54 protein-coding genes, 6 tRNA genes and 2 pseudogenes (2 of these 62 only partly in view) are annotated in these 55,315 nt (G+C 60.0%); 34 read left to right on the top strand and 28 right to left on the bottom strand.

Going from position 1 to position 55,315, the window contains the following annotated elements; genetic code table 11:
- From HGP12_RS03335 to exoR, 3 genes are all read left to right on the top strand, one after another.
- Positions 1-704 carry the 3' portion of an OmpP1/FadL family transporter gene (locus HGP12_RS03335; protein WP_168839103.1) on the top strand. Its footprint begins 553 nt before the window's first position, so the window shows 704 of its 1,257 coding nt (coding positions 554-1,257); the start codon falls outside the window, past its left edge; the stop codon is at positions 702-704.
- 361 nt (positions 705-1,065) lie between these two features.
- Positions 1,066-1,395, top strand: a complete 330-nt coding sequence (locus tag HGP12_RS03330) for a hypothetical protein (protein ID WP_168839102.1) — start codon at positions 1,066-1,068, stop codon at positions 1,393-1,395.
- Entirely contained in the window at positions 1,388-2,191 is an 804-nt protein-coding gene (gene exoR, locus HGP12_RS03325) for an exopolysaccharide production regulator ExoR (protein WP_168839101.1), read from the top strand. The genes HGP12_RS03330 and exoR overlap by 8 nt, the downstream gene beginning before the upstream one ends.
- 60 nt (positions 2,192-2,251) lie before the next feature.
- Here the strand turns inward: exoR and xth are convergent, their stop codons facing one another.
- Both xth and erpA read right to left on the bottom strand, forming a co-directional pair.
- Positions 2,252-3,043, bottom strand: coding sequence for an exodeoxyribonuclease III (gene xth / locus HGP12_RS03320; protein WP_168839100.1), 792 nt, complete (start codon positions 3,041-3,043; stop codon positions 2,252-2,254).
- Positions 3,044-3,170: 127 nt separating this feature from the next.
- Positions 3,171-3,503 carry an iron-sulfur cluster insertion protein ErpA gene (gene erpA / locus HGP12_RS03315; protein WP_168839099.1) on the bottom strand — a complete coding sequence of 111 codons (333 nt, stop codon included), beginning with the start codon at positions 3,501-3,503 and terminating at the stop codon, positions 3,171-3,173.
- Positions 3,504-3,807: 304 nt separating this feature from the next.
- Between erpA and HGP12_RS03310 the strand changes: the two genes are divergently transcribed.
- The 13 genes from HGP12_RS03310 to HGP12_RS03250 all read left to right on the top strand — a co-directional run bounded on the left by HGP12_RS03310 (position 3,808) and on the right by HGP12_RS03250 (position 19,088).
- A complete protein-coding gene (locus HGP12_RS03310) occupies positions 3,808-5,025 on the top strand; it encodes a deoxyguanosinetriphosphate triphosphohydrolase (protein ID WP_168839098.1) in 1,218 nt (405 codons plus the stop codon).
- A 55-nt stretch (positions 5,026-5,080) separates the two neighbouring features.
- On the top strand, positions 5,081-6,841 hold the full coding sequence (argS, locus tag HGP12_RS03305; RefSeq protein WP_168839097.1) for an arginine--tRNA ligase: 1,761 nt from the start codon (positions 5,081-5,083) through the stop codon (positions 6,839-6,841).
- Between the two features lie 61 nt (positions 6,842-6,902).
- On the top strand, positions 6,903-9,590 hold the full coding sequence (locus HGP12_RS03300; RefSeq protein ID WP_168878675.1) for an SPOR domain-containing protein: 2,688 nt from the start codon (positions 6,903-6,905) through the stop codon (positions 9,588-9,590).
- A 126-nt stretch (positions 9,591-9,716) separates the two neighbouring features.
- Positions 9,717-10,730 carry a beta-N-acetylhexosaminidase gene (gene nagZ, locus HGP12_RS03295; protein ID WP_168839095.1) on the top strand — a complete coding sequence of 338 codons (1,014 nt, stop codon included), beginning with the start codon at positions 9,717-9,719 and terminating at the stop codon, positions 10,728-10,730.
- Between the two features lie 15 nt (positions 10,731-10,745).
- Positions 10,746-11,597, top strand: coding sequence for a ScpA family protein (locus HGP12_RS03290; protein ID WP_168839094.1), 852 nt, complete (start codon positions 10,746-10,748; stop codon positions 11,595-11,597).
- A 37-nt stretch (positions 11,598-11,634) separates the two neighbouring features.
- Entirely contained in the window at positions 11,635-12,327 is a 693-nt protein-coding gene (gene scpB, locus HGP12_RS03285) for an SMC-Scp complex subunit ScpB (protein WP_168839184.1), read from the top strand.
- Positions 12,328-12,612: 285 nt separating this feature from the next.
- On the top strand, positions 12,613-12,819 hold the full coding sequence (locus HGP12_RS03280) for a twin-arginine translocase TatA/TatE family subunit (RefSeq protein WP_015339687.1): 207 nt from the start codon (positions 12,613-12,615) through the stop codon (positions 12,817-12,819).
- Between the two features lie 55 nt (positions 12,820-12,874).
- Positions 12,875-13,576 carry a Sec-independent protein translocase protein TatB gene (tatB, locus tag HGP12_RS03275; RefSeq protein ID WP_168839093.1) on the top strand — a complete coding sequence of 234 codons (702 nt, stop codon included), beginning with the start codon at positions 12,875-12,877 and terminating at the stop codon, positions 13,574-13,576.
- Positions 13,573-14,400 (top strand): twin-arginine translocase subunit TatC, encoded by an 828-nt coding sequence (tatC, locus tag HGP12_RS03270; protein ID WP_168839092.1) that lies wholly within the window; start codon positions 13,573-13,575, stop codon positions 14,398-14,400. Before tatB ends, tatC begins: the two co-directional genes overlap by 4 nt.
- Before the next feature lie 99 nt (positions 14,401-14,499).
- Positions 14,500-15,783 (top strand): serine--tRNA ligase, encoded by a 1,284-nt coding sequence (serS, locus tag HGP12_RS03265; protein ID WP_168839091.1) that lies wholly within the window; start codon positions 14,500-14,502, stop codon positions 15,781-15,783.
- Positions 15,784-15,798: 15 nt separating this feature from the next.
- Positions 15,799-16,563, top strand: coding sequence for a 5'/3'-nucleotidase SurE (surE, locus tag HGP12_RS03260; RefSeq protein WP_168839090.1), 765 nt, complete (start codon positions 15,799-15,801; stop codon positions 16,561-16,563).
- Positions 16,564-16,567: 4 nt separating this feature from the next.
- On the top strand, positions 16,568-17,221 hold the full coding sequence (locus HGP12_RS03255) for a protein-L-isoaspartate(D-aspartate) O-methyltransferase (RefSeq protein WP_168839089.1): 654 nt from the start codon (positions 16,568-16,570) through the stop codon (positions 17,219-17,221).
- 169 nt (positions 17,222-17,390) lie between these two features.
- The gene (locus HGP12_RS03250; RefSeq protein WP_168839088.1) at positions 17,391-19,088 is read left to right on the top strand and encodes a peptidoglycan DD-metalloendopeptidase family protein; all 1,698 of its coding nucleotides are present in this window, start codon (positions 17,391-17,393) and stop codon (positions 19,086-19,088) included.
- A gap of 78 nt (positions 19,089-19,166) precedes the next feature.
- On the opposite strand, the gene HGP12_RS03245 is transcribed toward HGP12_RS03250, so the two are convergent.
- Complete coding sequence (locus tag HGP12_RS03245) at positions 19,167-20,039, bottom strand: ATP-binding protein (RefSeq protein WP_168839087.1); 873 nt, start codon at positions 20,037-20,039, stop codon at positions 19,167-19,169.
- A gap of 204 nt (positions 20,040-20,243) precedes the next feature.
- Between HGP12_RS03245 and yajC the strand changes: the two genes are divergently transcribed.
- From yajC to HGP12_RS03220, 5 genes are all read left to right on the top strand, one after another.
- Positions 20,244-20,591: a preprotein translocase subunit YajC gene (gene yajC, locus HGP12_RS03240; RefSeq protein ID WP_149637551.1), complete on the top strand. Its 348-nt coding sequence runs from the start codon at positions 20,244-20,246 to the stop codon at positions 20,589-20,591.
- A gap of 158 nt (positions 20,592-20,749) precedes the next feature.
- Positions 20,750-23,290: a protein translocase subunit SecDF gene (secDF, locus tag HGP12_RS03235; protein WP_168839086.1), complete on the top strand. Its 2,541-nt coding sequence runs from the start codon at positions 20,750-20,752 to the stop codon at positions 23,288-23,290.
- A gap of 4 nt (positions 23,291-23,294) precedes the next feature.
- On the top strand, positions 23,295-23,681 hold the full coding sequence (locus HGP12_RS03230; RefSeq protein WP_168839085.1) for an Mth938-like domain-containing protein: 387 nt from the start codon (positions 23,295-23,297) through the stop codon (positions 23,679-23,681).
- 15 nt (positions 23,682-23,696) lie between these two features.
- Positions 23,697-24,557: a phytoene/squalene synthase family protein gene (locus HGP12_RS03225; RefSeq protein WP_168839084.1), complete on the top strand. Its 861-nt coding sequence runs from the start codon at positions 23,697-23,699 to the stop codon at positions 24,555-24,557.
- Between the two features lie 76 nt (positions 24,558-24,633).
- A complete protein-coding gene (locus HGP12_RS03220) occupies positions 24,634-25,095 on the top strand; it encodes a hypothetical protein (protein WP_168878674.1) in 462 nt (153 codons plus the stop codon).
- Positions 25,096-25,121: 26 nt separating this feature from the next.
- Here HGP12_RS03220 and trmFO read toward each other — a convergent pair whose 3' ends face one another.
- The 4 genes from trmFO to HGP12_RS03200 form a co-directional block, all read right to left on the bottom strand.
- A complete protein-coding gene (gene trmFO / locus HGP12_RS03215) occupies positions 25,122-26,558 on the bottom strand; it encodes a methylenetetrahydrofolate--tRNA-(uracil(54)-C(5))-methyltransferase (FADH(2)-oxidizing) TrmFO (RefSeq protein WP_168839082.1) in 1,437 nt (478 codons plus the stop codon).
- 185 nt (positions 26,559-26,743) lie between these two features.
- Positions 26,744-27,100 carry a VOC family protein gene (locus tag HGP12_RS03210; protein ID WP_168839081.1) on the bottom strand — a complete coding sequence of 119 codons (357 nt, stop codon included), beginning with the start codon at positions 27,098-27,100 and terminating at the stop codon, positions 26,744-26,746.
- A gap of 259 nt (positions 27,101-27,359) precedes the next feature.
- A complete protein-coding gene (locus HGP12_RS03205; protein WP_007690982.1) occupies positions 27,360-27,503 on the bottom strand; it encodes a DUF1127 domain-containing protein in 144 nt (47 codons plus the stop codon).
- A 303-nt stretch (positions 27,504-27,806) separates the two neighbouring features.
- On the bottom strand, positions 27,807-27,953 hold the full coding sequence (locus HGP12_RS03200; RefSeq protein ID WP_015339702.1) for a DUF1127 domain-containing protein: 147 nt from the start codon (positions 27,951-27,953) through the stop codon (positions 27,807-27,809).
- Between the two features lie 851 nt (positions 27,954-28,804).
- On the opposite strand from HGP12_RS03200, the gene HGP12_RS03195 reads away from it, so the two are divergent.
- The 4 genes from HGP12_RS03195 (at position 28,805) to tig (ending at position 32,559) form a co-directional block, all read left to right on the top strand.
- A complete protein-coding gene (locus HGP12_RS03195) occupies positions 28,805-29,944 on the top strand; it encodes a DUF2157 domain-containing protein (RefSeq protein WP_168839080.1) in 1,140 nt (379 codons plus the stop codon).
- Positions 29,941-30,558: a GDYXXLXY domain-containing protein gene (locus tag HGP12_RS03190; protein WP_168839079.1), complete on the top strand. Its 618-nt coding sequence runs from the start codon at positions 29,941-29,943 to the stop codon at positions 30,556-30,558. Before HGP12_RS03195 ends, HGP12_RS03190 begins: the two co-directional genes overlap by 4 nt.
- Positions 30,559-30,704: 146 nt before the next feature.
- A tRNA-Leu gene (locus HGP12_RS03185) sits at positions 30,705-30,789 on the top strand.
- A gap of 279 nt (positions 30,790-31,068) precedes the next feature.
- Entirely contained in the window at positions 31,069-32,559 is a 1,491-nt protein-coding gene (gene tig, locus HGP12_RS03180) for a trigger factor (protein ID WP_168839078.1), read from the top strand.
- A gap of 137 nt (positions 32,560-32,696) precedes the next feature.
- Here the strand turns inward: tig and HGP12_RS03175 are convergent.
- The 3 genes and pseudogenes from HGP12_RS03175 to HGP12_RS03165 all read right to left on the bottom strand — a co-directional run bounded on the left by HGP12_RS03175 (position 32,697) and on the right by HGP12_RS03165 (position 34,890).
- Positions 32,697-33,506: pseudogene (locus HGP12_RS03175) on the bottom strand (phytanoyl-CoA dioxygenase).
- Between the two features lie 261 nt (positions 33,507-33,767).
- A complete protein-coding gene (locus HGP12_RS03170; protein ID WP_168839077.1) occupies positions 33,768-34,343 on the bottom strand; it encodes a flavodoxin family protein in 576 nt (191 codons plus the stop codon).
- 184 nt (positions 34,344-34,527) lie between these two features.
- Positions 34,528-34,890, bottom strand: coding sequence for a DoxX family protein (locus HGP12_RS03165; protein WP_168839076.1), 363 nt, complete (start codon positions 34,888-34,890; stop codon positions 34,528-34,530).
- 145 nt (positions 34,891-35,035) lie between these two features.
- On the opposite strand from HGP12_RS03165, the gene HGP12_RS03160 reads away from it, so the two are divergent.
- Complete coding sequence (locus tag HGP12_RS03160; protein ID WP_168839075.1) at positions 35,036-35,608, top strand: TetR/AcrR family transcriptional regulator; 573 nt, start codon at positions 35,036-35,038, stop codon at positions 35,606-35,608.
- A 129-nt stretch (positions 35,609-35,737) separates the two neighbouring features.
- Here the strand turns inward: HGP12_RS03160 and sthA are convergent, their stop codons facing one another.
- The 7 genes from sthA to HGP12_RS03125 form a co-directional block, all read right to left on the bottom strand.
- Positions 35,738-37,144 carry a Si-specific NAD(P)(+) transhydrogenase gene (gene sthA, locus HGP12_RS03155; RefSeq protein ID WP_168839074.1) on the bottom strand — a complete coding sequence of 469 codons (1,407 nt, stop codon included), beginning with the start codon at positions 37,142-37,144 and terminating at the stop codon, positions 35,738-35,740.
- A 109-nt stretch (positions 37,145-37,253) separates the two neighbouring features.
- Entirely contained in the window at positions 37,254-37,850 is a 597-nt protein-coding gene (locus tag HGP12_RS03150; protein WP_168839073.1) for a dual specificity protein phosphatase family protein, read from the bottom strand.
- Positions 37,851-38,112: 262 nt separating this feature from the next.
- Positions 38,113-38,859, bottom strand: a complete 747-nt coding sequence (gene radC, locus HGP12_RS03145; RefSeq protein WP_409526816.1) for a RadC family protein — start codon at positions 38,857-38,859, stop codon at positions 38,113-38,115.
- Positions 38,796-39,752, bottom strand: a complete 957-nt coding sequence (locus HGP12_RS03140; protein WP_168839071.1) for an IS481 family transposase — start codon at positions 39,750-39,752, stop codon at positions 38,796-38,798. The genes radC and HGP12_RS03140 overlap by 64 nt, the downstream gene beginning before the upstream one ends.
- A gap of 268 nt (positions 39,753-40,020) precedes the next feature.
- Positions 40,021-40,857 carry a type I methionyl aminopeptidase gene (gene map / locus HGP12_RS03135; RefSeq protein ID WP_168839070.1) on the bottom strand — a complete coding sequence of 279 codons (837 nt, stop codon included), beginning with the start codon at positions 40,855-40,857 and terminating at the stop codon, positions 40,021-40,023.
- Between the two features lie 2 nt (positions 40,858-40,859).
- Complete coding sequence (gene sfsA / locus HGP12_RS03130) at positions 40,860-41,609, bottom strand: DNA/RNA nuclease SfsA (RefSeq protein WP_168839069.1); 750 nt, start codon at positions 41,607-41,609, stop codon at positions 40,860-40,862.
- 14 nt (positions 41,610-41,623) lie between these two features.
- Positions 41,624-43,471, bottom strand: a complete 1,848-nt coding sequence (locus tag HGP12_RS03125) for an alpha/beta hydrolase (protein WP_168839068.1) — start codon at positions 43,469-43,471, stop codon at positions 41,624-41,626.
- 160 nt (positions 43,472-43,631) lie between these two features.
- Here HGP12_RS03125 and HGP12_RS03120 point away from each other — a divergent pair, with 160 nt between their 5' ends.
- From HGP12_RS03120 to recJ, 4 genes are all read left to right on the top strand, one after another.
- Entirely contained in the window at positions 43,632-44,084 is a 453-nt protein-coding gene (locus HGP12_RS03120) for a hypothetical protein (protein WP_168839067.1), read from the top strand.
- A 222-nt stretch (positions 44,085-44,306) separates the two neighbouring features.
- Positions 44,307-45,527: an LL-diaminopimelate aminotransferase gene (locus HGP12_RS03115; RefSeq protein WP_168839066.1), complete on the top strand. Its 1,221-nt coding sequence runs from the start codon at positions 44,307-44,309 to the stop codon at positions 45,525-45,527.
- Positions 45,528-45,584: 57 nt separating this feature from the next.
- Complete coding sequence (locus HGP12_RS03110) at positions 45,585-46,904, top strand: homoserine dehydrogenase (protein ID WP_168839065.1); 1,320 nt, start codon at positions 45,585-45,587, stop codon at positions 46,902-46,904.
- Between the two features lie 53 nt (positions 46,905-46,957).
- Positions 46,958-48,763: a single-stranded-DNA-specific exonuclease RecJ gene (gene recJ / locus HGP12_RS03105; protein WP_205926297.1), complete on the top strand. Its 1,806-nt coding sequence runs from the start codon at positions 46,958-46,960 to the stop codon at positions 48,761-48,763.
- Positions 48,764-48,824: 61 nt separating this feature from the next.
- Here the strand turns inward: recJ and HGP12_RS03100 are convergent.
- The 5 genes from HGP12_RS03100 to HGP12_RS03080 all read right to left on the bottom strand — a co-directional run bounded on the left by HGP12_RS03100 (position 48,825) and on the right by HGP12_RS03080 (position 50,896).
- Positions 48,825-48,899: transfer RNA gene (locus HGP12_RS03100), tRNA-Glu, on the bottom strand.
- 140 nt (positions 48,900-49,039) lie between these two features.
- Positions 49,040-49,114 (bottom strand) — tRNA-Glu (locus tag HGP12_RS03095).
- 98 nt (positions 49,115-49,212) lie between these two features.
- A tRNA-Glu gene (locus HGP12_RS03090) sits at positions 49,213-49,287 on the bottom strand.
- Between the two features lie 171 nt (positions 49,288-49,458).
- Positions 49,459-50,253: a hypothetical protein gene (locus tag HGP12_RS03085; RefSeq protein WP_168839064.1), complete on the bottom strand. Its 795-nt coding sequence runs from the start codon at positions 50,251-50,253 to the stop codon at positions 49,459-49,461.
- Between the two features lie 202 nt (positions 50,254-50,455).
- Entirely contained in the window at positions 50,456-50,896 is a 441-nt protein-coding gene (locus HGP12_RS03080; RefSeq protein ID WP_168839063.1) for a VOC family protein, read from the bottom strand.
- A gap of 197 nt (positions 50,897-51,093) precedes the next feature.
- On the opposite strand from HGP12_RS03080, the gene HGP12_RS03075 reads away from it, so the two are divergent.
- The 3 genes and pseudogenes from HGP12_RS03075 to HGP12_RS03065 all read left to right on the top strand — a co-directional run.
- The gene (locus HGP12_RS03075; protein ID WP_092715668.1) at positions 51,094-51,672 is read left to right on the top strand and encodes a cold-shock protein; all 579 of its coding nucleotides are present in this window, start codon (positions 51,094-51,096) and stop codon (positions 51,670-51,672) included.
- A gap of 13 nt (positions 51,673-51,685) precedes the next feature.
- Positions 51,686-52,186: a DUF192 domain-containing protein gene (locus tag HGP12_RS03070; RefSeq protein WP_409526812.1), complete on the top strand. Its 501-nt coding sequence runs from the start codon at positions 51,686-51,688 to the stop codon at positions 52,184-52,186.
- 151 nt (positions 52,187-52,337) lie between these two features.
- Positions 52,338-52,622 (top strand): annotated as a pseudogene (locus HGP12_RS03065) (transposase); the annotation flags it as partial.
- A gap of 44 nt (positions 52,623-52,666) precedes the next feature.
- On the opposite strand, the gene HGP12_RS03060 reads toward HGP12_RS03065, so the two are convergent.
- The 5 genes from HGP12_RS03060 to HGP12_RS03040 all read right to left on the bottom strand — a co-directional run bounded on the left by HGP12_RS03060 (position 52,667) and on the right by HGP12_RS03040 (position 54,507).
- Positions 52,667-52,743, bottom strand: a tRNA-Arg gene (locus HGP12_RS03060).
- Positions 52,744-52,834: 91 nt separating this feature from the next.
- Positions 52,835-53,140: an ETC complex I subunit gene (locus tag HGP12_RS03055; RefSeq protein WP_168839060.1), complete on the bottom strand. Its 306-nt coding sequence runs from the start codon at positions 53,138-53,140 to the stop codon at positions 52,835-52,837.
- 174 nt (positions 53,141-53,314) lie between these two features.
- Positions 53,315-53,391, bottom strand: a tRNA-Pro gene (locus HGP12_RS03050).
- A gap of 255 nt (positions 53,392-53,646) precedes the next feature.
- Complete coding sequence (locus HGP12_RS03045) at positions 53,647-53,808, bottom strand: hypothetical protein (protein WP_168839059.1); 162 nt, start codon at positions 53,806-53,808, stop codon at positions 53,647-53,649.
- Between the two features lie 90 nt (positions 53,809-53,898).
- The gene (locus HGP12_RS03040) at positions 53,899-54,507 is read right to left on the bottom strand and encodes a LysE family translocator (RefSeq protein ID WP_168839058.1); all 609 of its coding nucleotides are present in this window, start codon (positions 54,505-54,507) and stop codon (positions 53,899-53,901) included.
- A gap of 104 nt (positions 54,508-54,611) precedes the next feature.
- On the opposite strand from HGP12_RS03040, the gene HGP12_RS03035 reads away from it, so the two are divergent.
- Entirely contained in the window at positions 54,612-55,079 is a 468-nt protein-coding gene (locus HGP12_RS03035; RefSeq protein WP_409526811.1) for an Lrp/AsnC family transcriptional regulator, read from the top strand.
- A 118-nt stretch (positions 55,080-55,197) separates the two neighbouring features.
- On the opposite strand, the gene HGP12_RS03030 is transcribed toward HGP12_RS03035, so the two are convergent.
- Positions 55,198-55,315 carry the 3' portion of an amino acid ABC transporter ATP-binding protein gene (locus HGP12_RS03030; RefSeq protein ID WP_168839056.1) on the bottom strand. Its footprint extends 656 nt past the window's final position, so 118 of the gene's 774 nt are visible here — the last part of the coding sequence; the start codon falls outside the window, past its right edge; it ends in the stop codon at positions 55,198-55,200.

Genomic DNA, 55,315 nt, shown 5'->3' with positions numbered 1-55,315 from the left:
GCTCGCTTGATGTCGATGGTCACGGCTGGGGCTGGCGCGCCGGTCTGGCCTATGAAATCCCGGAATATGCCTTCCGCACGAGCCTCGTCTACAACAGCCGGGTCAAATACGACAATCTCAAGGGCAGTGTCGATCTGACCGAGCTGCCGCCGATTCGGCCGTTCTTCGGCGCGGCTACCTCGGTCTTCGGCTCGGCCGACGCTCCGGACTCGCTGGAATGGAAGGTGCAGAGCGGCATCGCGCCGGACTGGCTGGCATTCGGTTCGGTCAAATGGACGAATTGGAGCCTCTTGCAAAGCATCGCCCTTTGCCCGACCTCGACCCGTGGCGTCGCCTCCTGCCGGACCGGCGGGCCGACGCAGCTGACGTCGCTTGACTTGCTGTATCGCGACGGCTGGACCATCACGGGCGGTGTCGGACACAAGTTCAATGACAAGTGGAGCGGCGCCATCAGCCTGAGCTGGGATCGTGGTACGAGCGATGGCTATGGCATGAACTCGGATACGTGGACGCTCGGTGCAGGTGTTGCCTACAAGGCGACGGAGCACGTTCAGTTCAACTTCGGCGGCGCGCTTGGTCTGATGACATCAGGCAAATCCGGACCGGTCACTCGCGGCGGCATCGTCTACGGCGATGACGCGAGCTACAGCTTCGGCAATGACTTGGTCGCCGCTCTTCAGACGTCGGTAAAAGTCAGCTTCTGACAATAAGTCATTGGATTGACGAACTTATCATCTATCACTTCATCTCATTGAGAGCGTCGCGGACTTGTACAAGTCCCGCGGCGTTTTTTTGCCGCGCGCGGACGGATCGGAGCGCCAAACCGGCCTCCTTGCCGGATTTATGGTTAAGGAAGTTACAAGATCGGTAAAATCTTTGTGACGAATTAGCAACACTCTATTTCAAGACATTGCAGCCACGTGATCAGATTACAATTTGTCCATTTCCCGCCACAAATGGGGAGCAGCGATTACGTGGGCACAGGGGTTAGCCTTGTAGAAAGTGCGTAAACGATCGATGGGTGAGCTTCCACTTTGGCATAAGCAACGATCCGGGATCGGAGCCATGACGCTTCCGATGCAGGGGAAAAGTCTTTGCCCACCAAGGGAAGGCGTCAGCCTGACGACGTTCGATGTCACTCCTCGGCAAGCGAACGGGAGCGCGGGTTCTGTGATGGGATACGATAACGGCCGCACAAATGCTGGTTTGGACATAATTGCAAGCTATGCTCGCAATTGTGGCAAACAGCCTCGGTTGAATGCCATGGGAACCGTCTTTGCAAAGGATGATTCAGTCTCATGCGCCATCAGGGAAAACATTCGCGAATCTGACGGCGTTCATGCAAGCGCCGTCATAGGCCCGAATGGAGCGAAAGAAATCGACTGTTATGTTTAAGTCCGAGTTCATATCAGCGAGAGTCATGATGCTCAGCCTGTCCCTTGCCACGGCAGTGGCGCTGGCGGGTCAAGCCAAGGCATTCGATATCACTGCCGGTGTCACCAAGGAATCGGGTCCGTTCGATCTCTTCAAGTTCGGCTTCAAGGCCTACAAGAACGGGCAGAAGGAAGAAGCGGTCGAAGCCTATCGCTATGCCGCCGAAAAGGGCCATACCGGGTCGCGCTGGGCTCTCGCCAACATGTATGCCGACGGCGACGGTGTGACGCAGAACGATTTCGAAGCTTTCAAGATTTATAGCGAGATCGCCCAGCAGGGCGTGGAGCCCGGCTCTGAAGACACCGGCTTCTTTATCAACGCGCTGCTCGCTCTCGCCAGCTACTACAAGACCGGCATTACCAACAGCCCGGTCAAGATCGATCTCAACCAGGCTCGCCAGCTTTATTTCCAGGTTGCATCCACCTTCGGCGTTCCCGAGGCGCAGTTCCAGCTCGCGCAGATGATGCTGACGGGCGAGGGCGGCGCCACCAATGTGCAGCAGGCCAAGAAGTGGCTGAACCAGGCACGCAAGAGCGGCCATCCGGGCGCCATGGCGGTCTTCGGCAATATCCTGTTCCAGGAAGGTCAATCCGTCCGAGGTCTCGCCTTCATGACCGCGGCATTGGACAAGTGCAAGCCGAAGGACTGCAGCTGGATGGAAGATCTGCAGGAGCAGGCATTCTCTGTTGCCAATGAGAACGACCGTCGCGTGGCGGTCTCCATGGCTCATCAGCTTGACGTCGCCGGCTCCGATTGATTGCCGCCTTAACTGCCCGTTGCCGGGCAGTTGCCGAACTGCCTTGTTTCGGGCTGACGTTTAATTGCCGAAATCGAGGTGCGCGATGACCGGGACATGGTCGGAAGGCTTTTCCCAGGCGCGCACATGCTTTTCGATTGCCGTCGCGGTAAGGCGATCGGCCGCCTCCGGCGAGAGCATCAGGTGATCGATCCGGATGCCGTTGTTCTTCGGCCAGGCGCCGGCCTGGTAATCCCAGAATGAGTAAAGCTTCACGGCATCCGTCGTCGCCCGCACCGCATCCGTAAAGCCGAGATGTTCGAGCTGGCGGAAGGATTGACGCGTTTGCGGCAGGAACAGCGCATCGCTCTCCCAAACCTTCGGATCGAAGCAATCATGCGGCTCCGGAATGACATTGTAGTCACCGGCAAGCACGAGAGGCTCCTCGAGCGCGAGGCGATCCGCCGCAAATTTGCGCAGGCGTTCCATCCAGGCGAGCTTGTAGGGATATTTCTCGGTATCGACCGGATTGCCGTTCGGCAGATAGAGGCAGCAGACGCGCAGAGCGCCATGCCCTTGCACGGAAAACACTGCTTCCATAAAGCGGGACTGTTCGTCGCCGTCGCCGCCGGGTAGACCCCGCGTCACTTCATCCGGCTTGATCTTGGAGAGAATGGCGACACCATTGAAGCCTTTCTGCCCGTGGGTCTCAACATGATAGCCGAGCGCCTCCACCTCCAGCCGCGGAAAACCTTCGTCGACCGTCTTGATCTCCTGCAGGCAGACGATGTCCGGGCTCGAATCCTTCAGCCACTGGCAGAGGTTCTCGATACGCGCTTTGACACCGTTGATGTTCCAGGTGGCGATTTTCATGGGTAGCTCGTTCCTTTGCTTCGCCTCGTTGTATCCGCAGCTGACCGGCTTGACTACAGCCCATATGAAAGCCGGCCCGAAGCGATGGCTCCGGACCGGCGATCAAACTGTGGAAAAAGAGGAAGCCTCAGATCGAGAAACTCGTGCCGCAGCCGCAGCTTGCAACCGCATTCGGATTCTTGATCTGGAAGGATTGGCCGAGCAGGTTGTCGACGAAATCGATCTCGGAACCGGCCATATAGACCAGCGACATCTGGTCGATCAGTACGGTGGCGTTGTCCTTTTCGACAACGATATCATCGTCTTCCGGGCCTTCGACGAGATCGAATTTATAGGAAAAGCCGGAACAGCCGCCGCCTTCGACGGCAACGCGAAGTGCGTGCTTGCCCGTCTCCGCGCCGACGATCGCGGCGATTCGCTTCGCCGCGGCATCCGATAGGGTAACGTTAGTCTCAGTCATGCTTTCCTCCTGCCGGGGTCAAGATCCGGAGAGAACCAAATAGGCCGTCGCACTTTCAAACGGCTGATATCCATAGCCTTTATCATGAAAGTCAGGCCGGTGACAGCTCTGGTTTCGTGGTTGAGCCACACGCCATTTTGCTGTTTTCTTGTCTATAGGTATGAAGGCCGCAATGCGGCGTCAATGGGTCACGCTTGGCGACGGGATCGTATATTCCGATCTGCAGGCAACGCCTTCGTCGGTTATGATGAAACGACCTTCGCATCTGTAATGGTGCGGGGGCCAAATGCCGGAATGGATTGATATGACGATCGATACGCATGCACTGGGTTTTGGATATGGTGAGAAGGCGGTCTATGCGACGGACCCCTGGGCATCGCGCGGAAGGCTCTACGACGAGGGATCGAGCCCGACGCGCTCCGAATTCCAGCGCGATCGCGACCGTATCGTCCACGCGACCGCTTTCCGGCGCTTGAAGCACAAGACGCAGGTCTTCATCGCCCAGGACGGCGACCATTACCGCACCCGGCTGACGCATACGATCGAGGTGGCGCAGATCGCGCGCGCCTTAGCGCGTGCCTTGAAGCTGGATGAAGACCTGGCGGAAGGCGTGGCGCTGGTTCACGATTTCGGCCACACGCCTTTCGGTCATACCGGCGAGGATGCGCTGCACGAGATGCTGCTGCCCTATGGCGGCTTCGATCACAACGCGCAGTCGCTACGCATCGTGACGAAACTCGAGCGCCGCTATGCCGATTTCGACGGGCTCAATCTCACCTGGGAAACGCTCGAAGGGCTGGTCAAACACAACGGCCCGCTGATGACAACAGACGGCAAGGGCATTAGCGGGCCGGTGCCGCAGCCGATCCTCGACTATTGCGAGATCCATGATCTCCAAATTGCGTCCTTTGCCAGCCTGGAGGCGCAGGTCGCCGCGATTGCGGACGATATTGCCTATAACACCCATGACATCGACGACGGGCTGCGCTCGGGCTATCTGACTTTCGACATGCTGGAGGAGGTGCCGTTTCTCGCGGGGCTGATGGCCGAGGTGAGGGCGCGCTATCCGCATCTGGAGCCGAGCCGTTTCACGCACGAGATCATGCGCCGGCAGATCACCCGCATGGTCGAGGATGTCATTGCGGTCTCCCAGCGGGCGCTTGCCGAAATCAAGCCGGGCAACGTCGCCGATATCCGTGCCGCTGGACGCATCGTCGCGACCTTCTCGGCGGAGATGGCGGAAACCGACAAGCTGATCAAGCAGATGCTGTTCAAGCGCATCTATCGTCACCCCGATATCATGCGCATCCGGGCCGGCGCGGCGCAGATCGTAACGGACCTCTTCCACGCCTATATGGAAAATCCCAAGGAGATGCAGAGCCATTACTGGGTGGATCATATCGCCGGACTTGCGATTGCTCCCAAGGCAAGGCATGTCGGCGATTATCTGGCCGGCATGACGGACACATACGCCATCAGCGCCCACAAGCGTCTGTTTGACCAGACTCCCGATTTGCGGTAGGCAGCGGCGGCGTCGGGCCGATAGCGGCCTGATCAAGCTATGCGTGGGCGATATCATGAACCTTTTCACCGACTTCGAAGTAAGAATTAAGAACGCTCTCGAGCAAATTGATATTGTGAGGGAAAAGCGATCGGAACTTGACTTCGGACGTATCGGCGTGGAGCCGCCGCGAGACGCCAGCCATGGCGATGTCGCCACCAATGCGGCCATGGTGCTGTCCAAGCCGCTGGGCACGAATCCGCGTGCGCTCGCCGAGATTATCGTCTCCAAGCTGAAGGAAGACGCCGATGTCGCCGAAGTCTCGGTTGCTGGTCCGGGCTTCATCAATATCCGCCTTTCGGTCGGCTATTGGCAGCGGCTGCTGGCGACGATGATCTCCGAGGGCGAGAAATTCGGCCGCTCGAATCTCGGCGGGGGGCAGAAGGTCAATGTCGAATATGTTTCGGCTAACCCGACCGGGCCGATGCATGTCGGTCATTGCCGCGGCGCCGTCGTCGGTGATGCGCTGGCAAACCTGCTGGCCTTCTCCGGCTATGAGGTTACCAAGGAATATTACGTCAACGATGCCGGTTCGCAGATCGACGTGCTGGCGCGCTCCGTCTTCATTCGGTATCGCGAAGCGCTTGGCGAACAGGTGGGCGAGATCCCGGCCGGTCTCTATCCCGGCGATTACCTGGTTCCCGTCGGCGAGGCGCTCGCCAAGGAATTCGGTACCAAGCTGCGTGGCATGCCTGAGGACCAATGGCTTCCCATTATCAAGGATCGCGCCATCGACGCGATGATGGCGATGATCAAGGAAGACCTGGAGGCGCTGAACGTCAAACACAGCGTATTCTTTTCCGAACGCACACTGCATGCCAATGGCGCTGCACTGATCCGCACCGCGATCAACGACCTGACCTTCAAGGGCTATGTCTACAAGGGCGCGCTGCCGCCGCCGAAGGGACAGCTACCGGAGGATTGGGAGGATCGCGAGCAGACGCTCTTCCGTTCGACGGAGGTGGGCGACGATATCGACCGCCCGCTGATCAAGTCGGACGGCTCCTATACGTATTTTGCCGCCGATGTCGCCTATTTCAAGAACAAGTTCGACCGCGGCTTCAACGAGATGATCTATATTCTCGGCGCCGACCATGGCGGCTACGTCAAACGCCTGGAAGCGGTCGCGCGCGGCGTTTCCGATGGCGCGGCGAAGCTGACCGTGCTCTTGTGCCAGCTGGTCAAGCTGTATCGCGACGGCGAGCCGGTGAAGATGTCGAAGCGCTCGGGCGATTTCGTCACGCTGCGCGAGGTCGTCGATGAAGTGGGCCGCGATTCGGTGCGCTTCATGATGCTCTACCGGAAGAATTCCGAACCACTGGACTTCGATTTTGCCAAGGTCACCGAGCAGTCCAAGGACAATCCGGTCTTCTACGTGCAATATGCGCATGCCCGCTGCATGTCGGTCTTCCGTCAGGCCAAGGAGGCCTTCCCGGATCTCGATATCGCCTCGCTCGATCTGTCAAAGGCTGTTGCCGGCGCCATCTCCGATCCGGCCGAACTGCAGCTTGTCGCCAAGATTGCGGAGTTCCCGCGAATCATCGAAGCTGCAGCGCAGTCGCAAGAGCCGCATCGCATCGCATTTTACCTTTACGATCTAGCAAGTTCCTTCCATGGACACTGGAATAAAGGTAAAGATTTACCTGAATTACGTTTTGTTAACGATAAGAACCGAGAATTGAGCATTGCCAGACTTGGGCTGGTGTACGCTGTCGCGTCGGTTTTGAAGTCGGGTCTTGGTATAACCGGGACCGCAGCACCGGACGAAATGCGATAAACGTCACCATTTACCCACATTGCGCTGGCATTAACTGTAGTGTTTGCGAGTGGAACGGGTGATGGCAGAAAAACAGTTGGCGTATCGCGCAAGCGGAAACGACGAGTTCTTTGCGGATGATGATCCGCTCGCAGAACTCGCGCGTATCGTAGGTTTTGAGCCGCGCCCCGCTGCTCAGGCAACTCCTGCGGCTCAACGGCAGGAGCCTGCCTTCAATCTCGAAGACGAGCTTCTTCGCGAATTCGAGCGGTACGATACGCCGCGAATGAGTCCGGCAAATGACATTTCCGTTCCGACGGAGCCGGTATCTCCCCCGATCCAGGCTGAGGCGCCGGTGCCCGTCGAGCCGGTGCGGGTCGAGCCGAAATTTGAAGAGCCTGCTCAGCAGGTCGCCGCTCCCGTCAAGCCGACGATCGGCGCTCGTGACCTGATCGACGAGCTGGAGATGTCGATTGCGCCTGCTCTGCAGCCGGCGCCGAAAGCCGCGCCCGTCGAACCGCCGGCGGCAGCTCCGGTCGCCAAGACACCGCAATCCGCTGCTGCCACGATGCGGCTGCCGATAGCCAATTTCACGCTCGCAACCCCGGTTGCGCCGCGCGAGCAGCCGGCGCCGGCCGCATTGCCTTCCGTTGCGCCGCCCGTCGAGGCAATGTTCGACGAGGTGCCGGATTTTGAGCAGCTTGGCCCTGTCGAACCTTTCAAGGTCCAGGAACCGGCTTCGCAGCCCGTAGCGTCTCAGCCGGCTCCGGCCGTCTTCAGGGCGCCCGAGCCGCCAAAGATCGCCAAGGCCGATCCCGCCGCGCTTGCAGCGGAGATCGATGCCCTGCTGGCCGATGTAAATCGATACCCGGTCCCTTCCAGGACCGCGACGCCAGCAGAACCGGCCTTTGACGATTTCAGCGTTTCGTTTGACGAACATTCGATAGCATCGGCTGCTTCTGCGGCCGCACCGTCGCGTGAAGAGCCGAAGCCGATCGCCTTTGATGCGGAAGATCCGTTTGCCGGTCAGGAATTCGAATTCGATCTTGCCGATATCGAAATGGAACTTGCCGGTCTCGATTTCGCCGAAGCCGACAAATCCTCCAGCGCCCAACCGGCCCCGGCTGTGGAGCCGATCATCTCCCGCGCAACGCCGGTTATGCCGGCGCCGGTCGCTCCTGTGGCTGCCGTTGTAGCGCCGCAGCCGGTACAGGCCACGGCGTCGGTTACACCTGCCGCGCACAAGCCAGCCCCGGTGTTCGAGGCAGAACAGGCATTGCCTTTCGATCCGACTGAGATCGCCGAGACAGAGGATCGTGTCGAGACCTTCGAAGGCTCGCACGTTCCGCACCTACCGCCGATCGAGCCCGAAGAGCCGGTCGCCGTTGCGCCGGAATATGATTTCGATCTCGATTCCGAGATGGCGAGTCTTCTCGGTGCTCCGGCCAAGGAGGCGGCACCCGAGCCGACCAAGTCGGCTGCCACTGCCTTTGGCGGTGCCGCCGTTGCGGCTTCCTGGTCGAAGAACGCAGCCGCCCAGCCTGCCGCTGCCGTCGCCAAGCAGCCGATCGAGGAATTCGACGAGTTCGAGCGCGCGTTGGAGGAAGACTTCCGCCGCAGCTACCGCGAAGCGTCCAGCCCCGTCGAGAACGTCGCCAGAATGACACTGAACCCGGCCGCGGGTGGGCGCCGCCCTGTGCGCTCGGTGCGCGGCATGGCGACCGCCGCTGCCATTATCGCGGTTCTCGGTGTTGGTGCCTATGGCGCCTATAGCTGGGTACGCCACGGTGCGCCGATCTCCAGCCTCTCCGGCGAGCCGCGCGTGATCACCGCCGACAGCGACCCGGTAAAGGTCGCTCCGGAAAATCCGGGCGGCACCGTGGTCCCGAATCAGGACAAGGCCGTGTACGACCGCGTCGCGGGCGACAGCACCGCTGCGCCGAAGCAGAAGGCGCTCGTCTCTTCGAACGAGCAGCCTGTCGATGTCGTGCAGAAGACCCTGATCCCGGAAGCGGTTTCTCCGGATGACGGCAGCGCCGAGCAGGTCACCTCGACGCCGGTCGGCGAAACCGAAGATCCGCGCCTGTTGCCCGACCAGAACGGCGGAAACACCAATGTCGCCGCCAATGGCGACGATCAGGTCCCGGCCGTCTCGCCGCGCAAGGTCCGTACGATGATCGTCAAGCCGGATGGCTCGCTGGTTCCGCGTGACGAGCCGGCCGTCGATACGACGACGATCGCTGTCGCCAAGCCGGCGAACAATCAGGTCGCAGCGGCCAATCCGCGCCCGTCTCAGGCAAATACCCCGACGGCAGCCCAGCCCGATAGCAGCGATACTGCCAGCGCCGAAAGCACGCCGATCCGCGTCGTCAAGACGAACCCGGTTCCGACGGCGCGTCCCGAGCCGGCCGCCAAGGCCAATACAGCCGCTCCGGCCCCGGAAGCTCAGCCCAAGGCGCAGCCGAAGCAGGTCGCATCGGCAAGCCCGGCGGCGGCAGCTCCGGCTGCGACATCGGCGGCGAGCGGCGGCGCATATGGCGTTCAGATCGCATCCCTGCCGACGGAAGCCGACGCGCAGAAGTCGCAGGCGAACCTCAAGGTCAAGTTCGCCAGCGTCATCGGCAATCATCCGCTTGAGATCCGCAAGGCCGACATCGCCGGCAAGGGCACTTACTATCGCGTCCGCGTCGTCGCCGGCTCGAAGGACGAGGCCGCGGCCATCTGCACGCGCTATCGCGCCGCTGGTGGTACCTGCCTGATCTCGAAGTAAGGATCTGATACGAAACTTCTGAAAACGGCGGGCCTCGGCTCGCCGTTTTCGTTTGAAATGTGCTGTTCTTGTGTATCTCCGCTTGACGTCACTCGCATTTCCCGGCGCAAGCCTTATGATTCGGACATGACCGAATCGAAATCCATGATCCTTGGCTGTAGCGGCCACTCCATCACGCCCGAAGAGCGTTCCTTCTATCAGGGGGAGCAGCCATGGGGTTTTATCCTATTCGGACGCAATATTTCCGAGCCGGCGCAGATCACCGATCTCGTTGCGTCCCTGCGTGACAGCGTCGGGCGCGATGCTCCGGTTTTTATCGATCAGGAGGGGGGCAGGGTGCAGCGCATCCGCCCGCCGATCCTGCCGCATTACCCCTCGGGGCAGGCGCTCGGTGATATCTACCGTCAGGATCGCGAGCGTGGCCTGCGTGCCGCCTGGCTGATGTCGAGGCTGCATGCCTTCGATTTGCTGAAGTTCGGGATCAATGTCGATTGCCTGCCGGTGCTGGACGTGCCTGTGGAGGGATCGAGCAATGTCATCGGCAATCGCGCTTATGGCGGCGATCCGGTGACGGTGACCGAGATGGGGCGTGCGGCGGCGGAAGGTCTGAAAGCGGGTGGTGTGCTGCCCGTCATGAAGCACATGCCCGGTCATGGGCGCGGCTTTGCGGATTCGCATCACGAACTGCCCGTCGTCTCGGTACCGCGCGCCGAGCTCGAGGCGCATGACTTCGCGCCCTTCGTAGCGCTCAAGGACGAGCTGATGGCGATGACATGCCATGTCGTCTTCACCGATATCGATCCGGAGAACCCCGCCACGACATCGCGCAAGGTGATCGAGGAGATCATCCGCGGTCATATCGGCTTCCAGGGGCTGCTCCTGTCGGACGATACCTCGATGAACGCCCTCAAGGGTACGATCGGCGAGCGTGCGGCAAATATTATTGCGGGCGGATGCGATATCGTGCTGCATTGCAATGGCGTCATGGACGAGATGCGGCAGGTCGTGCGCAATGTTCCCGCGCCGGCGGGCGCATCGCTGGCAAGGGTCAAGGCGGTCGAAGCGGCATTCGGAAAAAGCGACGGTGCCGACGAAGCTGCGGTCCGCGCAGAATTCGACGCGATGTTCGCGGTGGCGTAAACCGGGCTTCGAGGAATGGACGGTGACAAGGTGAGCGGCACGGAAAAGCTTCAGCAGGCGGCAACGCCGATGGACAAGCTCTGGCAGGAGGGCGAGGCGCAGCGCGGCTTGCATGAGCCGGCTCTGGTCGTCGACCTTGCAGGTTTCGAAGGGCCGCTTGATCTCCTGCTGCACCTGGCGCGCACCCAGAAGGTCGATCTGTCCCGCATTTCCGTTCTGGCGCTTGCCGAGCAATATCTCCAGTTCATCGAACGTGCCCGGCGCATTCGCATCGAACTCGCGGCCGATTACCTCGTCATGGCCGCATGGCTCGCCTATCTGAAATCCAAGCTGCTGATCCCGCAGCAAATCAAGGAAGACGGCCCGACGGGCGAGGAGATGGCGGCGACGCTCGCCTTCCGCCTGAAGCGCCTGGAGGCCATGCGCGACGCGGCAACCGACCTCGTCAATCGCAATCGTCTCGGCCGGGATTTCTTCGCGCGCGGCGCACCGGAACATATTCCCGATCGGCGCCAATCCGCCTTCGATGCCAGCCTCTATGATCTTCTGACGGCCTATGCCGGCCTGCGCCAGCGTCAGGCTGTGACCCAGGTGACGATCGAGAAGCGCAGCGTCTGGTCGCTCGCCGATGCCCGCGTCATTCTCGACCGCATGATTGGTGAGATCACCGATTGGACGGCATTGGAACATTACCTGCTGAGCTATATGACGACGGCCAGCGAGCGCGTAACGGCCATCGCCAGCGCGTTTGCGGCTTCGCTCGAACTGGTGCGCGAGGGTCAGCTGGAAATTCGCCAGGAAGGCGCGTTTCAGCCGCTCTATATGCGGCGCGGGCCGAAGCATTCGTCGCTGGAAGCAGCGGAATAGGACAGGGACGAGCGTGAACGAGCCGGACGACGAGCACATGGAACCCGAGGCGGAAACGCTTGAGATCGACGAGCGCCGGTTGAGCGAGGCAGAGCGGATCGCTGAAGCGCTGGTTTTCGCCTCGGCACAGCCGGTCTCGGAGGCCTTCATCGCCGAGCGCGTGGCGCGCGGCGTCGATATCCCCGCCGTCATGCGGAAGCTCAAGGCCGATTACGCCATGCGTGGCGTCAATCTTGTTCAGGTGGATGGAGCCTGGGCCTTCCGTACGGCTGCGGATCTTTCCTTCGTGATCCGGCGCGACGAGAGCGAGGTGCGCAAGCTGTCGCGCGCCGCGCTGGAGGTGCTGGCCATCATCGCCTATCACCAGCCGGTGACGCGCGCCGAAATCGAAGATATCAGGGGCGTGCAGACATCCAGGGGCACGCTCGACGTGCTGATGGAGGCCGGCTGGGTTCGCTTTCGTGGCCGCCGCCGGACGCCGGGGCGGCCGGTCACGCTCGGCACGACGCGCGATTTCCTCGACCATTTCGGCCTGGAGGAGCTGCGCGATCTGCCCGGTCTCGAAGAGTTGAAGGGGGCAGGGCTGCTGTCAGGTCGGATTCCGGCCAATTTCAACATCCCGTCGCCCTTGATGAACGACGAGCTGACCGAGGACGAGGATCCGATTACCCAGATGGATCTAGAAGAGCTAGGGATCCTGCCGCCCAGCGGCGCAAGCTCCGGCGACTGACTCCATCGGTTGCCTGCCACGGTCTCACCGGGAATGGCCCTCCAGGAACGACCTGTGAAATGGGGTCGTAATTCTATCGGCGGATTTTCGCTAAACTGCCGGCCAAGTCTCGCTTTTGCCATCAGCGGATGCGAATATGAAAATCATCCTCTCGATTTGGAGACGTTTGGTCGCCTGCATGGACGTTCATCATCCTGATATGCGTGGATGCACTGCATTTTGTTGTTTGAAAAACATCCGCAAACGTCTTACATCGGGAAGACACTGTAATTGGGAGTTAAAGCAATGGGTTCTCTAAGCATATGGCACTGGCTCATCGTCCTGGCCATCGCGCTTTTGTTGTTCGGCCGTGGAAAGATCCCGGAGCTGATGGGTGATGTCGCCAAGGGCATCAAGAGCTTCAAGAAGGGCATGAACGACGACGAGGATACGTCGACATCCGCGACGACGACGTCCCGTACGGTCGAGCACAAGGCTGACGAAACGAAGTAATCATGTCGGGCAGGCCGCAAGCTGAAAGGCTTGCCGTTAGCCCAGGAGCCTTTGCATGTTCGATATAGGCTGGTCCGAGCTTGTGGTTATTGGCGTCGTGGCCTTGGTGGTGATTGGCCCCAAGGAGTTGCCGTCGACATTGCGGACCATCGGCAAGATGACGGCTCGCGCGAGGAAAGTCGCTGGCGAATTTCGCGCTCAGTTCGATGAGGCCATGCGCGAGGCGGAGCTGGGCGATGTGCGCCAGACGATTGCCGATGCCCAGAAGCTCAATCCGGTCAACGCGCTGCGGGAGGCGATGAACCCGCTGCGCGAGATGGGCAATGAGATAAAGGCCGATCTGCAGCGCGCGGCAACGCCGGATCAGGCCGCCGCAACCTCGACTCCTTTGCCAGCCGAACCGGTGCCCGGCGTTTCGGCTGGTTTGCCGGAAGCGCTTGCGGCTACGGCCACGCCGAGCAATTCGCCGCTGGTGACCGCTCCCGCTCCGCAGCCATCCGCCGTTGCCAGTGAGGTCGCCGCAGGCAAAGCCGTCGAAAAGCCGAAGGCCGTGCGCAAGCCGCGTGCGAAGACGGTTGCCAAGGTTGACGATGTCGCGGCCGCCGTTGTCCAGACGCCCGTCGTTACGGAAAAACCGAAGCGTGCCCCGCGCAAGGTTGCGACCGCCGCTGTAGCAAAGACGCCTCCCGCTCCCAGGGCGCGTGCTGTAGCCAGCAAGGCGACGCCTAAAACGCCCAAGAAGAAGGACCAGGCATGACGGGTGATATCGATGATAAGCCGCAGCCGCTTATCGAACACCTTATGGAATTGCGAACGCGGCTGATCTGGTCGATCGTGGCCTTCTTCATTGCCTTCATCGGATGCTTTGCAGTGGCAAAGCATCTCTTCAACTATCTGGTCTATCCCTATAAATGGGCGGTCGAATGGGCTCATCTCGATCTCTCCAAGGCCGAGCTGATCTATACGGCCCCGCAGGAATTCTTCTTCACCCAGGTGAAAGTCGCGATGTTCGGCGCCCTGGTGATTTCATTCCCGATCATCGCCGCGCAGATTTATAAGTTCGTGGCGCCGGGTCTCTACAAGAACGAGCGTTCCGCCTTTCTGCCGTTCCTCATCGCATCTCCGATCCTGTTCCTGATGGGCGCGGCGCTCGTCTACTTTTTCTTCACGCCGATGGTGATGTGGTTCTTCCTGAAGATGCAGCAGGCGCCGGCCGATGGTCAGGTGGGCATCGCGCTGCTGCCGAAGGTCTCGGAATATCTGAGCCTCATCATGACGCTGGTCTTTTCCTTCGGCCTCGTCTTCCAGCTGCCCGTCATCACCACGCTGCTGGCGCGCGTCGGCTTGCTGACCTCCTCCTGGCTGGCCGAGAAGCGCAAGTTCGCGATCGTTTTCGCTTTTATCGTCGCTGCAGTGCTGACGCCGCCGGATCCGATGTCCCAGATCGGCCTTGCACTGCCCACGATCCTTCTCTACGAGATTTCCATCTACGCGGCGCGACTCGTGGAACGCCAGCGTAACCGGCAAGCGCTTGACGAGACTGGCGGGACTTCCGAGATCACCAAGACGGATAACGTCTAGGCAAGGAAGGCTTAGCCTCGTTTCCCAGCCATTGCCGTTTCGACCTCCGACCGAGACCTCGGTCGGAGTTGTACTTATGTCAAACGACCTGGAACGAAGATGCTTGATATCAGATGGATTCGTGAGAACGCCGAGGCTCTGGATGCCGCGCTTGCCAAGCGCGGTGCGGAGCCTCTGTCGCAAAGCCTCATCGCGCTCGACGAGAAGCGCCGCTCCGTCATCCAGTCCGTCCAGGATATGCAATCCCGCCGCAACGCCGCTTCGAAGGAAATCGGCGCGGCGATGGCGCAGAAGAACAGCGAGCTTGCAGAGAAGCTGAAGGCCGAAGTCGCCGACATCAAGACCTCGCTTCCGGCTGCGGAAGAGGAAGAGCGCACGCTGACGGCCGGGCTCCACGACGCGTTGTCTCGCATTCCCAACATCCCGCTCGAGGATGTGCCGGTCGGCAAGGACGAGCATGACAACGTCGTCAAGCATGTCTGGGGTGCCAAGCCGACCTGGAACCACGAACCGAAGGAGCACTTCGATATCGGCGAAGCCCTCGGCTACATGGATTTCGAGCGTGCCGCCAAGCTTTCCGGTTCGCGCTTCACCGTGCTGACCTCGCAACTCGCGCGCCTTGAGCGGGCGCTGGGTCAGTTCATGCTCGATCTGCACACCAGCGAGCATGGTTATACCGAAGTCAGCGCACCGCTGCTGGTGCGCGACGAGGCGATGTTCGGAACCGGCCAGCTGCCGAAATTTACCGAGGATTCCTTCAGGACCACGGATGGTCGCTGGCTGATCCCGACGGCGGAGGTTTCGCTTACCAATCTCGTTTCCGGCGACATCCTTGATCAGGAGAAGCTTCCTCTGCGTTTCACGGCGCTGACGCCGTCCTTCCGCTCGGAGGCCGGTTCCGCCGGTCGCGATACGCGCGGCATGCTGCGCCAGCATCAGTTCTGGAAGTGCGAGCTTGTATCGATCACCGATGCTGAAAGCTCCATCGCCGAGCATGAGCGGATGACGGCCTGCGCCGAGGAGGTGCTGAAGCGCCTTGGCCTGCACTATCGTGTCATGACGCTCTCGACCGGCGACATGGGTTTTGGCGCGCGCAAGACCTATGACCTCGAAGTCTGGCTGCCAGGGCAGGATACCTATCGCGAGATCTCGTCCTGCTCGGTCTGCGGTGATTTCCAGGCCCGGCGCATGAATGCACGCTATCGCGGCAAGGACGATAAGGGTACTAGGTTCGTTCATACGCTGAACGGTTCCGGCACGGCGGTCGGCCGCTGCCTGATTGCCGTTCTCGAGAATTATCTCAATGCCGACGGGTCCGTCACTGTTCCGGACGCACTGCTGCCATATATGGGTGGTGTGAAGAGGATCGAGAAAGCGGCATAATCGAACGGTGGGGCGATGCGTATTCTTCTGACCAACGATGACGGCATTCACGCCGAAGGACTGGCGGCGTTGGAGCGTATCGCCCGCACTTTGTCTGATGATGTATGGGTTGTCGCGCCCGAGACGGATCAGAGCGGCCTTGCCCATTCGCTGAGCCTTTCCGAGCCGTTGCGCATGCGCAAGGTCTCCGACAAGCACTTTGCGCTCAGGGGAACGCCGACCGATTGCGTCATCATGGCGATCCGGCAGGTTATGGACGGCAAGCCGGATCTGGTGCTTTCGGGCGTCAATTCCGGCTCGAATGTGGCCGATGACGTGACCTATTCCGGAACCATAGCCGGCGCGATCGAAGGCACGCTGCAGGGCGTGCGCTCCTTCGCGCTGAGCCAGGCCTATGTCTATGAAAACGGCGCGCGTGTCGTGCCCTGGGATGTGGCCGAGACGCATGCGCCGGCCTTGCTCGGCAGGCTCATGGATGTCGATCTGCCGGACGGTACCTTCCTCAATCTCAACTTTCCGAACTGCCGCCCCGATGACGTGGCGGGAGCGGAAGTGACGGCGCAGGGCAATCTCGCCTTCAATGTGCAGGTCGAGGAGCGGGCCGACGGTCGCGGCTTCCCTTATTATTGGCTTCGCTTCGGCGAACGCAATGGTATCTTCCGTCCGGGAACCGATATTCAGGCGTTGAAACAAAATCGTATTTCGGTAACGCCTTTGAAACTCGATCTGACGGATTATTCGGCGCAAGACCGCGTGGCGCGGGCGCTCGGTATGGAGTAGCGGATTGACACCTCGTTTGGTGGAAAAGGAAGGCTTTGCGGCCGTGGTTCTGCGGCTGCGGGCGGAAGGCATATTGGATATCGATCTGATGACGGCGGTCGAGCAGACGCCGCGCCTACCTTTCGTGCCGCCGCAATTTTCCGATGATGCCTATTCCAGCCGCACGATTCCGATCGATTGCGGTTCCTTCATGGAGGGCATCGATCTGGTCGTGCGCATTCTCCACAGCCTGAAGATCAAGCCGGGGCACCGCGTTCTCGAAATCGGAACGGGAAGCGGTTTCACCGCCGCCGTCATGGGGCGAATCGTGGAGCGTGTTCTGACGATCGACCGCTACAGGACGCTGACGACCTCGGCGCAGCAGCGCATGGATACCCTCGGGCTGCGCAATGTCGTCATCCGTCAGGCAGATGGCAGCGCCGGCTTGCCGGGCGAGGGCACCTTCGACCGCATCCTGGTCACCTCCGCATTTCCGACCATGCCGCGCTTCTATGCCGAGCAGCTGGTATCGGGCGGATCGATGATCGCGCCGCTGATGGTATCGGACGATGTTTGCCGCCTGGTGCGGCTGACGAAGACCGGCAGCCGCTTCGAGCGCGAAGAGCTGTTCGATGTTCCCTATCAGCCCATCGTGCCGATGCTTGCCTCTTATCTTTGAGGCTCAATTCGGGATAATGCCTGTGAAACAAGGCGTCTCGGCGCCGTTTCATCCTCTATGGTTAGCAATTCCTCAAAAAAACACATGCCGCACCAGTGCTTTAACCGCATGGTAAGATTAACGCGCTTTAATCGACCCATAATCGGTTGCGTCTCAAGTGGGTCGAGTCATGGGTTTCAGTCTTTCTTCGAATTTCGGTAAATCGGCAGGGAAAGTCCTGGTGGCCATTCTTCTGGCGAGCACCGCGACGGCTTGTAGCTCAGACACGACCCGGTTCAGCGGGCTCTTCAATAAGACCGACAATGTGACGACCGGTTCGATCAACCGGCGCGGTTTGAATGGTCCGAATGGCGATCCGGTGCCGCGCGCCGATGTCGCGCAGGCCGGCGGTTACGGTCAGCAGGATTATTCGCAGCAGAGCGCGCCGGTATCGCAACCCTACCCGAACTCGCCGGCTCGCTATAATCCGTCCTACTCCAGCGCGCGTGCATCCACCGCACCCGTTGCAATTCAGCGCACCGAACTTGCTCCTCCCGGCGCCTCCGCCAGTGCGGCGCGTCCCCGTGGTGGTTCGCGCGCCGAAAGCGAAGCGCTTGCTCAGCCGTTCCCGGCGTCGCATAACAATAACGGCTCTCGCCCGGCACCGGCTCTCGCACCCGACGCAATGTCGACCGGCACGATCAAGACGGCCGCCGCGCCTGAAATGTCTCCGGGCTGGACCACCGTCAACGCGCCAAGCGTGACGCTGCGCCAGGGCGAAAGCGTTGCGCTTCTGTCGCGCCGCTACGGCGTTCCGGAAAAGGAAATTCTGCGCGCCAACGGCCTGCGTAACAGTGCGGGTGCTCAGCCCGGTCAGCAGATCATCATTCCGACTATGAATGGCGCTGGTGCCTCAAGCCCGGCCAAGATGGCGTCCGAAGCGACGGATCTTTCCAAGGGCGGCAAGATGCCGGCTCCGGCCAAGGCGCCGCAGCAGGAAGCCCTCGCACTGCCTTCCGGCAACCAGATGCGCGGCAAATCCCAGGCCGGCCTTGCCGATCCCAACAAGCTTGCCGCCGGAAATGGCAAGGGTCCGACCCCGAAGGGCACCGGCACCTACGTGGTCAAGCCGGGCGATTCGCTCGCTCGCATCGCAAAGGAGAGCGGTGTCACCGTCGCCGAACTGAAGCGTGCGAACAATATGCAGGCCGGCGACAGCATTCGCATCGGTCAGGCGCTTGCCTTGCCGCACGGCGCCGTTGCCGCTGCAGATCCGGTCAAGACCGCTTCCATCGAACCGCAGAAGGTTTCGGCCAAGCCCGGTGCCGTGCCGGTCGCGGAACCGAAGCAGGTGGCCGCCGAACCGATCGCAAAACAGGCCCCCAAGGCTGTCGCTCATGCGGATACCGCAGCCGATGCCAAGCCGCAGGCGGTTGCCTCCGCTTCCCCGAGCCAGTCCATCAACGACGCGGCCAAGTCGGATGCGCAGGCCGATGCGCCGGAAGCAACCGGCATCGGCAAGTATCGCTGGCCGGTTCGCGGTGCCGTGGTTGCCGGCTACGGCTCCAACGTCAACGGCAGCCGCAATGATGGTATCGACATCTCCGTTCCCGAGGGCACGCCGGTCAAGGCCGCCGAAAACGGTGTCGTCATCTATGCCGGCAACGGCCTGAAGGAGCTCGGCAACACGGTTCTGGTTCGTCACGACGACGGTACCGTCACCGTCTACGGCCATGCCGATGCGCTCAGCGTTACCCGCGGCCAGAAGGTTCAGCGCGGCCAGACGCTGGCAACCTCCGGCATGAGCGGCAATGTCAGCCAGCCGCAGCTGCACTTCGAAGTCCGCAAGAATTCGGCCCCGGTCAACCCAATGACGTTCCTTGAATAGATAGTGCGTCTCAAGGACTCTGCAAAAAGCCCGGTCAACGCCGGGCTTTTTGTCGTTCATGGCCTAGTTGATTGAAGATCAATCCCGTTCCAGCACGATACGCTGGCGCCCGGCGAGATCCTGGATATATTGCCACGCGACGCGGCCGGAGCGGGCGCCGCGGGTCGTTGCCCATTCAAGGGCTTCATGATGCATTTGCGCGCGCTCGAGGCCGAGCTTGAAATGATCGGCATAGGCGTCGATCATCTGCAGATAATCTTCCTGGCTGCACTTGTGAAAGCCGAGCCAGAGCCCGAAACGGTCGGAGAGTGAAACCTTCTCTTCCACGGCCTCGGAGGGATTGATCGCCGTCGACTGTTCGTTTTCCATCATATGACGTGGCAGGAGGTGGCGGCGGTTGGATGTTGCGTAAAACACCACATTGTCCGGCCGTCCCTCGACGCCGCCATCCAGCGCCGCCTTCAGCGATTTATAGGCTGTGTCGTCGTGATCGAAGGAGAGGTCGTCGCAGAAGATGATGATGCGATGCGGTGCGGCTTTCAGGATATCGAGCAGCACGGGCAGCGACGAGATGTCCTCGCGATGCACCTCGATCAGCTTCAGCGAAACGCCGGTCGAGCGGCGCACGTCCTCGTGCACGGCCTTGACCAGCGATGATTTGCCCATCCCGCGCGCGCCCCAGAGCAGCACGTTGTTGGCGGCAAAGCCGTCGGCGAAACGCAAGGTATTTTCATGCAGGATGTCGCGTACATGGTCGACGCCGCGAATGAGGGTGAGCGCCACGCGGTTCGGGCGGGGAACCGGCTGCAGGTGGAGCCGGACTGGAACCCAGACGAAACAATCGGCGGCATTCCAGTCGTTGACGGCCGGAGCCGGCCCGGCGAGGCGTTCGACAGCGTCGGCAAGGCGGCGGACCTCGGCAAGGATCAGGGCGTTTTGGTCTTCAGTCACCGTTTCCTCCTGAATATTGAACAAGAAAGTCGTAAAATGCGCGCTGTCTTGCCGGGTATCATGCTCCTTTGGGGGCTGAAAGGCTAACAGACCGGGAAAACGGTACGGTTGGCGGCTGTTTTTGTTGCAATCGCCATGCGCGTAACTATATTCCGGCCACCTGAGGCGGGGCCTGTTCCCGCTCGGAGTTCAAGGGAGTTCTCGATGTTTATCACCAACGCATATGCGCAGAGCGCGACAGATTCGGCCGCAGGCATGTTCGGCGGATCCGGCTTTGAAATGATCATCCTGTTTGTGCCGCTGATGGTCGTTTGGTATTTCCTTCTCATCCGGCCGCAGCGCGCACAGGCGAAGAAGCGTGACGAGATCCTGAAGAACATCCGTCGCGGCGATCAGATCGTCACCAGCGGCATCGTCGGCAAGGTCACCAAGGTCATCGACGAAAAGGAACTGGAAGTCGAGATCGCCGAAGGTGTGCGCATCCGCGTCGTCCGCAGCGCCATTTCAGAAGTTCGCGTCAAGGGTGAGCCGGTCAAGGCGGATGCCGCGTAAGGCGCTTGGCTGAAGCGGCGCTCGCCGCCGCCCGCGCATTCTCGAAAATCGTCATCGACTTTCTTGAAGGATTGTGCACAAATTCAAGATGTTACTGCGCCCGTTGCATTTTCTTTTGAAAGCGGGGCGCGGTAGGGAAGCCCTAACTCGAGAGAGCGATGTTGCACGTCTCCTGGTGGAAGACCGCCCTGATCTGGTTCGTCGTTCTCTTGAGCGTGCTTCTGGCCGTTCCCAATCTGCTCGGCGAGCGCTCGCTTTCATCGTTGCCCGCATGGGCGCATCGAAAGATCGAGCTCGGGCTCGATCTTCGCGGGGGTTCTCATCTTCTGTTGAAGATGGAGCGAGGCGATGTCGAGAAGGATCGCCTGGAAACCATTGTCGGCGATATCGCAACACGGTTGCGCACTGTCAATGTCGCTTATTCCGGCCTCACTGGCACCGGCCGCAAGATCCAGCTTCGCATCAATGATCCCGCACAGGTTCAAGCCGCTCTGACGGCATTGCAGCCGCTGACGACCGGCTCCGACAAGCAGGCGGTCGCTCTGTCGCAGGGCGAAAACGGCGCGATGACGCTCGATATCACCGACGCGGATATCGATCGCCACGTTACCTCGGCAATCGCGCGCTCGATTAAGGTCATCCGCGCCCGCATCGCGCAGCTTGGAGTAGGGGAACCTCAGATCCGCAGGCAGGGCGCCGATCGCATTGTCGTGCAGGTGCCTGATCTCGCCGATGCACAGCGGCTGAAGAATCTCCTCGGGCAGCCCGCCAAGCTCAGCTTCCGCCTCGTCGATCCATCGATGACGGTACAGGATGCGATGGATAATCATCCGCCCGCCGGATCGGACGTGCTGTTTTCCGAAGATGACCCGCCGGTCGGCTATCTCGTGCAGAGGCAACCTCTGCTTTCGAACGTCGATTTTTCCAACGCGGTTTCCGTCACTAACGACCAGAGCGGCGAGGGGACGGTCTCCGTCAAGCTGACGCCGGAAGCTACCCATCGCTTCGCGCAATCGACCGCAAGCAATCTCGGCAAGATCACCGTCGTCGTTCTCGATGATCAGGTCATCTCCGCGGCTTCCCTGAAGACGGTTATCGCCACCGGCGAGATCGATGTTCCCGGAGATTTCACTGTTCAGGGCGCGCAGGATCTGACCGTCATGATCAAAAGCGGGCCGCTGCCGGCAACATTGACGACGGTCGAGGAGCGGACCATCCAACCGGGCCTCGGCGGCGAGGCCGCACGCTATGGCGTGATAGCCTGCATCGCAGCCGGCATATTCGTCGCGGCCCTGATGATCGGCTTCTATCGTCTGCTCGGGATCATCGCGACCATCGCGCTCCTCATCAACATCGTCATGGTGATCGCGGCCATGGGGTTGCTCGGCATCACGCTGACGCTTCCGGGTGTTGCCGCCATCGTCCTGATCATCGGCATCGGCCTCGATGCGCTGGTGCTGGTCTATGAGCGGGTGCGCGAGGAGGAAAAGAAAACCCATCTGCTCGTCGATGCCTTACGGCATGGCTTCAACCGGGCGGCCGCGACAGTGGCCGACGCCAATCTGACGGTGCTCATCGTCGCAGCGATTCTCTTCTATGCGAGCACAGGTGCGGTTCGCGGCTTTGCTGCCACCCTCATGGTCGGCGTCTTCACCACGTTCTTCGCCTCCTGCTTCGTTACGCGGTCGCTGGTGAATATGTGGATATCGCGTCGCAAGCCGCGCACGTTGCTGGTCGGCGTGCGGAGCGGAGTTTTCGACAATGCCAATATCCGCTTTATGGGCATCCGCCGTTACACCTTCACGGTATCGGCGGCTCTGTCTGTCATCACGCTTGTCGCCTTCGCGACGGTCGGCATGCATCTCGGCATCGATTTTGCCGGCGGATCGATCATCGAGGTCCGCGCCAAGCAGGGTGTTGCCGACGTGGCGGATATTCAATCGCGCCTCGAAGCCGTCATTCCCGGCGATGTGCGCGTCGAGCGGCTTGCCGATCGCCTCGGCGCCGTGATTCGCGTCCACGCACAGGAGGGTGGTGAAAATGCCGAACAATCCGCCGTATCCCTCGTGCGGGAGGAATTGGGCAAGGACTATAATTTCTCACGCGTCGAGGTGGTCGGTCCCGCCGTATCGGGTGAAATCACCACCACCGCATCCCTTGCCGTTTTGGCGGCGCTGGCAGCAATTCTCATCTACATATGGGTGCGTTTCGAATGGCAGTTTGCGATCGGCGCGATCATCGCGACGCTCCACGATGTCATTCTGACGCTCGGTCTTTTCGTGCTGACCGGCATGGAATTCAACATGACCGGCATCGCTGCGATCCTGACCATTGTCGGTTATTCGCTGAACGACACGGTCGTCGTCTACGACCGCATGCGCGAAAACCTGAAGCGCTATTCGCAGATGCCGCTGCCGATCCTGATCGACGCCTCCATCAATCAGACACTATCTCGTACCATTCTGACGTCCGCGACGACGCTCCTGGCGCTCTTCGCGCTCTACATCTTCGGCGGCGAGGTGATCCGTGCCTTCACCTTCGTGCTGCTTTTCGGCGTTGCTGTCGGCACTTTCTCGTCGATTTATATTGCGGCGCCGGTGCTGATCCTGTTCAAGCTGCGGCCGGACAAGTTCCAGACCGGCGGCGAAAGCAATGGACCCGCTGCCGGCGATATCCAGTCAGGCAAACCAGCGGTGTGAGACATTGGCTAAAGGAATAGAAATCCGTAACGCGCATTTTCCCGGGCGCGCCCCGATCGACGCTTATGGCAATGGCGGCTTCCGTTTTGCCGACATGTCGCATCGCGGCTCGCTGCTTTGCCTGCCCTCCGGCATTTACGCCTGGGACATGCTGCAAGGCGATGCGCTGACACCGGACCGCTTTCAGAAGGTGCTCGATGAAGCTGCGGAGATCGAAGTGCTGCTCGTAGGCACCGGCACGGAGCTGCGACCGCTCCCCGCCGAGCTGAAGGCCGCCCTGCGAGGCAAGCAGATTTCGTCGGACCCGATGAGCACCGGCGCTGCCGTGCGCACCTTCAACATCATGCTGTCCGAGTCGCGTGCCGTGGCTGCGGCGCTGATCGCCGTCTGACCTTCGGATCCACGTATGACGACAACAGCTGCGCCCCGTAGCAACCGGGACATCTGCCTCGCCACGCTTCGCGACACCGATCGCGATCGCTATCTCGCCTGTCTGCTGGCGCCGGAAGAGAAGCGTCCTGCGCTTGCCGCGCTCTATGCCTTCAATGCCGAGCTGGCGCGCGTGCGGGATCTTGTGCACGAACCGCTGCCCGGTGAAGTGCGCATGCAATACTGGCGCGATCTTCTCGAAGGGCAGGCCCATGGCTCGAGCGAGGCCAATCCGATTGCCGCCGAACTCCTGACGGCTATCGAGCAATACCGCCTGCCGCGCCAGACGCTGGTTGACATGATCGATGCGCGCATTTTCGATCTCTACGACGATCCGATGGAAACGCGCGGCACTTTGGAAGGCTATGCCGGCGAGACGGCTTCGGCGCTGATCCAGCTGGCAAGTCTGGTCTTGTCGGCGGATGACGCCAAGCGTTCCGCGGATGCCGCGGGACATGCCGGTGTCGCACAGGCGATTGCCGGGCAGCTGCTGCTAATGCCGACCCATCGTCATCGCGGCCAACTTTACCTGCCGCTTGAGATTTTGACGGCAACCGGTCTCGATCGCGATTCCTTCCTTGCCGGCGAGGATGGGCCGCGCATTTCAGCGGCGATCGAGGCATTTGCCGGCCTGGGCCGCGAGCATCTTGCCAAGGCGAGGGCGGCGGGGGCCATACCGCAGGCGGTATTCCCGGCCTTTCTGCCCGTCACCTTGGCCGAGCCGGTCCTGAAGCAGGCACAGAAGCATGGCGCCGGTCTTTTCGATCGATCCCTGGCATTGCCGCAATGGCGCCGGCAGATGCGCATGGCGATGGCGTCGATTACAAAGAAAATCTAAAATACGCCAAGTTCGCGCAAGTCTCGGCATGTATGGAGAGGGCCGGGCACTGAATTGCATGTCAGGGGGAGTCGCCGTGGGTATTGTCGTCTGGTGCATATTGTTCGCGATCGTCATCGTCGTTGCCTACTACGCGACGCGCATGGCATCGCAGAACAAGGAAGACGGCCTGCACGATACCGGCCTCGCCATTCTGGAATTCGGCCGCGCCTTTCCGACCGAGGCGATCCGCCAGCTACAGACGACGATCGATGGACAGGCGGTCTTCGTACGACTTCATGACGACAAAGCCGGATTCATGCGCAACGTGCGCAACCATTTCAGCGTTCATTTGATCGAGCCCGGCAGGGCTTATGCCAAGATTTCGGCAACCGGTCGCGGCTTGACCGTCGATTTTCTGGACGCGCCTCACCATAACGGCACGTTCGAATTCAAGACGCCCGCCGAAGCCGCGGAAGTATCGCTCTGGCTGCTCGGCAATTATATCGCCGGTGAAGACGCCAAGCCGCAGGAGCAGGCATCGCCGGCCAAAGCTTGAAATTTCCGAAAGCTCAGCTCGAACCGTCAGGCACTCTCCGCAAGCAAAGGCGCCTGAACGCCTAACCACGCGGCGCAGTCGGCAAGTGCACGCTTGGCGATGAGCTGGCGCTTCATGATGGTCTTGTCCTTGCCGCGGAAGCGCTTGACGCCCTCCGGCTTGACGATCGATCCCGGCTGCAGTTCCGGGAAAAGCCCGAAATTGATGTTCATCGGCTGGAAGGAGCGTTTGCCCGGCTCCTCGTGCGAGACGATATGACCGCCGGTGATATGGTTCAGCAGCGAACCGAGCGCCGTCGTAGTTGGCGGCAACGACGGTGCTTCGCCCTTGCGTTCCGCAGCCGCGAAGCGGCCGGCGAGCAACCCAATGCTGGCGCTTTCGACATAGCCTTCGCAGCCGGTGATCTGGCCGGCAAAACGCAGGCCCGGCCGGGATTTCAGCACCAGCGAACCATCAAGTAGGGTCGGCGAGTTGATATAGGTATTGCGATGCAGGCCGCCGAGGCGCGCGAATTCCGCATTCTCAAGGCCGGGTATCAGCCGGAAGATCTCCGCCTGTGCGCCATATTTCAGCTTCGTCTGGAAGCCGACCATGTTGTAGAGCGTGCCGAGCGAATTGTCCTGGCGCAACTGCACCACGGCATAGGCCTTGACCGTCGGGTTATGCGCATTGGTCAGGCCCATCGGCTTCATCGGTCCATGACGCAGGGTCTCGCGCCCGCGCTCCGCCATGACCTCGATCGGCAGGCAGCCGTCGAAATAGGGCGTGCCTTCCCATTCCTTGAAGCCGACGGCATCGCCGGCGATCAGGGCGTCGACGAAGGCATTATATTGGGCTTCGTCCATCGGGCAGTTGATATAGTCCTTGCCGGTGCCGCCCGGGCCGACCTTGTCGTAGCGCGACTGATACCAGCAGATGTCCATGTTGATGCTGTCGCGGTAGACGATCGGTGCGATGGCGTCGAAGAAGGCAAGCGCATCGGCGCCGGTTTCGGCCTGGATCGCGCTGGCAAGATCGGGCGCCGTCAGCGGACCTGTGGCGATGATCGCCTGGTCCCATTCCCTGGGCGGCAGGCCCTGGATTTCCTCGCGGGCGACGGTAATCAAGGGATGGCTCTCCACCGCCTGGGTTACCGCTGCGGAAAAACCATCGCGATCGACTGCGAGCGCCCCACCAGCCGGCACCTGATGCTTGTCCGCACATGCCATGATGAGAGAGCCTGCCATGCGCATCTCGGCATGGATGACGCCGACGGCGTTGCTGGTCGCGTCGTCGGAACGGAACGAGTTGGAGCATACCAGTTCGGCAAGGCTGTCGGTCTTGTGTGCTTCCGTGCCGCGCACGCCGCGCATCTCATGCAGGATGACGGGCACGCCGGCCCTGGCGATCTGCCATGCGGCTTCCGAGCCGGCAAGCCCGCCGCCGATGACGTGGATGGGGGAATGGGAGTTGGTCTGTGTCATGCGCGCGTCATTATCACGGGCGAGGCAGCGATCCAATGCTTTGCTAAAGCATGTCGCGCAAAAGTGTGCAGTGATTTTATGGCAACGACATGCGCAAGAGCGATGTCTTCTTTCGTTGCATGCAATCAGTTTCCGTTCGTTCGGTCTTCCGCCGAACTTGTCTCTGGTCTCGCGCTTAATGGGGGCTATGTGTTGAAGGGCCTCGAAGGCGGCTCTGCAAGAGTGATGCGATTTCCGTCAGGGTCTGCGAACTGGGCGATCCGTCCGTAGTCACCGTCCAATTCACCTGTGAGCTTCACGCCAAAGTCTTCGAGCGATTTGCGGGCTTCATCCATTTTCGGCACGACAATGGTCAGTCTGCCGGACCCCGCCTTCTCCTGGTCATGGAAGATTTGAATGTTTGCGCCTGCGACGTTGCGCCATTGGATCAACCCATCCATGGGGCGATCGTCGGGCTCCCGGTCGAAAAGTTGGGTATAGAACGTCTCCGCTCTATCCATGCTCGCCGTCGCGAGCGCGGCGTAAATTCCTTGGATTTGCATTCTCACGCCTCCCTGTCAAAAGATCTCCACCTGTAAATGAGAAAAGACGCGGTTCCGTTCCAAAATCGCGCGTGATGGCGGCAGCGGCTATTCCGCTTGGGGCACATGGTTGCCATCCCGGCGCCAGTGGGGGCGAGCGGCTCGCCGCTAATCAACGCAATCTCCGCGAGCCGATGAAATCGAACGATGCACGTTAATCGCCGGAATCAAAAACGGCGCCGAAAGGCGCCGTCTTGAAGCAGTCTGCAATTCCTAACGATTAACGGAAGGAACGAGAAGCGATATTGCGGATCTCGTAGCGGCTGACGCCGATGTCCGAAAGGGTCTGGCTGGAGAGGTTGCCAAGTTCGTTCAGAGTGCGGCGGTAGCTGATCCAGTTCTTTGCAATGCGAATCGGGTTCATGATCTTATCCTCGGTATCTTGGTTGCGAGCGGTACGATTACCGTCTCAGCGCTTGCACTCCATATAGGCGCGAGGAGGTCTTTTGTGCAGTGCAAATAAATGGCGTCTGCTATGCATTTGTGCAATGTGCCGCCCAAAAAGCCATCAATGCTCAAAATTTAACTGCCTTGCATGTGGCGAATAGCTGAATGATGCCTGGGAATGCTGCACTTGCTCAATGACAGGCAAAAAAGAACGCCCGTCGCGGCGGTCCGCAACGGGCGTTGAGAAGGCTTTCGCTATTGGGCGAAGCCTATCCGGCTATTAGCGGCCGGTGGCTTCGCGGGCAACGCGATGGATGTCGGCGCGGTCGATGCCGAGGTCGTGCAGTTCGCGCGAGCTCATGCGGCCGAGTTCGTTGACGGTCTGACGATACTTGCGCCAGTTATTGAAAGAACGGGTCAGGTTCATGTTAAGTCCCTTTCGAGGATCCGGGATCGAGCGGTTCCGCGATTGGTTCCGTCGTCGATCTAATGGATTTAAATATATGCTGCGCCGCGAAAACTAAAAGAGCGAATGCTTCATGCCACCTATGCACAATATGCAAGTCTCGTGGGTAATCTGCCTAAGATAATGGCTGCTTTATGTGCATATCGCGGCCGAATGAAGAACTGCTTGAGAGGTTCGCTTCACGGCAATACCCGGCTTTCGCAAGCGCTTTCCGTTTGTTGCCGGCCTTCGGCCATGTTTTGGCCAGCCATGCTGTTTGGGGAGAGGTCGTGTCGCTGCAGCGGCTTGTTTTCCGGCTGCGGATTTTCGCTCGACTGCTTGGGTGTCAGGTTCCGGCATTTGCCAACCCATTAGGGTGTTCGCAGCATATGAAGCCGATTTGGACCGGAAAAAATAACGCCCACCGCGGGAGGAGGTGCGGTGGGCGTCATTTGAGATGATTGACGACTGGGAGGAGGAGTGTCGTCAATCTATCGGAGCGCACTGGGAGGAGGAGTGTGCAGCTCCGAATTCCGTGTCGGGACATAAGTCCCCAGGCTTTTCCGACTGAAGCCGGCCCGGCGCGCCATTGCCGTGTTTTGTTGATCTATTAATAGTATGACTTTTTGATTTTGTGCAGCGCAATAATTTCATAGGAGACATGTCGAACGTGCATGCCTTGTAAGGGTATCGTGATACCTTTCCTCATAATGCCAAATCATCGCTTAATTCCGTATTAACGTGGGACATATTTCCGCCGGAAGGTGCCGGCGGCATAGTTGGCGGAATTGTGATATTTCTCCCCGCAACGGAGTCGCAGCTAGGGAGCGGGGATGTACAGGGGCAGGCTGGAACGAGATCTGAAAATCTGGGTCGAAAAAGGTCTTGTCGATGTAGGCGCCGCGGAGGCGGTGCTGCGTGAATATGACGGCCGCCGGACGAGCTTCAGTGCCGGGCGCGTGCTGACTATCATAGCGGCCGTGCTTCTCGGCCTTGCGATACTGCTTTTCGTTTCCGCAAATTGGGAGGCAATTCCGAGAATCATGCGGCTTGCGGGGCTCGTCGCCATGATATGGGCCTTCTATCTCGGCGCGGCGCATCTCCTTACCCTGGGTCGCTCGATTGTCGCATCCGGACTTTTGATCTTGGGTACGCTGAGCTTCGGCGGGGCCATGGCGCTCGTCGGCCAGATGTACAACATGTCCGGCGACGAGCTGACAATGATGCTCGTCTGGTTTGCGGCGGCCTGCATCGTGGCGGCGCTGTTTCGCTTGAGCGCGCAGGTAGCCCTTGCCGGCTTCCTCGCCTGGGCATTCTGCGGCGTCTATCTGTGGGACCATTTCGATCAGTGGCATGGCATCATGCCATGGGTGCCGCCTCTGATGGCCGTCATTTTGATTGCGCTCGTCAGGTATGTCGACGCGCCGGGCGCGCGGCATCTCGCTTACATCATGCTGGTGGGGTGGTTTACCTGGCTTTTCGCCCGGCATGAGAGCCTGAACACCGCGATCCTGTTTGCCGGCCTCGGAATGGCGGCCTTTCTTCTCGCAAGCATTCCCGCTTCGCCGCTGATGGCGCTTGCGCGAACGGCTGGAGCGGCCCCAGCCTTCTATGCCTTTCTTGTCGCATCGATCGGCTTCTTCCTGGTCCATGCGGAGATCAGCAACGGCTCTTTCGAAAACAATGTCTGGGTGGAAGACAAGCTGCCGCTCATCATCGTGGCCGCAGTGACGCTCGTGAGTTCGGTGATCGCAATCGTCCTTGCTGGCCGTGATAACGGTGCGGTTCGCTATCTCGCCTATTTCGTCTTTGCCTGCGAAATTCTCTATCTTGCCGGCGAGACGATCGGCTCGATCATCGGCACGGCCGGCTTTTTCCTGGTCGCCGGCTTGCTGGTGGCCATTGCCGCCTGGCTGGTCATACGGCTGGAAAGGCGATTTTCAGCGGCTAGCGGGCAGGGAACTCGGGCATGACCTATATAACTGACAAGAACATAGTCCTCGGCGGTCGTTCCCGAGCGTGGGTTGCCGCCATCATCGTCGCGGTGCTGCAGACCGCGGTCCTCGGATATATGGTCGGCGAGCGCGCCTGGGGGCTGCGAAGCGGCACCGAAGTCCTCTTGAAGACCGCGCCGGTCGATCCGCGCGATCTCCTGCGTGGCGACTACGTGATCCTGAACTATGACATATCGCGGGTTCCGATCTCGACGATGGTCGAAGGCCCGCCGAAGATGAGCCGGAATGACGCGATTCTGTCCGTTCGCCTGAAGAAGCAGGACGACGGTTACTGGGGCATTGTCGAATCATCCTTCGGAGCGCTCGCTCCGAAACCCGACACGGTCGTGCTCAAAAGCCTGCCTGTCGATTATGTTTTCTATGGTGATGCGATCGATCCGTCGCAGGCGATCATCGGGGTGACCTATGGCATCGAGCGCTATTACGTGCCCGAGGGGCAGGGGCACGATATCGAGAGCGCCCGCAACGACAATCGCGTCGCCGTCGCGGCTCGCGTGTCTTCCGATGGCGTTGCCCATATCAGAAGCCTGCTGCTTGATGGCAAATCCGTCTACGAGGAGCCGCTTTATTGACGACATCTGCGCGAAGAGCTCCGATAAGCTTTAAGCGTCGTCGCGGAACCGTCATTTTTCCTTTGCGTGGTTTGAAACGGGTGATATAGAGACGCCGCGCTCCGGAAGGCCCCATGGGCAGGCATTCGCCATGCGGTTTTGGGAACGCGGGTATGGTGAAATTGGTAGACACGCCAGATTTAGGTTCTGGTGCCGCAAGGCGTGGGAGTTCAAGTCTCTCTACCCGCACCAACACTGTCTTGTGGACGGGGGGAGGCCGACCAAGCCTGTCTTCCAATATGCCGCAGGACGCGCCATCTTGCCCAAAGCATCCCGCTTTCGATGAGGAAGGGGATAAGATGTTTTGGCTCGTGACGGGATAGAGCTGCCTTTTGCGCGTTCAATTGAAGGCGCGGCGCTCTGGCAAGGTGAAAGAGAATTGCATCCAAGCCACGCTCGGGATTTTCCGGCGTCGTGCTCATCGAAACGAACGGCTGTCTGGGCACGGCCGCCATGAATGAAGGTAGGACAATGCAGGTTATCGAAACGCTCGCTGAAGGGCTGAAGCGCGAAATCAAGGTGGTCATCCCGGCCAAGGACATGGAAGTGCGCATGAACGAGCGCCTCGCCGAGGTCAAGGACAAGGTCCGCATCAACGGCTTCCGTCCGGGCAAGGTTCCGGTCTCGCACCTCAAGAAGGTCTACGGCAAGTCGATCATGGCCGATCTGGTGAACGAAATCGTTCGCGATCAGCCGCCGGCAATCCTGACCGAGCGCGGCGAAAAGTCGGCGACCCAGCCGGAAGTTGCCATGACCGAGGACAAGGACGAGGCGGAAAAGATCCTTTCCGCCGAGGCCGATTTCGAATTCACGCTTTCCTACGAAGTGATCCCGGCGATCGAGCTGAAGCCGGTCAACGGTATCAAGGTGACCCGCGAAGTCGCTGAAATCAGCGAAGACGAAGTGACCGAGCAGATCCTCAAGATCGCCGAGAGCGCCCGCAGCTACGAGACCAAGAAGGGCAAGGCCGCCAACGGCGACCGCGTCACCATCGACTACCTCGGCAAGGTCGACGGCGTTGCCTTTGACGGCGGCAAGGATGAAGACTCGCAGCTCGTCCTCGGCTCTAACCGCTTCATCCCGGGCTTCGAAGAACAGCTCGTCGGCGTCAAGGCTGGCGATGAGAAGGTCATCACCGTAACCTTCCCGGCCGACTACCCGGCCAAGAACCTTGCCGGCAAGGAAGCCACCTTCGACATCAACGTCAAGGAAGTCGCAGCTCCCGGCGAAGTCGAAATCAATGACGAACTCGCCACCAAGCTCGGCCTCGAATCGGCCGACCGCCTGAAGGAAATCGTTCGCGGCCAGATCGAAAGCCAGTACGGCTCGGTGACCCGCCAGAAGGTCAAGCGCCAGATCCTCGACCAGCTCGACGAAATGTACCAGTTCGACACGCCGCAGAAGCTCGTCGAAGCTGAATTCGCCAGCATCTGGCGCCAGATCGAAACCGATCTCGCTGAATCGGGCAAGTCCTTCGAAGACGAAGACACGACCGAAGAAAAGGCTCGCGAAGAATACCGCAAGCTCGCCGAGCGCCGCGTTCGCCTCGGCCTCGTTCTTTCCGAAATCGGCGAGAAGGCCGGCGTCGAAGTCAGCGAAGACGAACTGCAGCGCGCGCTCTACGCACAGCTCCAGCAGTTCCCGGGCCAGGAAAAGGAAATTCTGGAGTTCTTCCGCAACACGCCCGGCGCTTCCGCCAACCTGCGCGCTCCGATCTTCGAAGAAAAGGTCATCGACCACCTGCTGACCGAAGTCGCCGTCACGGATAAGACCGTTTCCAAGGAAGCGCTGCTCGCCGACGACGAAGCTGAAGACAAGCCGGCTGCCAAGAAGGCTGCTCCGAAGAAGAAGGCCGCTGCCAAGGCTGAAGCAACGGAAGCTGCCGCCGAAGGCGAAGAAGCCGCCGCGCCGAAGAAGAAGGCCGCTCCGAAGAAGAAGGCTGCTGAAGACAGCGCCGAGTAATTCCGTTTTCTTCCGGATTGAAATTAAGCCCTGCCGGCAACGGCGGGGCTTTCTTGTTGGTAGGCAAGGAAAAAAGCTCCCTCTCCCCGTCAAAACGGAGGGAGGGTCTGGGTAAGGGGTGCGGGCTATCGCACCGATTATTCCTTACCCAACGCGTGGCGGATGGCTGTCTCGACCGGGCTATAGGCTTTGTCAGGTCGCTCCAATCGATAGGGCTCGGCGAGGCCGATCGAAGGTTGAGCCATGAAGCGCGGCGTCGTTCCACGATGCTTTTGGGCAGCATGGATCAGAAAAGGATGGCAGATATAGACAGTTCCTGCTTTCCCAGTTGCCAGTGCTTGAGGGCGATGGCCGGCGACATTCTCCAGCATCATATGGGAGCATCCATTCTCCCCCGCCGGCTCGAGGTAGCGCGCCACATCCATGTGCGAACCGATACGGATGCGCGTCGATGCATCGTCTTCGCCGACGTCCGAAAACAGGAACAGCGTCAATAATGCGCGCCCTCGCGACGTGACATTCACACGCCAGGCCGAGAAGTCGCTCCGCTCGTTCGGATCACAGTCGTCCCCGGGGAAGCTTAGATCGATATGTCAGCCAGCGTCGCCCGGATCGTCCGGATGCGGAAAGCGCACCGGAAAGGTGCCGAGACCGTCCCGCGGCAGCCATCGTCCCGGCCCAACCAGCTGGTCGAAGGCGGCGTGCAGGATAGGCATATTGGCGATGGTGCGGAATGGTTCGCCGCCATAGCCCGGCAGTCTCACGACCGGAAATCTCCAGCTTGCCGGATCGTGCTCGCTGCACGGAAGATCGTGCCACATCAGGGCGCGGGCTTCTGCGGCCTGTTCCCGTGAAAACGCATCATCGATGCGCACAAAACCATGTTGAATGAAATCGTTCAGTTGCGTGCTGGAAAGCGCAGCCGGATACTGTTCTTCGGTTCGCATGAAATCTCTCTCATCGTCGCGCCGTATTTTGCCCTTCCTATGTGGGAATACGGCCGTTTCGGCATAGACCAGCCGCGGCTACAGCCGCTGAGGCGGTCGCGTCTTCATTTGGCTGAAAGCCAGCGGATTAGCGGCTTATGAAGAAGATCGAAGCGATGTTGAGAATTTTCATCATGCCGCCAGGGTAATAAGCCCCGACGGCATGGTCAATATTGCCTAAGTCTAAAGTTCCGACTTGATACCGCCCATGCGGCCCGTGCATCAATGCCCGGCTGACGCGAACCGCTGCGCAACTCGTGTTACGCGCTCGCCGTAAGCGCGAGCAGTTTCCAGATCGCCGATCGACATTTCGCTCGGGGCTGCGTCGGCATCGGACTGCGCCATGGGCGCGATGTACGATCCCATCCTGTTTGCATCATCGCGCTTGGAGGCTTTCACGTTCGCTGGCTTCATCCCCAGACTGACCCACAGGCCTCCATGCTGTCCCGCCAGGAGAACGAAGTATTCGAGGGTATTGAGCTTGTCGCCGTTCAAACTGGCGCTGTTGGTGAAGCCCCCGAAAACCTTGTCCTGCCACTTATTGGTGAACCAGGCCTTGGAGGACGTGTCGGCAAACTTCTTAAACTGCCAGCTCGGGCCTCCCATGTAGGTTGGTGATCCGAAGATGATGGCATCGGCGGCGTCCAACGCGCCCCATCCGTCGTCGGAAAGATTGCCATCCGCATCGATGGCGTAAAGGACTCCGCCCGCACCCTCCGCCACGGCTTCCGCCATCCGCTGGGTGTGGCCGTAGCCGGAATGATAAACGACGACTGTGCTTGCTGTGCGATTTGACATGATGGTTTTGGCCTCCTTCTGGCCATGGCTTTACGCTGTCCGGAAGCGCGTTCGCTCGGACTGACGTCTTCTTCTCGGTGGGTTGATGATTGGGGGGGATGATACCCGACGCCCTGGCGATAGGACCTTTTCCAGCCAGTCACGCATGCGTTCTCATTTGGATGGCATGTTGCCCGCGGAATACTCAGACTTGGCCGCTGACACCCGCCAGTGCCAGCAGCAACAGGAACACGAGAGGCGGCGGGAGTTCCCGATAGTTCCGGATGCCGACAATGGCGGTGATCGCGGCGAGCATGATGCAGGCGCCCAACGCGACCCCGATATATCGGGCGCCGGCTGTGACCAAAAGTACAGCGGTTACGAGTTCAAGGGCGGCCGTGACCCAGCACCACCAGAAAGGAAATCCAAGCCGCACGAAGCCCGCGCGGATTTTCGGATGTCCACTCGCGTTGACGATAGCGCCGACGAGAAACGCCCCGGCGGCCAGCCAGACGAGGATGGTATCGAGTGACGTTGTGCCCGTGAAAATTGGAATTGGAAGATTCATTGATTTTCTCTTCGATGATGAGCCATGACGCTCAGGCCTAGCATAGCGATAGGATATATTCTAGCATTGCTAGATTGTCAATCAACGTTCCTTTTCGGCAGTTTTGGCATTACAAAATTCACTCCAATGGAGATGAGGAAGCTAGGTGGGCATCAGCGAACGCAAGGCCAGGGAACGCGGGGAGCGCGAACGCAGGATCGTCGTCGCTGCGAGGACGATCGCGGAACGCGACGGCTGGGCATCCGTCACGATCCGGCGTCTCGCCGAGGAGATAGAATACAGTCAGCCGGTTCTCTATTCGCATTTTGAAAATCGCGATCAGATCGTCGGTGCGGTCGCGCTCGAAGGCTTCGGCGAATTGGCAGCGATGCTACGCGCCGCGATCCGGCCATCGTCCACGCCAAAGGAGCGAGTGCAAGACGTCGCAGCCGCCTATCTCGATTTCGCTTTCGCTCGCCCTGCGCTATACGAGGCGATGTTCGTCCTGCCGACTGGTCTCCGCTTTGCCAGATCCGACACGCCAGCCCAACTTCGTGATGGTTTCGGAGCCATGGCGACGGTGATCGCGCCGTTCTCCCAGGATGTGGATACCGCTACCGAAACCTTCTGGTCGGCACTTCACGGTCTGGCGGAACTTGAACGTCACGGCAGGATAAGGCCCGCTTTCCGGGCTCAACGTATCACGCTCATCATGCAGATGGTGTCGGGTCAACGCTGAGAGGGGATTTTGCGATTAACCTGATCCCGCATGAATGGTTTGGAAAACGCGGGATAAGGCAAAGGGCTTAGGCCCTCGGAGTTTGGCCGCTTCCGGGGAAGAGGGGCTATTGCCGCACCCATGAAAAATTCAAATCTCCGACTTGATGTCGCCCATGCGGTTCCAGGCATCGAGGCCGGCGATCTTGTAGGCTTCGGCGAGCGTCGGATAATTGAAGGTGTTTTCGACGAAGTATTCGACGGTGCCCTTGAGGTTCAGCACGGCCTGGCCGATATGCACGAGCTCGGTGGCACCTTCGCCGACGATGTGGACGCCGAGGAGACGGCGGGTTTTCAGCGAGAAGATCATCTTCAAGAGGCCGGTGTCGAGGCCCATGATGTGGCCGCGCGAGGTCTCGCGAAAGCGCGCGATACCGCATTCGTAGGGGATATGCCGGTCCTTGACCTCTTCCTCCGAGAGGCCGCAGGTGGAAATCTCCGGCACGGCATAGATGCCGTAGGGGAAGTATTTCGGCGGCTCCTTGGCAATCGCACCGACGGCGACGCGGGCGGCGATGCGGCCCTGTTCCATCGAGGTGGAGGCAAGGCTCGGGAAGCCGACGACATCGCCTGCGGCAAAGATATGCGGGACCTTCGTGGCGAAGGTTTCGGGATTGACGCTCAGGCGACCGCGATTGTCTGCCTCCAGGCCGGCTGCGGGGAGATTGAGCGTATCGGTCGCGCCCATGCGGCCGGCGGCAAACAGCACCATGTCGGTGGTGATGTGGCGGCCGTTGTCGAGCGTCAGCTCCACTTTACCGCTCGGCAGGCGCTCCACCTTCTCGGCCTTCTGGCCAAGCAGCAGCTTCATGTTGCGATCGCGCAGCTGGTAGGTGAAGTCTTCGACGATCTCTTTGTCGATGAAATCGAGCATGGTCGACTTCGGATCGATCAGCGTTACCTGCGTGTCGAGCGCGCTGAAGATCGTCGCATATTCGATGCCGATGACGCCGGCACCGATGACGACCATCGACCGCGGCAGTTCCTCGATGTCGAGCAGTTCGTCGCTGTCGAGCACTGTCTTGCTATCGAAGGGTATGTAATCCGGACGGAACGGCTTGGTGCCGACGGCAAGGAGGATGCTTGCCGCCGTGACATTGACGACTTCGCCGTCGTCCTTGACGACCTGCATGGTTTGCGGATCGACGAAACTTGCCTTGCCCCGAATGTGCTGGACGCGATTGCGGGCAAACTGATGCTCGAGCACTTCGACTTCGTGGTCGAGGGTGATCAGGAGGCGGCGGCGCAGGTCCTCCGCGCTGATTTCCTGTTTGACGCGATAGGCCCGGCCATAGAAGCCACGCTCGCGCCAGCCGGAGAGGTTGAGCGCGGTTTCGCGCAGCGTCTTGGAGGGGATGGTGCCGGTGTGGACCGAGACGCCGCCGACGCGTTTGCCCTGCTCGATGACGAGCACCCTCTTGCCGAGTTTGGCGGCCTGGATAGCGCCTCTGCGGCCTGCAGGGCCGCTACCTACGACTAGGAGATCGAATTGGTCCATCGGGAAGCCTCGGATGACTGGATAGGGAATCAATGTCGCAACGCAACATGCACTCCGTCAACCGGTAGCTGCTCAATGTTACAGATTATCTAACGGGATGGGCCGGCGGTCAGGACGCGGAAAAGCCGAGCCAGGGTTCCAGCTTCTCGAATGTCCGATCCATGGCATAGGCGCGGGTAAACGAAAATGAAAGATGGCCGTAGAAGATCGACATCTGGTTTTCTGCCGTTGACTCGTTCGTCTTGGCAATGGCGGCGAGATAGAGCGCCGAGGCGAGCCCTGTGCGGTCCGCTCCCGCCTGGCAATGAATGAGAAGCGGTTTCGGCGCATCGCGCATGATTTCGATAAGCTGTGCGGCCTGCTGCTGCGTCAACTCACGAGCAGACGACATGTGAAAGTCGATGTGGTTGATGTTGAGTTGCTTGGCCTCGGCGACTTCCTTGTCATACCAATGACGACCGCTGTTTTCGCCGCGCAGGTTGATGATGGTCTTGATGCCATATTGCTTTTGAAGCTCCGCAATCGTGGCGGCCGTTGGCTGAGAGGAGCGATAGAGTTCGCCGGCGATGACCGGGTGGAAGTTCGTTGTCCAGAGCATATGCGCGTAGAAACCGACTGCCACCGCGGTGAAAGCTCCTAGGGCGACAAGCGCGCCGCGGCCAACACGACGGAGGCGATGGGAAAGCGTCGGCGATGTCTTCAGCATGCGATCTCCGGGGCGGGCCGACCGCGCAAGCAGATTGGCCAAATCAAAACAACGACTTCCGCCGGCGGATTCGCCGACTGAATGCGGCCATCCTTCTGCCAGATCATCCTGACGCTGAACTGAAAAGCGAAAATGGAGACAGCGACGGGCGATCTTGGAGTTTTTGAAAAATTGGAAATACGCGATGGTTCTGAAAAGTGATATTATATCAAAATGATATGATACGTTTTTGAATAATTAAATTAGGGCGTGCGCGACAATTTCAGATCAAACGCAATGCGCGGAAGCTGACATGACCGTTCTTGCCGATGATAACATGATCGTGAACAGTTATGCCCAAGGGCTTGGCGGTGTCGACAATCGTCTTGGTCATGTCGATATCGGCGCGAGACGGCGTCGGATCGCCCGAGGGGTGGTTGTGGACGAGAATCACTGCTGAAGCGGAGAGTTCCAGCGCCCGTTTGACGACTTCACGGGGATAGACAGGCGTATGATCGACCGTGCCAAGCCCCTGGATTTCATCTGCGATCAAGGCATTGCGCTTGTCGAGAAACAGCAGGCGAAATTGCTCGCGCGTCTCATGTGCCATGGCGGCATGACAGTAGTCGATGAGCGCCTTCCAGGAAGAGAGCACCGGCTTGCCTGTCAACTCGCTCTTCAGCATGCGCTGGGCGACGCTCGCAACCAGCTTCAGGTCGAGCGCGACCGCATCGCCGACGCCGCTGACCTCGGTCAACAGGCTGACCGGCGCACCGAATACGCCGCCGAGCGAGCCGAAGCGGGCGAGCAGAGCCTTGGCGATCGGCTTCGTGTCGCGGCGCGGGATGAGCCGGAAGAGCAGCAGCTCGAGCATTTCATAATCGGCCAGCGCCGCGTCGCCGCCGTCGCGATAGCGATTGCGCAACCGCTCGCGGTGGCCATGATAATGGGCTTCGGCATCACGCTCTAGGTGTGGAGCCTCAACAGGTTGTCTCGGTTCAGACCGAGGCGACTGATTGGCGGTTTTGATTTTAGGCCGCCGTGAGGGCGGTGCCAATTGTACATATGGGTCCAGCTTGGCAGATGAGTTTTTCGTGTCTCTGACGATGGATAGGCCCGCGCATACGCCCATTCGCGCAATGCGGTCTGAATGAAGCGTTCTGCTTTGCCGTTTGTCTGTGGTGTGTAGGGTTTGGTGCGGATGTGCTTGAGACCGAGAGCCTTGCAGGCTCGTGCGAAATCCTTGGCGATGTAGCAAGAACCGTTGTCGGTCATGACCCGCGTAACCGTCATGCCGAGGCTGGCGTAATAGGCAACTGCCGCCTTGAGGAAGGCGATGGCGCTGACGGCCTTTTCGTTCGGGAAGATGTCGGTGAAGGCGACCCGGGAGGTATCGTCGATTGAGACATGGACGTATTCCCATCCGATGCCGCGTGAGTTGCTCTGGCCGGTTCTGTCGCCGGTGATCCGGTGACCGACCCGATCGAAGCGGCCGAGGCGCTTGATATCGAGATGGATCAAGCCACCTGGCTCGGCATATTCGTAACGCACGACCGGTTTGGCTGGAGCAATGTCTTTCATCCGGGACAGACCGGCCCGCTTGAGAACGCGGCTGACGGTGGCCGGTGATACGCCTGTCTCCATGGCAATGTGCTTGCCGGTCAGGCGCTGGCGACGAAGAGCGACAATGCGATCGCTTAAAACCTGATCCGTCTGCCTGGGGCTGTTTTTGGGCCGAGACGAGTGATCCGCCATCTTGGCGCGCCCACCCTGTTCGAAGCGTTCAATCCACCGCGATACGATCTTGGGCGAGACGGCATAGACGCGGGCGGCTTGCGCTTGCGACAGTCGGCCACCGACAACCGCCGAGGCCATTTCCTCTCGACGCAGCGGGGTCAGTCGGGCATTCTTGTGAATGTTCATTCGGGGCGATCCTGGCATACTGAGGTGTGGTAACTCCAGTCTCCCAAATCCGCTCCGAATGGACAACCTCCTGAAACCTCACAGCTAGGGCGGCGGGTTTGGCCGCTGGCGCGGATTTGGTGGCTTGTGTGGCGGATTTGGCGGCTTGTGGTGCGAAGAATAGTCGCTCGTCCAGAAGCGGGGCCTCTTCCAAAGCTTCCGTCTCCCCGCTTCTATCGAGGGGCATGTCGCCATGTCCGTTGGAAGAAGCGGGACGTTTCGCCATGATTTACCCCTGCAGCGGCGGCAGGCCGGGGCGGTCGAGGCCGCCGGGCGATAGGGTGAAGATTTCGCAACCTGTCGCGGTGACGCCGACCGTGTGCTCGTATTGCGCCGAAAGCGAGCGGTCGCGGGTGACCGCCGTCCAGCCATCGCCGAGCACCTTCACATGCGGCTTGCCGAGATTGATCATCGGCTCGATGGTGAAGATCATGCCTTCGCGCAGCTCCGGGCCGTCATTGATCCGGCCGTAATGCAGGATATTCGGCGAGTCATGAAACAGGCTGCCGACGCCATGGCCGCAGAAATCGCGCACGACCGAGCAGCGCTCGCCCTCGGCATAGGTCTGGATCGCTTCGCCGATGGCGCCGGTGCGGGCACCCGGCCGGACGGCGGCGATGCCGCGCATCAGCGATTCGTAAGTGACTTCCAGCAGCCGCTCGGCAGAACGCTTGATTTCGCCGACCGGATACATGCGGCTGGAATCGCCGTGCCAGCCGTCGAGCACATAGGTCACGTCGATATTGACGATATCGCCTTCGCGCAGCGGCTTGTCGTTGGGAATGCCGTGGCAGACGACGTGGTTGATCGAGGTGCAGGAGGATTTCATGTAGCCGCGATAGTTCAGCGTCGCCGGATAGGCGCCGTGATCCATGCCGAATTCGAAAACGAAGCGGTCGATGACATCGGTGGCCACGCCGGGCTTGACGATCGCGGCCAGTTCATCGAGGCAGCGGGCGGTCAGCTGGCATGCCTTGCGCATTCCGGCAAAGGCATCCTGCCCGTAGATGCGGATAGCGCCCGTATTCTTCGCCGGCGCCGTTGCCGCTTCGATGTAATTCACCATGACTAGCCTTCAGCAGAAATCTTTATACTCGTATCTAATGCAGCTATGCCGGGTTCGTCTATCGGGATCAACCCGGCTGGCGTTATTTCCGTCGGCGAGACCCTGCATTTCAGCGCATATACTTCGACGCCGCGCGCCAAAGCCCGATCGTAGGCCTTGGCGTAGACCGGATCGAGATCGCCGCAAATCCGGAAACGATTGCAATCATGGCGCTGGATCACGAACAGCATGACGGCGCGGTAACCGGCCTCTGCCATATCGCCGAGTTCTTCTAGGTGCTTGGCGCCGCGGGCCGTTGCCGTATCGGGAAATTCCGCAAGGCCCGGCCGTCGCATGAAATGGACGTTCTTCACCTCGACATAGGTGGTTGTCCGCAAAGGGTCGGTCAAGAGCAGGTCGATGCGGGAATTGCGGCCATAATTCTGCTCGCGCTTTACCGTCGTATAGTCTCCGAGATCGGAAACCTGTCCAAGCGCGATCGCTTCCGCCGCGGTCCGGTTCGGCATGGCCGTGTTGACGCCGACGGTCGTGCCATCAGCCTCGATCAGTTCGAAGACGTGACGGTATTTTCGCTTCGCTCCTTCGTGTTCGGAGAGCCAAATGCGCGAGCCCGGCGCCGTCAGGCCGAGCATCGAGCCGGTATTCGGGCAGGAACCGGTGATGAAGGTTCCGTCCTCCAGCTCGGCATCGAAGAGGAAGCGCTTGTAGCGCGCGATCAGGCGGGCGGGAACGAGAGGCGAAGGAAAGAGCATGGTCTGGCGATCGCCTACGCCCGTTCCATGACGAAGCTGCCGGGCGCCTCTTCAAGCGCATTGAGCGCCTTGCCGCCCGGCGGGCGGGCTGTCGTCATGCGATGATCCTGCGAGAGGATCCAGGCGTGCCAATGCGGCCACCAGGAACCCGGCGTCTCCTTTGCCTCGGCCAGCCAGTTCTCATAGTCGCCGGTTGTCGGGCCGCCGGTCCAGAACTGGTATTTATGTTTGTCCGGCGGGTTGACGACGCCGGCGATGTGGCCGGAACCCGTCACGACGAATTCCACCGGGCCGCCGAAATATTGACTGCCGATGAAGACGGACTTGGCCGGCGCGATATGATCCTCGCGCGTTGCCAGATTATAGACGGGGATGCGCACATCCTTCAGCGACAGCGTCTTGCCATCGAGCATCATCCTGCCCTGGCTGAGCGCATTGTTGAGATAGCAGTTGCGCAGGTAGAAGGAATGGTTGGCGGCCGCCATGCGCGTGGAATCGGCGTTCCAGAACAGGAGGTCGAAGGGCAGGGGATCCTGCCCCTTCAGGTAGCTGTTGACGAAATAGGGCCAGATCAGTTCCGAGGCGCGCAGCATGTTGAAGGCCGTCGCCATCTTCGAGCCTTCGAGATAGCCGAGCACATTCATCTGCTCTTCGAGTGCCGCAATCTGTTCTTCATCGACGAAAACCTTCAGGTCGCCGGCGAAGGTGAAATCGACTTGGGTCGTCAGGAAGGTCACCGTGCGGATGCGCTTGTTCTTTTCCTTGGCGTGGAGCGCGAGCGTGGCGGCCAGCAGCGTGCCGCCGACGCAATAGCCAACAGCATTGACCTCCTGCTCTCCCGTCGCCTTTTCGATCGTGTCGAGCGCGAAATCGATGCCTTCGCGGGCATAGGAGGTCCAATCCTTCGTGGCATGGCGCTGATCGGGGTTCACCCAGGAGATGACGAAGACCGTGTGACCCTGCTCCACGCACCATTTTATGAAGGATTTCTGCGGGTTGAGGTCGAGAATGTAGAATTTGTTGATCCAGGGGGGGCAGATCAGCAGCGGCCGCTTCAGCACCTTGTCCGTCGCCGGCTCGTATTGGATGACTTGGCAGACATCGCTTTGCGCGATGACCTTGCCGGGGGTCAGCGCCATGTCGCGGCCAACGGCGAATTTCGTCATGTCGGTCTGCCGCAGGCGCAGTTCGCCGTGGCCGAGGCTGATATCTTCCGCGAGCATCTTCATGCCGCGCACCAGGTTCTCGGCATTGGAGGCGATGGTTTCGCGGTAGACCTGCGGATTCGTCACGATGAAATTGGTCGGCGAAAAGGCGGCGGTGATCTGCTTCGTGTAGAACGCAGCTTTGTGACGCGTATGCTCGTCCAGCCCCTCGGCTTCGCCGACCAACTTTTCCGCCCAGTTCGATGTCAGCAGATAGGTCTGCTTCAGGAAATCGAAGAAGGGATTCTTCTGCCAGTCCTCGTCGGCGAAACGCTTGTCTTTGACCGGTTCGGCTTCGGCCTCGGCGGACGAATCGCCGCTGAGACGCTGCATGGTTTTTGTCCACAGGCCGAAATAGCCGGACAGGAGATGTGTCTGCGCCTCCAGCGTCCGGCGAGGATCGGATAGCCAGTATTCGCCGACCTTGGACAGCGTCTTGACCATGTCGGTAAAAGGATCGGCAACCGTATCGACCTTCTCGCCGCGCTCGCGTGGCGCAAGCCAGGCGGAGGCCGCCTTGCCGAGATTTTCCAGCGCGCGGGCAAAGTTGACGGCCATCGCTTCGGGATCCCTGACGATGTAAGGCTCCACTGACTTTGGGTCGAAGCCGGGGAAGCCGCCGTTACCTTCATTATTGTCCCGCTTGCTGTCGGTCACGCATCATCCTCCCGGCGGCAGCTTGTGTCTTGTTTTCCATTTGTACATCTTGCGGGAAAAGGAATACAAGTCGAATGAAACGCAACCCTGCTCTTGCTTTGCTGCTGCGACAAATTTAACAGTCGCAACCCACAGCAAGGAATAGCGCAGGAAGACAATTATGGGCGGCGGCATGGTGGCAAGACTGAACCGGTATTCCGTATTCTGCGGTGCAATGTGCGGGATTCTCGCATTGACGCTGGCGGGCTGCTCGACGCCCGAGGAGAAGGCGGCCTACGCCAAGCGCAAGCAGCCGCCTGAGGCGGTGATCGTAAAACCCGCCAAGGGCACGCCGGTCGTGGAAACCAGCACGCAACAATATTACAAGGACGGCTATCCTTCCTTCAACGCGCCTCCGACGGCTGCAAACGTGCAGATCAACGATCAGCAGGCGGGCGACATGGCCAAGCAGTTGACGGCGCTCGGCGCGCAGCGCAAGGCCGGCACCATATCGGAGGCCGAATACCAGAAGCGCGTCGCCGAGATGCGCAAGCTTGCCGCCGAACATGGCCAGGATACGCTGCAGGAAATTCAGAAAGAGGGCAGCGCCCAGCCGGCCCCGACGGAGAATTAGCCTTGCGTTCCAGGCAATTTGGACGCAAAGCGTTCGGATCGGCCGAATTTGAATGTGTCTGACCGGCGAATTGCACTTTGCGTGCATAGCCGCCCAAGATTCACCTTATCTTTCGAGATAGCATGAATACGGCGCCGCGAGTCCCAAGTTCGTATCGCGGCTGGCCGGAAGATCAACGAACTTCAGTGCGGTTTTGAGGGCCGCTGTCCCATGGGGAAAGAAATGGAAGAGTTTCATAAAGTCCGGCGTTTGCCGCCCTACGTTTTCGAACAGGTCAATCGTTTGAAAGCGAGCGCGCGAGCGGGCGGGGCGGACATTATCGACCTCGGCATGGGCAATCCAGATCTTCCGACCCCCAAGGCGATCGTCGACAAGCTGTGCGAAGTGGTCCAGGACCCGCGCACGCATCGCTATTCCTCCTCCAAGGGCATTCCCGGCCTTCGCCGTGCCCAGGCCGCCTATTATGCCCGCCGGTTCGGCGTGAAGCTCAATCCGGATACGCAGGTGGTCGCCACCCTCGGCTCCAAGGAAGGCTTCGCCAACATGGCGCAGGCGATCACGGCGCCCGGCGACGTCATCCTTTGCCCGAATCCGACCTATCCGATCCATGCCTTCGGCTTCCTGATGGCCGGCGGCGTGATCCGCTCCATGTCGGTCGAGCCGGACGACAGTTTCTTTCCGCCGCTGGAGCGGGCGGTGCGCCACTCGATCCCGAAGCCGCTGGCGCTGATCCTGAACTATCCGTCGAATCCGACGGCCTATGTCGCGACGCTGGATTTCTACAAGGAAGTCGTCGCCTTTGCGAAGAAGCACGATATCATCGTGCTTTCGGATCTAGCCTATTCGGAAATCTATTTCGATGACGTGCCGCCGCCGTCGGTGCTGGAAGTTCCGGGTGCGATGGATGTGACGGTCGAATTCACCTCGATGTCGAAGACCTTCTCCATGCCCGGCTGGCGCATGGGCTTTGCCGTCGGCAACGAGCGGCTGATTGCGGCCCTGACGCGGGTAAAATCCTATCTCGATTATGGCGCCTTCACGCCGATCCAGGTGGCGGCGACCCATGCGCTGAACGGCGACGGCTCCGACATCGCTGAAGTGCGCAGCATTTACAAGCGCCGCCGCGACGTCCTGGTCGATACGTTCGGCAAGGCCGGCTTTGAAGTACCGCCGCCGGCGGCAACGATGTTTGCCTGGGCGAAGATTCCGGAAAAGTTCCGTCATCTCGGTTCGCTGGAATTTTCCAAGCTTCTGGTCGAGAAGGCCGACATTGCGGTCGCCCCTGGTATCGGCTTCGGCGAGCAGGGCGATGATTATGTTCGCATCGCGCTCGTTGAGAACGAACACCGCATCCGGCAGGCCGCGCGTAATCTGAAGCGCTTCCTCTCCTCCGCGGACGAGACGACGCACAATGTTATTTCGCTGAACGCTCATCGTTCATAATATCGAGCGGCAGCCGTTCCCGCGGCTGCCGTCCCCAATACTGATCAGGAATTTTCCATGGCAGATGCCCTCAAAATCGGCATTGCGGGCTTGGGCACCGTTGGTGCTTCGCTGGTCCGCATCATCCAGAGCCGCGCTAACGAGCTTGCCGTTACCTGCGGTCGTCCCGTCAAGATCGTCGCCGTCACCGCGCGCGATCGCACGCGGGATCGCGGCATCGATCTTACCGATATCGAATGGTTCGGCGGTCCTGTCGACCTCGCGCAGAAGGCCGATATAGACGTCTTCGTCGAGCTGATCGGCGGCTCCGAGGGCGCTGCCAATGCTGCCGTGCGCGCGGCGCTTGCACGCGGCCTTCATGTCGTCACCGCCAACAAGGCGCTGCTTGCCTATCACGGTGTCGAGCTCGCGCAGATTGCGGAAGAGAAGGGCGCCCTTCTCAATTTCGAGGCTGCTGTTGCCGGCGGCATTCCGGTCATCAAGGCGCTGCGTGAATCGCTGACCGGGAATACCATTTCCCGCGTCTATGGCATCATGAACGGCACCTGCAACTACATCCTCACCCGGATGGAGAAGGAAGGCCTGTCTTTCGCCGATTGCCTGAAGGAAGCGCAGCGTCTCGGCTATGCCGAGGCCGATCCGGCCTTCGATATCGAAGGCAACGACACTGCGCACAAGCTCGCCATCCTGACGACGCTCGCCTTTGGCAATCGCATCGCGGCCGACGACATCTATCTTGAGGGGATCACCAACGTCTCCATCGAGGATATCCGCGCCGCTGCCGATCTCGGCTACCGCATCAAGCTGCTGGGCGTCGCCCAGCGCACCGAAAGCGGCATCGAGCAGCGCGTGCATCCGACCATGGTGCCGCTTGATTCGGTCATCGCCCAGGTCGATGGCGTCACCAATGCCGTGGCGATCGAATCCGATATTCTCGGTGAACTGCTGATGGTCGGCCCCGGCGCCGGTGGCAATGCGACGGCCTCGTCCGTACTTGGCGACATCGCCGATATCGCCAAGAGCCGCCCGGGCGAGCAGCGCGTGCCGGTGCTCGGTCATCCCGCCAAGGCGCTCGAACCCTATCGCAAGGCGCAGATGCAGAGTCACGAAGGCGGTTATTTCATCCGCCTGACCGTTCTCGACCGCACCGGCGTCTTCGCAAGCGTCGCGACCCGCATGGCGGAAAACCATATTTCGCTTGAATCGATCGTGCAGCGCTCGAAGCAGCATCTGGCACCATCCGATCACCAGACGATCATCCTCGTCACCCATGCGACGACAGAGGATTCGGTGCGCAAGGCGGTTGCGGCAATCAAGAACGAAGGCTATCTCGTCGGCGAACCGCAGGTCATTCGTATCGAGCGGCCGAAAGAATAGGCTGATAACGGCGGCGCATCGCGCAAAGAAGCCGCCCTCAAATTCCAGGAGAGATGGTGGAGCAACCGGTCGATCCAGTTCAGCGGGCATTTCTGGGCGTGGAGCGCTCGGTGTTAGGCAATCGCTGGGTTTCCCGGCTCGATCAGGCTGGCCAGAACAGGGCGCTTGCCATTGCGCAGACGCATGGCTTGCCCGAGCTGATTGCCCGCGTGCTTGCCGGGCGCGGCGTCGGGCAAGACGAAGCCATGGCCTTCCTCGATCCGACCATCCGTGGCTTGATGCCGGACCCGCATCTGCTGACCGATTGCGAAAAGGCCGCGCAGCGTCTTCTGCATGCGGTCAGGAAAGGCGAGACCGTCGCGATCTTCGGCGACTACGATGTCGATGGCGCGGCCTCCTCGGCGCTCATCTATCGCTTCCTGACGCATTTCGGCGTTCCGGCCAGCATCTATATTCCCGATCGAATCTTCGAAGGCTACGGCCCCAATCCCACAGCCATCAATCAGCTCATCGACAATGGCGCGACGCTAATCGTCACGGTCGATTGCGGCTCCACCAGCTTCGAATCGCTTGACGCGGCGAGGGCGCGCAATATCGACGTCGTCGTGATCGATCACCACCAAGTGGCGCACGAGCTGCCGCATTGCCATGCCCTGGTCAATCCCAACCGTGAGGATGATCTGTCGGGGCAGGGGCATCTCTGCGCCGCCGGCGTCGTCTTCATGGTTCTGGTCGCGGCGCTGCGGCTGCTGCGCGAGGCCGGCGATTCCCGCGTGCGTTCGATCGACCTGCTTGCCTGGCTCGATATCGTCGCGCTGGCGACCGTTTGCGATGTGGTGCCGCTGAAGGGCCTCAATCGCGCCTATGTCGTCAAGGGGCTGATCGCCGCCCGTCATCAGGGCAATCTCGGGCTAGCCGCTCTGTTTCGCAAGGCCGGTCTCAACGGTCCCGTCTCGCCTTATCATTTCGGCTTTCTGATCGGCCCGCGCATCAATGCCGGCGGCCGTATCGGCGATGCCGCGCTCGGCGCTCGGCTGCTGACGCTGGACGATACCAGCGAGGCGGAAACGATCGCCGCGAAGCTCGACGAGCTCAATCGCGAAAGGCAGGCCATGGAGGCCGCCATGCTGCAGGAAGCCGAGGCCGAGGCGCTGGCGGAATATGGCAATGGCGACGGCGCCTCCGTCGTCGTTACGGCGCGCGAGAACTGGCATCCGGGGATCGTCGGCCTCATCGCCTCGCGCCTCAAGGACAAGTTCCGCCGCCCGGCCTTTGCCATCGCCTTTGATCCGACCGGCAAGGGCACGGGCTCCGGCCGCTCCATCAATGGTTTCGACATGGGGCGCATGGTTCGCGCGGCCGTCGATGCCGGCCTGCTGGTCAAGGGGGGTGGCCACGCCATGGCCGCCGGCCTGACGGTGGAACGAAGCAATCTCGGAAAGCTGCGGGCTTTCTTTACCGAAAAGGCGGAGAAGCAGGTAGCCGGGCTCGTTGCCAACGAGACATTGAAGATCGACGGCGCGCTCGGCGCAAGCGGCGCGACCGTGGAGCTCATCGACAGGCTCGAGACGGCTGGTCCCTATGGCTCGGGCCATCCGCAGCCTGTCTTCGCCCTGCCGAGCCACAGGCTGCGCGATTCCCGTCTTGTCGGCCAGTCGCATATCAAGATTACGCTCGAGGCGCAGGATGGCGCCCGGGTGGACGGTATTGCCTTCCGTGCGGCTGAGACGCCTCTGGGCGAGCTGCTGATGTCCTCCCGCGGCGTGCAGATCCATGTTGCCGGCACGCTCGGGGCCGATCACTGGCAGGGAAGCCGACGCGTGCAGCTTCGCGTCACGGACGCGGCAAAAGCTCTGTGAAATAAATCATCCACAACGTCGCTTAAAGAAGCAAAATCAACGATTTCGAGGGGAGGGACAGTGGCACGCCCTAGGGGAGTCGAACCCCTCTTTACAGAATGAAAATCTGTCGTCCTAACCGATAGACGAAGGGCGCGTGCTGTGGCGCCCTTATAGTCAGCACCCTTCATTCCCGCAAGCGGAAAAACGAGAAAAATCCCAGAAAAATCCCAGAAAAATTCATGACTAGACAAGATTTTTCGAGGTGATTGTGGAAAACGTTGTGCCATCGCGATCTGGTACGCCCTAGGGGAGTCGAACCCCTCTTTACAGAATGAGAATCTGTCGTCCTAACCGATAGACGAAGGGCGCATGCAGCACACTTTTGCGCGACATGCTGTAAATAGGAATAGCCTATTGCATCCGCAAGCGGTAGCTCAATGAATGTATAATGGGAAGAAGAACAACAGTGGCACGCCCTAGGGGAGTCGAACCCCTCTTTACAGAATGAAAATCTGTCGTCCTAACCGATAGACGAAGGGCGCGTGCGCTGTTGTGTGGCGCGCTTATAGCGGGGTGATTTCATTCCTGCAAGCGGCAATTTTGCTTTTTTGTGGAAAAAATGACAGATGGGTGAAGCGACCGGTCTTCTCGAATAATCGAGCCTTAACAGGGCTTTGCGGCGATATCGAAGGCGTCCTGGAAACAGGGGCTTCCTACTGGCCGTTGGCGCCTTGCACCGGCTGTACCATCAGCTTGCCGTTCTGAGGCTGGTTCTTCGATGCGACGAACTGCGCCAGGATCGCTGCCTGTTTGCTGTTCAACACGCGGACGTTAGGGTTCGGTGTAGCCACGACGCCCGAGGGTGCCGCCTGCGCAGCCGGCTGCCCCGAATTCGCTGCGGGAGGGCTTGCATTGCGGATGACGGGCGGCGGCAGCATATCGGCCGAGGTGCGGCCGTTCGGCACGCCTGTGGCGTCCATAGCCTGCGGCTCCGTGGTCTGCATCGCTGTCGGCGGCGTGCTGTAGACGCTGTGCATCATCGGCGTGATGGCTTGTGTGCCGTCGGGCTGCGTCTTGGCAAGCGTCCCGTCCGGGTTGACGGCGATCGGCGGCGGAGCTGAAAAGATGCTGCTTCTGTTCGCATTGACGCCGGTCGGCTGTGTCACCAGGCCGGCAATGCCAGTCTGTCCTTCCGCGGGAGCTGCCGTCGGGGCGGGATAGAACGCTTGATTCTGCTGGGCGACGATCTGCTGGCGCGTATCGTTGACGCTATGCACCAAAGGGTCGCGATAGGTGCCATCCGCCTTGCGTCGCCGGGCGTCGGCCCTGTTGTTCATGTCGGCCGCAAGCTGTTCGGCCGCCGTCGGTTGGGCGGCGGGCGCCGCTTCCGATGTCTCTACCGGCTTCTTGGCCGTGGTCGCGCAGCCCGCGATCATCACAAATGACGCGATGACGGCAATAGTGCTTGCTAGCTTCTTCCCGCCGTATAAAATCTGCTGATCGCACATGGGACGTTCCCTGCAAGAGGTTTGCATCGGAACGGCCTCCTGCGAGGGACGATGATACCGCACGGGTCGACTGGGAACGATAACCGCGCGATATCCGATGCATGATGCTTCGAGTCGTCCAAGCATGCCGGAGGATGGGCATAGGCGGCAAGCGCGAAACGGATGGCTCCGCGCGTGCCGTAAGCCTCGCGAAAGCTTGCGCCTACCAGGAGCCGGTATTGGGCATCGAGGACCAGGGCTCGGCGGACGGAAGATTGTCGCCCTTCTGCAGGATTTCGATGGAAATGCCGTCCGGAGAGCGCACGAAGGCCATGTGACCGTCGCGCGGCGGGCGGTTGATGGTGATGCCATTGTCCATGAGCTTCTGGCAGGTCGCATAGATGTCGTCGACTTCATAAGCGAGGTGACCGAAATTGCGCCCGCCGCTATATTCCTCCGGGTCCCAGTTATAGGTCAGTTCCAGGCTGGGGGCACCGTTGCTGCGAGACGATTCGGCATCCTCGCCCGCTGCAAGGAACACGAGTGTGAAACGGCCTTTCTCGTTCTCGTAGCGGCGGGTTTCAGTGAGACCGAACAGGGTGCTATAAAAATGCAACGAGGCGTCGAGATCGGTGACGCGGACCATCGTATGGAGATAACGCATTCTATTTCCTCTCTTAATGTTGAGCTGGCCGGATCTTCGATCGAGGCACCAGCTTCGCGCAAGTCTTGGAGCGGTAATCTTAGGGTGGGAATAAACGAAAACTAGGACTTGCGCTTTTCCGTTACCAAGATGTTAATCTTGATATCAGGGAATCAGTTAACCGTAACAGTGTGACGCGTAATCGAGGGCTGGCTAGGATGGGTGACAGAATTTCATCGAAGGGAGTTGACGACTTCGAGGAGATGTCGGGCGATACCGTCGAGCTCATCGAAATCTCAGGCGTCGTCAAGTGGTTCGATGTCGCCAAGGGATTCGGTTTTATCGTGCCCGACAACGGCATGCAGGATGTCTTGCTGCATGTAACGTGTCTGCGCCGTGATGGTTATCAGACGATCCTTGAAGGAACCCGCATCGTCGCGCTGATCCAGCGCAGGGAGCGTGGCTATCAGGCCTTCAAGATCCTCTCCATGGATCAGTCGACCGCAGTGCATCCCTCGCAGATGCCGCCGGTGCGCACGCATGTGCAGGTGACGGCGACGAGCGGCCTGGAGCGCGCACTGGTCAAGTGGTTCAACCGCACCAAGGGCTTCGGCTTCCTGACGCGCGGTGAGGGCACCGAGGATATTTTCGTGCATATGGAAACGCTGCGTCGTTTCGGCCTGGCCGAGCTGCGGCCGGGGCAGGTGGTGCTCGTCCGCTTCGGGCCAGGCGAAAAGGGCCTGATGGCGGCGGAAATCCATCCGGATGCGCCGAGCCCGGTTACGCGGCCGCATTGATATGAACAGAGACATGTTTGTTCGAGTTCTGAGAAGCGCCATTTTGGCGCTTTTTCTCGTTGGGGCCATGGCCCCGTCTTCCTTCGCGGCGCAAACCGCGGGACAGCAGTTGATGGCCTTCGATTCGGAGCCGCTGACGATCGCATCGGCCAAGGGCCAGACACATAAATTCACCGTGGAGCTGGCGCTGACGCCGGCGCAGCTTGAATATGGCCTGATGTATCGCGACAAGATGCCGGCCGACCACGGAATGCTGTTTGCTTTCGGCGCGCCGCGGCCGGTCATGATGTGGATGAAGAACACCGAGCTGTCGCTCGACATGCTCTTTCTGGACCAGAACGGCACCATTACGCATATCCAGGAAAACGCCGTGCCCTATTCCGAATCGATCATCAATTCCGGCGGACCGGTCGCCTATGTGATCGAATTGAACGGCGGAATCGTTAGGAAGCTCGGCCTTGCCGTCGGCGACAAGGTGACGAGCGCCACGATCTCGGCAAAGCTCGGCAAGTAGCGCGTCTTCGATACATGGCGATCTGAAGGCCACGGCGGTAGGGGCAGGGTCGGCCAGCGCTATCGTCGTCGCAATGCCGATTCACTACCGGGCACGAGGTTGTCACCCATGTCTTAGGGACAAACTGTTACCTATGTCTTCGGTATGGACAGTCTACGCGGCCTCGCCACGCCCCTATGAGGGACTGCCCGAGATCAGCTATCCCTTCCACGACCGCGATGCCATCGTCACCAACTGCGGCCGTCTGTGCATCCATCGCAAGAAGATCAACATCTCGACCGTCATGGCCGGCCAGAGGCTCGGAATCAAGGAAGTCGACGACGGTATTTGGCTCGTCAGCTTCATGCATTATGATCTGGGATATATCGATCTGGAGCAGAGAACTTTGCAAACCATCCACAACCCGTTCGGCACGAGGTTGTCACCCATGTCTTAGGGACAAACTGTTACCTATGTCTTCGGTATGGACAAGAAAGATTTTGGCGACCCCTGCAGGATTCGAACCTGCGACCACCTGCTTAGAAGGCAGGTGCTCTATCCAGCTGAGCTAAGGGGCCTAGGGCCAAGCCGCAAGTCAATTGCGGCCGCCAACTCATGCCTGAAACCGCCGTCAAACTCAATGGGCGGCGGCCTCAATAAACGCCGTCCTCAGTGAGTCCAGGGCTGGATGCGTGTAAAGCGAAAATTGTCGGAATAGGAAACAACCTGTCGAATCGCATCCTTCGGAGCAATGACGCGATAGTCGATGCCGTTACGCTGGGCATAGGCCTCAGCCTGTTCCTGGGTATCGAACGTCAGCTTGAGCTGCTGGCGCGTATCGGCCGAAGATGTATAGCCCATGATCGGATCGATCTTGCGCGGGGTCTCCTGATCGAACTCCAGGACCCAGATATTGGTCTTGGCCTTGCCGGATTGCATGGCGGTCTTTGCGGGACGATAAATCTTGGCAGGCATTGCTGCAGCGCCTCCGAATAAAGCGGGAACTCCCGCTTTTGCTTCCTTTGCCGTTGCGCGACCCATACAGGCCGCGCGAACACGACTTTTGCTTAGCCGCGAATCCCTTTGTTTTCAAGCGAAAAGGCGATCCGCATGAGCATGGATTCGTCGATATGAATGGGGATTTAAAAATGGTCGGAGTGGAGAGATTCGAACTCCCGACCCTCTGGTCCCAAACCAGATGCGCTACCAGACTGCGCTACACTCCGTACCGTCACGCATGGTCTTCAGAATGCCGGCCTATGCCGAAAGATCATGCTTCAAGTTCCTGTACCGCCTGACATCTGCCTTGCGGAACGAGTGGGGAGATACACGGTTCATCTTCCTGCTGCAACAGCTAAAATCATGCAAAACGCATTCCGTGCGAAGCGACCTTCATCAATTTGGGGAAATGGCTCCAGGAGCCATGCAGCACAAACAGCGTATCGTGCGTCTGCTCCCGTGTGCCTTGATTTCAGTAATCCCTAGTTCGCCGCTCGCGGCCAGCCCGCGGCGTCCGAAGGTCTTGTCGCATCGACCGTCATCTGGATGAGATCGTAGCCGAACATCGATCCGGCCAGTTTGATGGCGATGATGGCTGCACTCAAAAGCGCCAGCCCGCCGATGATTCTATCGCTTTTCTTCACGGCCCGCTTCCCCTGACGTCTCGTGAATGCCGCGTTATTCACGGCGGCAAAGAGTATATCGGGTTTTATGCGAAGCGCTACGGGGCTTACTCACGCTGCCAATCGCGAGGCCGCAATCAGGAGAAGACAGCCTGCGATGCCCTCGGTCCAACGCCGGTGGCGATCGCTGAAGCCGTTGCGCGATCCGATCGTTGCAAGGACGAGGCTGAGGAGGACATTGACGGCCGCGCACAGCCCGATGAATACGGATGATAGCAAGGATGCCTGCAGCGCTATGTTTCCATCGTGGTTGATGAACTGCGGCAGGATGGCGAAATAGATCATCATGCCCTTGGGGTTGAGGACAGAGGTCAGAAAGCCGCGCCGAAATCCACCTGTCGCAATTCCGGATACCGCCGTGACCTCGCCAGCCTTCAGTGAGGAGCTTATGAGGCGGGCTGCGAGGTAGGCGAGATAAGCGATGCCGATCCAGCGCAGCAGCATGAACAGGAGAGGAAAGGCGGCGATGATGGCTGCCACGCCGAGGGCAGCCAGCGTGGAATGGACGATGTAGCCGATGCAGATACCGGCCGTCGAGCGTAGTCCGGCGATGGCGCCGCCGGAGATCGTCTGCGATGCCACAAACAGTATATCCGGCCCGGGCGTGCAGATAAGAGGCAGGACGGTGGCCGCAAAAAGAAGAAGATTGGCGTTTTCCATGGATGGAAGCCTAGAGGCTTTCCGACGCAATTGGCTTGCAAAAATGCTAGTTTCTATCTGATAATTGGCATTGAAATTCAAAAAATCTATTTTATCGGTGGAGAATGCCAATGCGGCTGGACGAGATCGACAAGCGCATCTTGCGCGCGCTGCAGCGCGACGGGCGGATGCAAAATGTAGAGCTGGCAAAAGAGGTCGGGCTTTCGCCATCGCCTTGCCTGCGGCGTGTGAAGCTCCTGGAGGATGCCGGCATCATCGATCGCTATGTGGCGGTGCTGAACTCGGTCAAGGCCGGCTTGCCGCTGTCACTGTTCGCTCGCGTCTGGCTGACGGCACAGGACGCCGAAACGATCGATCGCTTCATAGCGGCCATGAAGAAACTGCCCGAAGTGATGGAATGCTACATCATGCTTGGCGAAAGCGATGCGCTGCTGCGCGTCGCCGTGTCCGATCTCGATGACTACAGACAATTCCAGTCCACGCATCTGACGAAGGTCAACGGCATCCAGAACGTCAAGACCGACGTGCCGAGCCAGATCGTCAAACAGACCTATGCTTTGCCCTTGCGCTGACAGGCTTGCCTCGCAGCCTGTGTCGCGAGGGCTAGACATGAAAAACCCGCCGGCTGCGATGCAGCGGCGGGTTTTTCTGGTCGAACTGTTGCTAGATTAGAGCGTGATGCATCCGGCTCTAGTGCAGGATCTGGCTAAGGAACAGTTTGGTGCGTTCATGCTGCGGATTGTCGAAGAATTCCTTCGGCGAATTCTGTTCGACGATCTGGCCCTGGTCCATGAAGATGACGCGGTTG

Source organism: Rhizobium sp. P28RR-XV, from assembly GCF_012641385.1.
Lineage (GTDB): Bacteria > Pseudomonadota > Alphaproteobacteria > Rhizobiales > Rhizobiaceae > Rhizobium.
This window is presented reverse-complemented; position numbering and strand designations above follow the sequence as displayed.

Excerpts from the sequence above, each read along its gene's own strand:
- sfsA (WP_168839069.1), bottom strand. The coding sequence starts at position 41,609 with ATGCTCTTTCCTTCGCCTCTCGTTCCCGCCCGCCTGATCGCGCGCTAC.
- HGP12_RS03205 (WP_007690982.1), bottom strand. The coding sequence starts at position 27,503 with ATGAACCCGATTCGCATTGCAAAGAACTGGATCAGCTACCGCCGCACT.
- HGP12_RS03200 (WP_015339702.1), bottom strand. The coding sequence starts at position 27,953 with ATGAACCTGACCCGTTCTTTCAATAACTGGCGCAAGTATCGTCAGACC.
- HGP12_RS03250 (WP_168839088.1), top strand. The coding sequence starts at position 17,391 with ATGGGTTTCAGTCTTTCTTCGAATTTCGGTAAATCGGCAGGGAAAGTC.
- HGP12_RS03310 (WP_168839098.1), top strand. The coding sequence starts at position 3,808 with ATGACGATCGATACGCATGCACTGGGTTTTGGATATGGTGAGAAGGCG.
- xth (WP_168839100.1), bottom strand. The coding sequence starts at position 3,043 with ATGAAAATCGCCACCTGGAACATCAACGGTGTCAAAGCGCGTATCGAG.
- nagZ (WP_168839095.1), top strand. The coding sequence starts at position 9,717 with ATGACCGAATCGAAATCCATGATCCTTGGCTGTAGCGGCCACTCCATC.
- HGP12_RS03070 (WP_409526812.1), top strand. The coding sequence starts at position 51,686 with ATGTTTGTTCGAGTTCTGAGAAGCGCCATTTTGGCGCTTTTTCTCGTT.
- scpB (WP_168839184.1), top strand. The coding sequence starts at position 11,635 with ATGGAACCCGAGGCGGAAACGCTTGAGATCGACGAGCGCCGGTTGAGC.
- surE (WP_168839090.1), top strand. The coding sequence starts at position 15,799 with ATGCGTATTCTTCTGACCAACGATGACGGCATTCACGCCGAAGGACTG.
- HGP12_RS03330 (WP_168839102.1), top strand. The coding sequence starts at position 1,066 with ATGACGCTTCCGATGCAGGGGAAAAGTCTTTGCCCACCAAGGGAAGGC.
- erpA (WP_168839099.1), bottom strand. The coding sequence starts at position 3,503 with ATGACTGAGACTAACGTTACCCTATCGGATGCCGCGGCGAAGCGAATC.
- HGP12_RS03120 (WP_168839067.1), top strand. The coding sequence starts at position 43,632 with ATGGGCGGCGGCATGGTGGCAAGACTGAACCGGTATTCCGTATTCTGC.
- HGP12_RS03080 (WP_168839063.1), bottom strand. The coding sequence starts at position 50,896 with ATGCGTTATCTCCATACGATGGTCCGCGTCACCGATCTCGACGCCTCG.
- yajC (WP_149637551.1), top strand. The coding sequence starts at position 20,244 with ATGTTTATCACCAACGCATATGCGCAGAGCGCGACAGATTCGGCCGCA.
- sthA (WP_168839074.1), bottom strand. The coding sequence starts at position 37,144 with ATGGACCAATTCGATCTCCTAGTCGTAGGTAGCGGCCCTGCAGGCCGC.
- HGP12_RS03110 (WP_168839065.1), top strand. The coding sequence starts at position 45,585 with ATGGCAGATGCCCTCAAAATCGGCATTGCGGGCTTGGGCACCGTTGGT.
- HGP12_RS03035 (WP_409526811.1), top strand. The coding sequence starts at position 54,612 with ATGCCAATGCGGCTGGACGAGATCGACAAGCGCATCTTGCGCGCGCTG.
- tig (WP_168839078.1), top strand. The coding sequence starts at position 31,069 with ATGCAGGTTATCGAAACGCTCGCTGAAGGGCTGAAGCGCGAAATCAAG.
- HGP12_RS03140 (WP_168839071.1), bottom strand. The coding sequence starts at position 39,752 with ATGAACATTCACAAGAATGCCCGACTGACCCCGCTGCGTCGAGAGGAA.
- HGP12_RS03210 (WP_168839081.1), bottom strand. The coding sequence starts at position 27,100 with ATGCAAATCCAAGGAATTTACGCCGCGCTCGCGACGGCGAGCATGGAT.
- HGP12_RS03115 (WP_168839066.1), top strand. The coding sequence starts at position 44,307 with ATGGAAGAGTTTCATAAAGTCCGGCGTTTGCCGCCCTACGTTTTCGAA.
- argS (WP_168839097.1), top strand. The coding sequence starts at position 5,081 with ATGAACCTTTTCACCGACTTCGAAGTAAGAATTAAGAACGCTCTCGAG.
- HGP12_RS03290 (WP_168839094.1), top strand. The coding sequence starts at position 10,746 with ATGGACGGTGACAAGGTGAGCGGCACGGAAAAGCTTCAGCAGGCGGCA.
- HGP12_RS03190 (WP_168839079.1), top strand. The coding sequence starts at position 29,941 with ATGACCTATATAACTGACAAGAACATAGTCCTCGGCGGTCGTTCCCGA.
- recJ (WP_205926297.1), top strand. The coding sequence starts at position 46,958 with ATGGTGGAGCAACCGGTCGATCCAGTTCAGCGGGCATTTCTGGGCGTG.
- exoR (WP_168839101.1), top strand. The coding sequence starts at position 1,388 with ATGTTTAAGTCCGAGTTCATATCAGCGAGAGTCATGATGCTCAGCCTG.
- tatC (WP_168839092.1), top strand. The coding sequence starts at position 13,573 with ATGACGGGTGATATCGATGATAAGCCGCAGCCGCTTATCGAACACCTT.
- HGP12_RS03075 (WP_092715668.1), top strand. The coding sequence starts at position 51,094 with ATGGGTGACAGAATTTCATCGAAGGGAGTTGACGACTTCGAGGAGATG.
- HGP12_RS03165 (WP_168839076.1), bottom strand. The coding sequence starts at position 34,890 with ATGAATCTTCCAATTCCAATTTTCACGGGCACAACGTCACTCGATACC.
- serS (WP_168839091.1), top strand. The coding sequence starts at position 14,500 with ATGCTTGATATCAGATGGATTCGTGAGAACGCCGAGGCTCTGGATGCC.
- HGP12_RS03170 (WP_168839077.1), bottom strand. The coding sequence starts at position 34,343 with ATGTCAAATCGCACAGCAAGCACAGTCGTCGTTTATCATTCCGGCTAC.
- map (WP_168839070.1), bottom strand. The coding sequence starts at position 40,857 with ATGGTGAATTACATCGAAGCGGCAACGGCGCCGGCGAAGAATACGGGC.
- trmFO (WP_168839082.1), bottom strand. The coding sequence starts at position 26,558 with ATGACACAGACCAACTCCCATTCCCCCATCCACGTCATCGGCGGCGGG.
- HGP12_RS03085 (WP_168839064.1), bottom strand. The coding sequence starts at position 50,253 with ATGTGCGATCAGCAGATTTTATACGGCGGGAAGAAGCTAGCAAGCACT.
- secDF (WP_168839086.1), top strand. The coding sequence starts at position 20,750 with ATGTTGCACGTCTCCTGGTGGAAGACCGCCCTGATCTGGTTCGTCGTT.
- tatB (WP_168839093.1), top strand. The coding sequence starts at position 12,875 with ATGTTCGATATAGGCTGGTCCGAGCTTGTGGTTATTGGCGTCGTGGCC.
- HGP12_RS03055 (WP_168839060.1), bottom strand. The coding sequence starts at position 53,140 with ATGCCTGCCAAGATTTATCGTCCCGCAAAGACCGCCATGCAATCCGGC.
- HGP12_RS03195 (WP_168839080.1), top strand. The coding sequence starts at position 28,805 with ATGTACAGGGGCAGGCTGGAACGAGATCTGAAAATCTGGGTCGAAAAA.
- HGP12_RS03300 (WP_168878675.1), top strand. The coding sequence starts at position 6,903 with ATGGCAGAAAAACAGTTGGCGTATCGCGCAAGCGGAAACGACGAGTTC.
- HGP12_RS03225 (WP_168839084.1), top strand. The coding sequence starts at position 23,697 with ATGACGACAACAGCTGCGCCCCGTAGCAACCGGGACATCTGCCTCGCC.
- HGP12_RS03150 (WP_168839073.1), bottom strand. The coding sequence starts at position 37,850 with ATGCTGAAGACATCGCCGACGCTTTCCCATCGCCTCCGTCGTGTTGGC.
- HGP12_RS03040 (WP_168839058.1), bottom strand. The coding sequence starts at position 54,507 with ATGGAAAACGCCAATCTTCTTCTTTTTGCGGCCACCGTCCTGCCTCTT.
- HGP12_RS03280 (WP_015339687.1), top strand. The coding sequence starts at position 12,613 with ATGGGTTCTCTAAGCATATGGCACTGGCTCATCGTCCTGGCCATCGCG.